Here is a 57671-nt window from a genome sequence, read left to right on the forward strand (position 1 = left end):
ACAACAGCTATCTTTATCAACCAAATTCGTGAAAAAGTTGGCGTTATGTTCGGTAATCCTGAAGTTACACCAGGTGGACGTGCGTTGAAGTTCTATAGTTCTGTTCGTTTAGAAGTACGTCGTGCTGAACAATTGAAACAAGGTCAAGAAGTAGTGGGTAACCGTACTAAAATTAAAGTTGTTAAAAACAAAGTTGCGCCTCCATTCAGAGTAGCAGAAGTTGATATTATGTACGGTGAAGGTATTTCACGTGAAGGTGAATTAATCGACTTAGCAGTTGAATTTGATATTGTAGATAAATCAGGTGCTTGGTATTCATATAACGGAGAACGTATGGGTCAAGGTAAAGAAAACGTTAAGACTTACTTAAAAGAAAATCCAGCTATTATCGAAGAAATTGATGGAATCTTAAGAGATCAATTAGGCTTTAACGGTAAGAAGAAAGAAGAAGCTAAAAAAGAAGAAAAACCTAATGAGCCTGAACAAGAAACTTTATTAGACTAAATAGTATTTTGTCATTAAATTAAACATTCTATAGATTACGTTTCATTGTGTAATCTATAGAATGTTTTTTTATAAAAATAGAATTAAAAATTAAAGTCCATGTCCTTGACACTTGTACAAATTTAAACGTACAATTGAGTTGTATGATTCCATAGTTTCATTTAATCATATTTTTGTATATATAAGACGTAGAACCTAGATAGAAGGAGGTGTTTATGTGGACTTATTAACCCTCTTACTCATTTTGCTAGGAGTTATTCTAGGTGTTGTTGTAGGATACTTTTTCGCACATAATAGCTTAACGAAAAAGCAAGATCAAGCTCGTCAGTCTGCTCACTATATTATAAGTGAAGCGAATAAAGAAGCTGAGAGTCTTAAGAAAGAAAAGTTGATTGAAGCTAAAGAAGAAAATCAACAAATTAGAGATCATCTTGATAGTGAAATTAGAGAGAGAAGAAGTGACCTACAAAAGCAAGAAGCAAGATTACTTCAAAAAGAAGAAAACTTAGAGCGCAAATCTGATCTTTTAGACAAAAAAGATGAAATTCTAGAAAACAAAGAAGCTAAAATTGAAGAGCGACAACAACAGGTAGATGCAAAAGAGAGTAATGTTCAAGAAATAATAATGAAACATGAACAAGAACTAGAACGCATCTCCGGACTCACACGTGATGAAGCTCGTAAAGAGCAATTCTCACAAGTAGAAGAAGAACTGTCACATGATATTGCTGTACTTGTAAAAGAAAAAGAAAGAGAACTAAAAGCAAATGTCGATAAAAAAGCTAAAGAACTGTTGTCTATTACTGTACAAAGATTAGCAGCAGATCATACTTCAGAATCGACTGTATCCGTAGTAAATTTACCAAATGATGAGATGAAAGGACGTATTATCGGTCGTGAAGGTCGTAATATTCGTACTTTAGAAACATTAACAGGTGTAGATTTAATTATAGACGATACACCAGAAGCGGTTATATTATCTGGATTTGATCCAATTCGAAGAGAAATCGCTAAGACAGCCTTAACTAATTTAGTATCTGATGGACGTATCCATCCAGGTAGAATTGAAGATATGGTTGAAAAAGCGAGAAGAGAAGTGGATGACCTAATGAGAGAATCAGGTGAACAAGCGACATTTGAATTAGGTATTCATAACTTACACCCAGAATTGGTTAAAATTTTAGGACGTATGAAATATCGTACAAGTTATGGCCAAAGTGTACTGAAACACTCAGTAGAAGTTGCACAACTTTCAGGAATGTTAGCAGCTGAACTAGGTGAAGATGTTACTTTAGCAAAACGTGCAGGTTTATTACATGATATTGGTAAAGCTATTGATCACGAAGTTGAAGGTAGCCATGTTGAAATAGGGGTAGAACTTGCAAAGAAATATCATGAACATGATACAGTCATAAATGCAATACACTCACATCATGGGGATGTAGAACCAACATCAGTTATTTCTATACTGGTAGCAGCAGCAGATGCGTTAAGTGCTGCAAGACCTGGAGCTAGACGAGAAACTTTAGAAAATTATGTGAAACGTTTAGAAAGATTAGAAGAAATATCAGAAGGTTATCAAGGTGTTGAAAAAGCATTCGCAATACAAGCAGGTAGAGAAATTAGAGTAATCGTTTCTCCTGAAGATATTGACGACTTGAAAGCACATAGAATAGCTAGAGATATTAAAGATCAAATAGAAGGCGAATTACAATATCCAGGGCATATTAAGGTGACAGTTGTCCGGGAAATGAGAGCTACTGAATACGCTAAGTAGAATAGTTCTCAAATTTTAAAACCCTAACCGAATGCGGTTAGGGTTTTTTATGTTGTTATCAAAAAATCTTTTGTACAATACAAAATTATAGTATAATATATATGTATAATATGGAAGTGAAAAAATATTTAATGTAATTTAAACTGAAAATGATAAAACCATTCATAGTAGATTTATATAAAGTGAGGTGTTATATATGAATAATGACTACATAACTAGAGCAGAATTTCAAATGCTAGAAAAACATATGAACACAAGATTTGATCTAATAGAAAGTTCTTTAAAAGAAGTGAAAAATGAATTGAAGAATGATATTAAAAGTGAAAGTCATCAAAGAATGAGAGAATCTGAATCATTAAAAGAAGATATTATCAATTTAGTAGATCAAAAAATTAGCACCAACATTAGTAATATGAAAGACGCTCAAAATAAATGGTTTATAGCAACCATACTCGTCCTACTCGGATTAGCAGGAAGAATATTTGGTGTTTATTGAGGTATTAGTAATTAAAAAATCCCTTATGATTAATGTTTCAATTAGTCATAAGGGATTTTATTTATTTATGTTGCTCTACAATATGATTACTTGTATTTAAACCAACTTCAGGGACTTGTATTGCAGGTTGGTTATCGTGTTCATATGTTCCTGGTGTTTGGTAAGCTTCTTCACTTGTTTCTATACTAACTTTAGAGTGGGGTGTTCTAATCCAAGTTTGTTGATTTGGCCATGTAAATAAACCAAATAATTGTACGATAAAATCAGTTATCATAAACCATTGTAAAGATAAAACAATTTTGATTGGATTAATATTTCTAAGTTTTGCATAGACACTATACAAAGGTAATATGACGAAACTATAAATAATAAGTAATGCGTTTATTCCTGTAATATAAAACATGTAATCATTCAATAAATGCAATGCACCTAAAATATTCAAAGCTGCTAATGTTGATATCAACATGTGATGATGGGTTAATAATATAATATTAATGATGAGCACTAAAAATATTAAGAGTATATGAAATGCTTTACCCATACTCATTAAGAAGAATATTTTGTCTAAGTATTTAATATTTAAAGTCATAATAAATTTCTTAGTTAATGGCAAAATTTGTTTGAAAGCAACGTACCAATGTCCTTTTATCCATCTATGTCTTTGTATCATACTCACTTTTGTTTTTTCTGGCTTTTCATCATAAATAGACGCATGGTCATTCCATAATATACGTCCGCCATCATTGATAATCTCAATTTCCATTTCTAAATCTTCTGTAAGTGAATCAAACTTGAAGCCGCCTTTGTCAATTAGCCAATCTGTTTTCACAAAAAATCCTGTACCACCAATTGAATTAGGTAAGTTTAATTTATATTTTGCTAATTGGATAAATCGATTATTTGTCCAAAATACAACTGAGTAGGCTAAACTCATAAATTTAGAGTAGTTTTTACTATCAAGATAAGTTTGAATTGCTGTTGGTCTACCTTTAGTAATAAATTGTGAATTGACTTCTTTTAAAATATTTTTACTAACAAAATTATCAGCATCTAAAACCATAATCATGTCATATTGACGTTTAACATTTTCAAAACCTAATTTTCTAAGTGCGTATTGAATACCTGCAGGTTTACCAACACCTTCTCGTTCAAATTCATTTTTAATAGTATCTACAACAAGTACATTTTCATTTAAAGCAATTTGTGTTGTAAGATCAGTGGAGTTATCACTAACGATGCATATATCATATAAATTTTTATCGTAATTAATTTGTTTAAGATTTCTAATTGTTTCCCGAATCACACTTTCTTCATTATGAGCTGCAACTAAAATTAAAAACTTTGTTCTATCTTGTTTAATAAGGTAATCTCTTTTTATGTTTTTAAATCCAAAAAATGAAACAATCATATTATATGAATATACAATTGTGAAATAGAATGATAGAAGCATTAATCCCGTAAATATAATAACTAATAAACCTTGCCCTCCCCAAAGCATTGGTATAATCGTTATCAAAGCTAAAAAACACAACCAAAATAGATAATTTAATTTTTTCATAATTTGTCTCCTTAAAATAATAACTTTTGTAGTATACATTTGGGAATATGTTCTAGGCAAGATAAATAAATTAATAAATTGTGGTTTATTGAATATATGCTCACATTAAAATTTCATAAATATTATAAAGTCACTTAATGATGAATAAATAAACATGTATTTATTGTAAATACAAGAGAGGGAGCTTGAAAAATGAATTTATATACGTTGTGTCTAAAATGTGACATTTTAAAAAAGTGAAATTTTTAGAAGAAGGTATTAATTTATAAGTAATAAATTTAAAATTGTATGTATGTTAATATAATGATTAAGTTTGATTTAAAATTACTACAAGTCAAAACAACGGGGAAGGTATGTCATGCATATAAAAAAGATTTTTAATGAAGTTTGTTTAATAGAAAAATATACTAATGAATTTTTAAAAATTAAAATGTTTGATAGCGATGAATTTTTCTATATTACTCCAAAATATTTAGATTTACGAGAACATGCCATTAAAAAGACTAATTTTGAAGATAACATTTTAATGATATTAGAAATCGATCAAAAGATTTTATATGTTCATATTAAGAATGGCATGATTTATATTTCACCTTATTTAAATGGTAATACAGAAAAAAGTTTAGATATTAGCATTGAATCATATTATGACAAATTTAAAATTCAAAAGACTAAATACGCTTATGAAGTATTAGATGAGAACAATAATAAATATGAATTAAATGAATCAATTTTTTTGAAAGGATACTCAAAAATCGATTCATTAGAAAGAATTCATTCTAATGAACCTTATATTTATTTAAAGATTAGATATCATCACATAGTGAGTTTTTTAGAGTATACGATTTCTAAAAAGGAATTTTCGTTAAAAACGTCATATGTTCAGATGATAGATTTGGAAGGGAACTTAGGTTTTAATTTGATATCTAACAACACTTTTGAACTTTCTAATTTATCAAATGAAGTCATAAAGATAAGCGAACTTATTAAAGAAAAACATTTAAAAATAAAATCAAAAATTGCTTTGCAAAATTTTAATCCTGTTATTGTTAAATTAAATAATAGACTATTTACTATTTCGTACAATAGTCCAGATTTAATAAATATAGAACAAGATCTTGTTGAAAAGCCGACTTTCAATGTTTCACATATTAATTCGAGTAATACAAGGCATGGAATTAAATTTAGTGGGCATATAGATTATAAGTATCATTTTAATAATCTTTTTAATAACGTTGTGACACGTGATGGACTCATATTATCCAAAATTAAGTGGAAAGATAACGGGGATTTTGAATTTGAAGTTTCCAAATATAAACTAAAGGAATTAAAAGAAGTTCATAATAACTTATACTTTGCTTATAACGAAATCATCATACATCCGCTTATAGTAGAAAATCCAGATGATTTAAAGAATACAGTATTATGTACAAATAATCATAAAAAAACATCATATATTTCGAGAATAAGTGCAGTTGATAAAGCGGTTATTACATCAATACCTAAATTACCTATTTATAATCAATTCAATCAATTTAAAATTAGCTTATCGAAAAAGATTGCTGATTCTGTTTTGAAATTTAAAAAGAAAAATGTAAATTTGTATTTTGAAAAAGATGCTTCAAGTGCTTCTGAATCAGGGTTTGTAATGTTTGAAGCAATTAAAAAATTAGAACATTTAAACTCAGTGAATAAATTTGTTATCGATAAGAAATCTAGTAGTTATGAGATTTTACGAAAGCAATATAAACACGATATTTTAAAACGTTTTTCATTCAAACATTATTATTATGTGTTTATGGCTGATCATTTTATTTCAAGTGAACTAAGTAATCATGTCATAGCAACCAAAACTTTTGATAATCTACTTTCTAATAAAATAAAAAACACACCATTGTACTTTTTACAACATGGTATTATGTTTGCCAAACCTGTAGAAAATCCACAAGGTAGGAGTTTTTATAAAGAAAATCAAAATAATAATTTAGTAAAGAGTGTTATTAGTTCTGATTTAGAAGCTTTAGAATTTTATAAAATGGGATATGATAAACAGGATCTTATGAAAACAGGATTGCCTAAATTAGATCATGCATATCTTAATAAAAATGCAAATAAAATAGCATTTATGCCAACTTGGAGATATTGGGAAGAAATGTATGTTGTAAATAATGAGATAGAAAAAACTTCATACTATCAATCAATTATTGAAGTAATCGATGCATTTGAAAAAGCAGGTTTACTCGATAGATTATTGATCGTACCTCATAATAAATTTGCCCAGTACTTTAAAGAAAACTTTAAAAAGTATGCTCATATTATTGATACTAATCCAACAGAAGCATTAAAAAATTCTATTATTTTTATTACAGATTATTCGTCTATTATATATGATGCTGTTTATAGAGGTGCATATCCAATATTTTATTGGAAAGAAAAAGATTACTTAATCAAAAATTATAAAGCAACACCACCCCTAAATGAATCAAATGCACCAGGACCAATTGCTTACGATGAAGCGGAATTAATTGACGTGATAAACAAAGCAATTGATGGAAATTATATTCTAAATGAAGAATATAATCATAAGTATGAAGAAATTAACGAATTTAAAGATAATCAAAATACTAAAAGAGTTATTGAAAAGTTGATTGAAGATAAAGTTTTATAGTATTAGATAGGGTATAGTAATTATATAATATTTTTTATTTAGTGGAATATAGGAGGGAGATATAATGGTTGATCTGTTAAAACAGTTGATATCTTTTCTTATGGATACTTTCTCTGTATGGAGTGGTACACCTAAACTAAATATTAATTTTACTAAAAGAAAAAAAGTAAAGAAATAGCTTATGCTTAAGTATTTTCATGAGTAAATAAATATATAAACTCAATCACATTTTGTACAAAAAACATCGCATGCCATTCGTTTATGAGTGACATGCGATGTTTTATGATATTATAACCACATTTTTGTTAAAGTTTCTGCAAATCCTTCTGGTTTTTGAACATAACCTAAGTGTCCACCTGGTATATCGACGATTTTAATACCTGTTTGTTCTTCTATATAGAAGTTAACGTCTTGTGGGAATGAACCTACTGAATCTGTACCGTTTAATAATGTGACAATATCTTTATGTTTTGATAAATCTTCTAATGTAATATCAGAATGTGTATATTGTCTGATTTCATAATTTGCCCAGAAAATCATACGTTCGTATTGTGCTTTTTGTGCTTCGTCGTCTTCTGAAACTGGTTTAGACATGTCTTTAGCATCAATTGCTGAGATGTTTAATGTTTCTCCGAATGTTTGCATGCCTTTTTGTAATCCTTCAGATGCAATTTGTTCTACGATTTGATCATTTTTTTCTTTCCAATATTGACTATCTGGAAGGAAAGTATTGATTGGAGGTTCATGGAATGCAATTTGTTTAACGACTTCTGGATAATCTTTTAATACGTGCATCGTAACGATTGATCCTGAGCTTGAACCTAATATATATACTGGCTCATCACTTAAATGTTTCGCAAGTTCTGCAACATCTTGTGCGTCTCGTTTAACACGATAGTCATCGTCTGGATTTTGTGCACGTTCTGGAAGCGGCTCTGTTAATTCACTATGTCCGTAATCTCTTCTATCTATAGCAACAACTGTAAAACGATCTTTCAATCGTTCGGCTAAAGGTAAGAATATATCTCCAGTACCGTTAGCGCCTGGGACAAGTATTAAGACAGGACCTTCTCCAACTTTATAGTAATTTAAATTTGCGCCTTGTAATTTTAATGTATTCATTATATTGCCTCCATTTTTAAAGTTTTAATAATTTTTGTGCATTTTTAAAACTAATCTTTTCTTTTTCTTCAGTTGTTAAGTCTAATTCATCTAAGAATGTACCTAATTCTTCAGGTTGAATATAAGGATAATCTGCAGAATATAATATATGATCGACACCGACAGCATTTTTAACCATTTCAAATTGGGGTTTAGTTAACATACCACTTGGTGTAATAAAGAAATTATTTTTGAAGTAGTGACTTGGTTTATGTTTTAAGTTTGGTGCATAAATGGTTTCATCCATTCTTTCGTAGAAGAATGGCGTAAATTCTCCCCAATGTCCTATAATCATTTTTAAGTTTGGATATTTATCCATAATACCGCTTAAAATAATACGCATTGCATGTACACCAACATCAACATGCCAACCATAACCAAAACAAGCAAATGATCCAGCGGTAGCATCTGAATATTGATCACTTTGATAATAAGCTTGATATGCTTCGTCACTTATTGGCGCTGGATGTAAATAAATAGGTACATCTAAAGCTTCTGCAGTTTCAAAAATAGTATGGAATTCAGGACTATCTAAAAACTTACCATTTGGACGACCAAAGATGAGCGCACCTTTAAAGTTGAGTTCATTCACACATCTTTTAAATTCTTCAGCAGCTGCTTTTGGTTCGTTAATAGGTAATGTAGCAAATCCTAGAAAACGATCAGGATATTGATCAATATATTTTTTTAACGTGTCATTTGTATATCGACATAATTCGATTGCTTTATCACCAGTAAGAAGGGAAGGTGAGACATTACCGTAAGACAACACTTGGATTTGTACATTTTGTTCATCCATAAACTTAATGCGTTGCTCATGTTGATTAATTTCATCTTCATTCGTAAAGCCAGTTTGATGTTCCAGTGCTTCTAACATCGCTTTTAATGGCACACCGTTTTCTGATGGTTGAATAATTTTACTCATTTGTTCTTGAACTTCTTTTAATACGAAATGTTCTTCGAAATTAATACTTTTCATTGTTAGAACTCCTTTTAAAAATCATTAATTGAAATTTAATTTGTTTGTATTACCAAGGCATTATTCCATTAGCATCTATAAATGTACCTGTAGGATCGTTTTGATCTATTGTCGCAAGTTCAATAATTGCTTTAGCGCCTTCAGATACTGGTTTCGATTGGTTACTTGCATCTCCAACTAAGTCTGTATTTGTTGAACCTGGGTCTGCTGCATTTATTTGAATATGTGGTAATCCTTTTGCATATTGTACCGTTAACATTGTGACAGCAGATTTTGACGAGCAATAAGCGAGTGAGTTAACTTTGGATTCCATCGTTTCTTCATTTGTAACCATTCCAAATGAGCCTAATCCACTGCTAACATTTACAATGACAGGTTGCTCAGATTTCTCTAATAATGGAATGAATTGATTTGTCACACGTACGATACCAAATACATTTGTTTGATATACGTTTTCCATATCTTCAGGTTTAATATCTCTAACTTTAGTGAAACCACCAGAGATACCTGCATTATTAATGAGAATATCTAAATGTCCTTCTTGATTAAGAATTGTTTCTGCAGCAGATGTAACTGATTGATTATCTGTTACATCTAATTGAACGTAATCAACACCAATATCCTCAGCTGCTTTTTTACCACGTGATTCATCGCGAGAACCGATATATACATTATAACCTTGTTCTTTCAATACACGCGCTGTTTCAAATCCTAAACCTTTGTTTCCACCTGTAATCAGTACATTTCTCATTGTTCATCGTCTCCTTGATAATCGTTATAAAATAATTGGACAAGTGCATTACGAAGTTCTTCATTAGACATTTTCCTATTTTCTGTTAAAAACTCATAATTTTTAGTCGTAAGTGCATTTAATAGGATATCTACTTTGAATGTAATAAAGTGTTTATTTTCTTCATAATTAAATAGGTTTGAATAATAGTCATGTAACAGTTGATAGAATTCAGTTTGTTTGAAATCCTTTTTACTTGTACTATTTTCAACACACTTCAGTAATGCTTGATGTTCCATTTTGAACTGTAAAAATCGATCGATTGACTGTATAAAAATCATTTTGTTTGAATGCTCTTTTTGTGAAATTGTGTTTAGATCCGACATGAACATTTCAAAATCATTTGAGATTAATTTGTAGCAAAGGGCACTTTTATCTTCAAAATGTCTATAAAGTGTTCCCATACCTATATTGAGTTCATTAGAAATTCGTTTCATGCTGATATTTTCAACACCAAATTCATTAAAAAGTGCTTTAGCTTTAGTTTCTATACGATGTTTATTTTCTTCGGCATCTCTCCTCATGTTGACGCCTCCTTGCTTATAAATTGACAATCGGATACCTGTCCGTTTATTATATGAAATATAAAGTTAAAGTTCAAAGAATTTGAATTGAAAGAAGGAATATCATGTCTTTAAATAAAGAACAAAGAAAAGTTACGAGCAAAGAATTAATTGAGCATTTTAAAGCATCTCATTTAACAGAGGAAGAAATTGCTGAGGGATTGAATGTAACACCTAAAGATATTCATAAAGCATTAAATATGGAAGCACCAAATGGATTAATGAGAAATAGATTAATGGATTTTATTCATTTAGTATGGGATGTTAGAGATTTTATAAATAAAGAAATTAAAGCACAAGGAAATGAACCGATTGAGTATACGTATTTAAAAGGTAATAAAGAGGATTATAGTTTCTTACAAGGGAGAGGAAATAGATGACTCAAAGTATTTTAGTAATAGGATCTACAGGTAAGCAAGGTAATGCGGTCGTTCGAGAATTACTAAGTGATGGATGGAAAGTTCGTGCATTTACGCGTAACAAACATAATGAAAAATTTGCAAATATTAAAGATGACAATTTAGAAATATTTGAAGGTGATTTAAGTAATCAAAGTGATTTAGAACAAGCTATGAAAGAACAATATGGTGTATATTGCGTTCAGCCAATTATACCGAATGATGTAGAACAAGAATTACAACAAGGTAAAGCTATAATCGATACAGCAGTAAAACAAAATATTTCTTATGTCGTATATAGTACTGCAGGAGGCGTAAATAGAAATCGTACAGGTCCACACTTCGAAGCGTTAGCTAAAATTGAAGACATGCTTAGTGAATCCCCATTAAATTATACAATTATTAAACCATCATTTTTCATGGATAATTTTCTGCGCATTGTCAAAGTAGAAGCGGATAACATATATATTCCAGAATTTATTTCACCTGATATAAAATTTGCGATGATTCCTTCTGAAGATATTGCTAAAATAACTGCTCAAATATTTAAAAATGAAGATGAATATAATCATCAATCTATTGAAATTGCTTCTGATGAATTAACATTAAACGAAGTTGTTGATACGTTTACAAATGTAACAGGCATAAAAACTGAAATAAAAGGTCAATTTTCTAGTCAAACTGCTGAAAAAAGTTGGCTAGAAGAAAAAGGATATGTTGTAGACTTTGGACAAATGGATCATATCAATCCAAATAGATTACGTTTAAATAAATGGATAGAAAAACATTTCAAATAATAATATTATGTTAACAAATTCGTATTGTTAAATAATTGTACAGTCATGTCAGTTATATTCACATAAATTTGTGTGATTGTATTCTTTATGTATACTAAATATAAATTAAGGAGGATGGAAAGATGATTAGATTAGCAAAAGAAGAAGATTTAAAAGATATCCTATATATTTATAATGATGCAATTAAGAATACGACAGCTGTATACACATATGATGAAACAACATTAGAAGAACGTCATAAATGGTTTAATACGAAAGTAGAAAATAACCAACCTGTTATTGTGTATGAAGTGGATGGTCAAGTTGCTGGTTTTGCAACATACGGATCTTTCAGAGATTGGCCAGCATATCAATATACAATTGAACATTCTATTTATGTAAATCCAGATTTTAGAAGACAAGGTATTGCTTCAAAATTATTATTAGAAATTATTGATTTAGCTAAGAAAAATGGCTATAAAACGATTGTTGCAGGAATTGATGGTGATAATCAAGGCAGTATTGATTTACATAAAAAATTAGGATTTAAATATAGTGGTAAAATTGAAAAAGTAGGATATAAATTTGATAAGTGGTTAGATTTAGACTTTTATCAAATATTTTTATAAATGATTTACAACCATACTGAGACAATAATATTTGTTTTAGTATGGTTGTTTTTAATTTTTAAACTTCGGAAGTATTTCCTTTTTTTAATGATATTGTGAGTATTAATACTAATATTAACAATATCCCTAATATTTGAAATGGTAAAAACGCGACATTTAACCAAATTGCACTACTTAATATTGCGATTACAGGTTCAATTGTTCCAAAAAATGCAGTTTCTTTAGCACTTAAATAATTCAAACTAGAAATAAAGAAGAAGAACGCAATCGTTGTACCTGCAATAATCCCAAATAAGAGATAGAAAATAGTTTGGCCATTTAATAGTTGAATATCAATATCCCAAATAGGCGCTTTAAAATTGATAAATATGCCAGATATAAGCATTGACCATCCAACGACGAGAACGGATGGATATTTTTTTAATAAATTACCAACATAAATCGTATAAAAAGCTAATGATAAACCAGATATAATGCCCCAAATAATACTACTTTTAGCAACCATTAAGTTGTGAATACTCCCATTAGTCAATAATAAAAAAGAACCAGCGATTGTTAGAATAATAGCTATTAAATCAAATGCTTTAAAAGTATCTTTCTTTCTTAAGACATACCAAATAATGATATAGACTGGCGCTATATATTGTAAAAGTGTCGCTACTGCTGCATTACCGTAATTGATGGATGCCATGTATGAGTATTGAACGAGAAACATGCCAAAAATTGAAAATAATAACAACTGAATGATACTTGCCTTATCTTTAAATATACTAAACAAACTATGTTGTTCATGCGTTAATTTAAACAAGCATAATAGTAATACACCACTTATAAGCAGTCTTGCTGTTACATACCAATTCATATCAATATGTTGATGTTGAAATAAATAATCAGAAACTGTACCACCTAGTCCCCAAAAGCTTGCACCAACTATTGCTAAAGTTATACCTTTAATGCGATTATACTTGTCCATATGTTTCACCTTCATTTTATAATTATATATTGATTATAGTGACTTAAAACATGATATAATACATAAATATTGTGTAATAATATCAAAATATTGAGGTGATTGTTGATTGTATACTGAAATTATTGTTGAAGAAACAAGAGAAGAATTAATTCAATATCCTTATAAAAATTGGCATCATATTATTTTACATACTATTTTAAACAAAACGTTATACGGATATATCCCCATTCATTGGCACAGTGCTTTGCAATATGTTTATGTCATTAATGGTGAACTTAAAGTTGGGATAGGTGAAGAGTTGATATATATTCCAAAAGGGCACGGGTTATTTATCAATTCTCAAGTTGTTCATGAAATAAATGAAAGTATGTCTGATACTGAATATTTTTGTTGGAATATTGATCTTGCTGATATGCATAAACAGATAGAGATGGAATATTTAACACAAGTATTAGAATTAGCACATAAAATACCTTATATATATTTGTCACCGAATCTCTCTGAACATCAAATGTTGATTAATATTATTAAAGAAGCGGGTGATAAATTTGATAAAAAAGAACAACATTTTAAACTAGATATTTCAATTTGCTATTATGAGTCATTGAAATATTTGATAAATATCATGTTGCAAATTGAAACAGACGCACATTACTATTTTGATCAACGTATTAAAACATTGATTAAGTATATACAAGATCATTATCAATCTAAAATAACTTTGAATGATTTAAGTGACAATATCCATATGAGTAAATCTGAGACTGTCCGACTGTTTAGTAAATATGTTCATCAAACGCCATTTCAATATATCTTAAACTATAGATTAGAAAAAAGTGTCAGTATGTTAAACAAACATACAGATAAGTCGATTACAGATATTTCATATGCATGTGGCTTTTCAACAACGAGTTATTTTATACAAAAGTTTAAAGAAAGGTATGGCCAAACACCAAAACAATTTCTTAAACAAATAAAAAAGTAAACGCTTTCTATTGAAAAACTATAATTATACCGATACAATGTGATTAAATAGTTACAAAGTAAAGGAGATAATAAGATGGATATAAAATTAGTTGTTACAGATATGGATGGTACTTTTTTAGATGGGAATAGCGAGTTTGATAGAGAAGCGTTTGGTATATTAAAAGAAAATCTAGATTCACATAATATTAGATTTGTGTTCTGTACAGGGAAACAATGTGAAAGAGTTGAAAATATTGTAGGTGATTTAACGAAAGATACATTTATCATTGGAGATAGTGCAACACGTATAAAATATAACGGTGAATTTCTTTACACAGCAACGATACAAAATGAACTAGGATTAAATATTATTGATGCTTTAACAAAAATAGATCCAGAGCAAACAATTATTGCATGTACGGAAGATGTAGCATATGTTCTAGATACTGTTTCTGATGAAGAGAGAAAAGCTGTACATGGGTCATATCAAAATGTTACATACATTAAAGACTTCACAGAAATTAAAAGTGATTTCTTGAAAATTACGGTTCATGACGCTTCAGGTAAATGTAAACAAACAGCACAACAAATTGATTACTTTAACAACGAAGTGTATATTATTGCATCTGAAGATTACTGGGTTGATATTACGAAGTTAGGTGTGAATAAAGGAACGACTATTCATAAAATACAAAGCATATTAAACATTGATCCAGCTGAAACAATTGCTTTTGGAGACGGACTTAATGATATAGATTTATTCAAATCAGCTAAATATAAAGTAGCAATGGATAACGCCTATCCAGAATTGAAAAAAGAGGCAAACCTCATCGCTATCAATCATAACGATAGCGGGGTTATTAAAACATTAAACTTATTGCTTTCATTCTGATATCATGTTTTAAAGCGAAGAAAATGAACTAAATGTAATATAGTGAAAATGAGAGTGGGATAGAAATCTAATTTATTTAAAAAGATTTCCGTCCCGCTTTTTAGTTATGCATTAAAATCCAAATAATAATAAATATCAAATTTACCTTTTTGTTGTGTGAATTGATATGATTTGGTATTTAGTCCACCAATTTCAAAGCCATATTTTAAATAAAAGCGATTAGCATTTAAATTATTGTCTTGAGCTATCGTATAAATCCCTTCCATACCTTCATCTTTTGCGAATTCTATCGCTGCATTTAACAATGTTGATGCAACATTTTGACCGCGGTAAGAAGAAGAGACTTTTAAATCACTTAAATACAAATATTTATTCCAATCCTTTTCAAAAACACCTAAACCAATACATTTGTTATCATCAAAAGCACCTATTGCAAAACCTTTCTGATCTATTGAATCAAGCTGATAATCTTCATCAGGAAAAATCATCGTATCAGAATCCGTTAATACTTCATGATATTGCCATGCATCAGCAGTTCTCGTAACGACAAGTTTACCGAACAATTCAAATGGTTCATTAGGTAATTTCAGTGCATGTTCATTATTTTTAGTAATACGTTCAATTGTTATCATAAATGATGCCACCCCCATTTACATATCATAGCATAAGCGAAGAAAATGGTTTTACACTATTCAATACTAACAATACAATCCATGCTCAATCGTACTTTCTTATCCTCTGCAATGACTTCTAATTTTTTATGTTCACTATCAAATTTATGAATTTCACATGCTATTTCTTTAAAATAACCATCTTCCCAATATTTAATAAGTGCTTGTGGATTATAAAATATTTTCTCTGCTAATACGTTATTCAAATCATTTAATGCAGTTTCTTCTAATATAGGTTTCTCTACTTTTGTTTGATCGGCTATAAACTGTTTAATCATTTCATATTGTTGAGGCATTGTTGCAAATGGTGCCCATTTAATCATGCCTCTTCCTTTAGGAATATTACGTTGTAGATAATGATTAGGAATTTTGCGATAATCTGTCTCATATTTATAAGGTTCTGGTAAGTCAGGATTAATGATTTTCATATACAAGCTCCTTATTCATTTTATTTAAGCAATGAATCGCGTTATTCAAAGAAACGATCATCGTATTTCGTTGTGTTGAAGATGTATAAACATCACGATAAATGACGCGTAAAATCTTTAAATATCCCGTAAATAAAATGAACTTCTCAGTTCGATAATCAAATGATTGAAGGTAGCGTTCAACTTTGTCTATTTCTTTATAAATGACTTCACCATTTAAAAATATCGCCGTATCATTAGTTGGTTCAACGCTATCTAACATGTAAATGTAAGTTTCAAATTTATGAATCATTAAGTTAATATACTTATTCATCACAAACACCTCCCGTAGAATCTTTTCTTTTATTATACGAACAAGTGTTCGTATTTGTAAAGTGAAATGTGAGAGATAAATTTGACTTAATAAATGAAAATCTATTGAAAGCTTGTGTTATATTAAGCATACTTAAGAAAAATTTTTAAAATTAAAGTAGGTGAATAAAGTGACAATTGTGATTGCTGGTGGATCTGGTATGCTGATGGATGCAACGAAATGGATTAAAGAACATTTTGATGATGATATTTGGCTACTTTCTAGAAATCAAAATAAATACTCAGAGGACTTACTTCATTCAAAAAATATACATTTTAAACAATATGATTATGAAAATGATTGTGTGCTGAGTGATGAGCATATACGAGATGTCAATATTATGGTGAGTTGGGTACATAGTAATGGTTATTTCAGTCATCTTAAGTTCATTGAGAAAAATATAAGTCTAGATAAGCATGCTGAACCAATTTATGTTCACGTCGTCGGTACAAATAAATTTGATGATGCTGAGTTTATTAATAAGCTTAAGAATAAAGGCTTTAATGTATTCACGGTAAAATTGGGTCATCGAGTAAATGATGATGGAACTAAACGTTGGTTGAATCATGAAGAAATTTCAAAGGGTGTTATTCAAGCTATACAATTCAAAAGAGATGTATTAGTAAGTGATTGATGAGAAAAAGAAATTGAATTTAATATTGTAATATAGAAGATAATCTTATATTAGATTGTCTTCTATTTTTATATTCAATAGAATTAATTATTTATAACAAATAATTCTGTGTAAAATAATTAAAAATTGTGGAATAAGTGTATAAGGAGTGTTAGTATGAATGAAAATTTAATTATAAGATAAAAACAATTACAAAGGGGCGAGATTGAATGAAAATTAAAATTTTAGGGTTCAATCTTTTTGCTAAAGGTGGAACATCAAGAAGTAATATCAATTTAATTAAATCGTTTATTAAAGCTAATCATGAAGTTGTTTATTATAATTTTAAAACTTTTGATAAGACAGCGAAATTTAATACAATGATTAATGAACAATTATTTGATAAGCATTTAAGTTTCGAAGAATTTAAAACAAGTGAAGATTTTGTAAATGCAGATCTCGTTATACTAACGAGAGAAACCTTTTTTTATTTAGCAAGAGAAATAAAATCCATCAATCCAAATGCAATGGTCGTAGGGGAGATACATGGACCATTAGCATATATTGATGATAATCAAGATTTAGCTTTTGATGCAATTGATGCATATAGAGTGAGTTATATTGATATTAAGCATGATTTCATCGAGCGTTATGGAAAAGAGAATGTCTTTAATCAATATGTTGATGCGTCACATATTATTGTGAATAAAGAGCCTAGTGTGACACGAAGGAATTTATTAATTAAAGCGAGATTTGAAGATAATATAAAGGATATTTCATATGTTATAAAAATGATGAATCGTATCATTAATGTTAAGGGGTATGATGATATACATTTATATATCAAGGGGTATGGACCATCTGAAATTTTATATAAGAATTTAATTCATTATTATCAACTAGAGGAACATGTTCATATGAATGAACGTGAACCTAAAAACTATATTTATATATCATCTTCTCCGTATGAAACATTAGGCTATTCTATTTTAGAATCTATAGCAGAAGGTAATAAAGCATTTATTTACGCTGGAGAAGATGGTGTGCTTAAACGTATATATGAACCATATCATGCCGTTGAATTTTTGGAGAAAGATATTCAAGAAGATAGTGAGCGTTTAATTGAGTTTATTGATAACAAATATACAAAGGAAGAACGAGCTGAAGATGTAGTGTTATTGAATGCAACATTTATTGATAGAGACTATGCTTCTGATTTTATTGAAGCATCTAAAGGATGTATGTATGGTTTAAAAGTAGGATCAGGAAGTAAGTCACAAGTTACACAAAAAGTCCGTAAAAAATCAAAGCTTGAATATGGTAGAGATTTGTATGAACAATATAAGACTAAACCAGTTATTAGAAGAGTGTTAAATAATGAGAAAGTCTTTAATTTTGCTAAAAAGAAATACGAAAAAAGAAAAATGGATAAGCTTAAACAGCAATATGATGCTATTACACCATTAGAAAACAAAGTGTTCATTGAGTCATTTCATGGTAATAACTTTAGCGGAGATCCGAAATATATCGCATTATATATTAAAGAACATTTTCCTGATAAAGAAGTATATGTAAGTTCTAGAAATGCGTTAGTAGATATGGAAATTAGAAATCATAATTTAATACCTATAAGGTTTGGTAGTACCATCTATAATCAAACATTTAGGTCATGCAAATATGTCGTGGTGAATGGCAATACTTTAGATAGAGTGTTTAAACATAAAGATCAAATATTTGTACAAACATGGCATGGCTTTCCACTTAAAAGAATGTTGAATGATTTAGAAGATAAAACTGAAAGAAACGCTCAAGTCGCAGCATTTAAACCAAGAATGAAGAAGTGGGATTACTTATTAACCTCTTCAGCAGTAAACACAATGTTACTAGAGTCATCATTTAACATTCAACCAGAGCAGGACTTACAAATCCTTCAACTCGGTGCACCAAGAAATGAATATTTAATGAAGCATGACGAAACAGAGAAAGAACGCGTACTTACGAAATATTTCTTTACTAAAAGTAATGATAAAAAATATATTTTGTTCTGTCCGACATGGAGAAAAGAAAAAAGAGCATTATTGTCAAAAATCAATTTGAATATCTTATTAGAACAATTGCCTGAAGAATATGAAATTATTGTTAAATTACATCCTAACGAATCACATTTGAGAGTAACATATAGTGAATTAAGTGATCGAATTCATTGTTTTTATAATGAACTTGTAGACATTCAAGAACTATATTTAATTTCAGATGCCATGATTACAGATTATTCATCTACGATATTTGATTATGCACATTTAAATAAACCCATTTTCTTATTGCAAGAAGATACAGAAGTTTACTCAGAACAAATAGGTTTTTACTTTGATATATTCGAACTTGTCACAATAGAAATTGCAAGTAATGATGAACGCATACTGGCTAGACAATTACTAGAAAATAAACAACCAGATTATCAAAATATAACAGACCAACTATTACAAGATGACAAAATAGGTACCACTGAAAATATCGTGAATTATATATTTAAGTAAGTATTATTACAAACCAAAAACCATCGCTACAGTCTATAGCGATGGTTTTTGATATTAGTATTTTATAATAAATTTAACGTGTTAAGTTCAGTTCTAAATCTAATGCTTCTTTTAAAACGTTGGACGTTTCTTGTGAATTTACGCCACAACTACCATATTTTTCAGCGAGTTTGAATGCTGTAACGTATAGTTCTAAACTGTCTTTCGCGATATCTTCTGCATTTTCTTCTACGGATGGATTTGCTCTAACCACTAATTCTGCAAATTTTTCTGGTTGGATTTCAATTCCCATGTTTAAATAAACACTCCTATTAGATTTTGTAACGTTACTAAACAAATGTGTTTGAATAACGCTCGTATTATGTATACCCTAATAAAAAATTAATAATCATCTCTTTTAAAATTTTTTATTTTGAATTAGAATATAGAGTGAATAGAGAGGATGTCAATATTGAGAATTTTATTTATAGGTGATATTGTAGGCAAACTAGGAAGAGAACAGTTAGAAACATATTTACCAAAAATTAAAGCGAGTTATAAACCAACGTTTACGATTGTGAATGCAGAAAATGCTGCACATGGTAAAGGTTTAACAGAGAAAATTTATAAAGATATTTTAAGAATGGGTGCCGACTTTTTAACGATGGGTAATCATACTTATGGTCAAAGAGAAATATATGACTTTATTGGACAAGCAAATAGAATGGTTCGTCCAGCGAATTTCCCTGAAGAAGCGCCTGGTCTTGGCATGAGAATTATTAGAGTTAATGATAAAGATATCGCAATCATTAACTTACAAGGTCGTTCATTTATGCCAGCAATTGACTGCCCATTCAAAAAAGCAGATGAACTTATAGAACAAGCTTCAAAAATAACGCCGTATATATTTGTCGATTTTCATGCTGAAACAACTTCAGAGAAAAACGCAATGGGGTGGTATTTGAATGGTAGAGTAAGTGCCATGGTTGGTACACATACGCATATTCAAACATCTGATGAGCGCGTGTTAAATGAAGGTACTGCTTATATTACTGACGTAGGTATGACAGGTTATTATGATGGCATATTAGGTATTAATAAAGATGAAGTTATAGAAAGATTTATAACAAGTTTACCTCAACGTCATAATTTACCAGACGAAGGTAGAAAAGTATTGTCAGGTGTTATTATTGACCTTGATAGTGCGGGTAAAGCTAAAAAAATACAACGTATATTAATTAATGACGATCATCCATTTGAATAGTATCGTCCATTAGACTGATTTTTACTAAAACCCTTTAATTTCATAGGATTAAAAGGGTTTTTTTGTTATGATATAACATGAGATATTACATGGGGAGGCCATAAAATGAAATCACAAATTTCATGGAAAGTGGGCGGACAGCAAGGCGAAGGAATTGAATCAACAGGTGAAATTTTTGCAACTGCTATGAACCGTCAAGGATATTATTTATACGGATATCGCCATTTTTCAAGTAGAATTAAAGGTGGGCATACAAATAATAAAATTAGAGTATCGTCAAAACCAGTAAGAGCTATTAGTGACGATTTAGATATATTAATTGCATTTGATCAAGAGACGATAGAAGTTAACTATCATGAAATGCTTGAAGGCAGCATTATTATTGCAGATGAAAAAGCGAAACCACAAAATCCAGAAGATAGTAAAGCACAATTGGTTAGTTTACCATTCACAGGTGTAGCAAAAGAATTGGGCACTGCACTTATGAAAAATATGGTCGCAGTTGGTGCAACTTGTGCTGTAATGAATTTAGATACGACAGTATTTGAATCATTAATAAAAGATCTATTCGGTAAAAAAGGTGAGAGTGTAGTAGATTTAAACATTCAAGCTTTAAATGAAGGATATCGCTTAATGTCTGAACAAATGGACGATTTACAAAGTGAACATACATTAGAACCAACTGACTCAGAAGGTCATTTATTTATGATAGGGAATGATGCAATTGGTTTAGGTGCTGTTGCAGCAGGTGTTAGATTTATGGCAGCATATCCAATTACACCAGCATCAGAAATTATGGAGTATATGATTGATCGTTTACCAGCATTAGGCGGTACGGTTATTCAAACAGAAGATGAAATTGCAGCATGTACAATGGCTATAGGTTCAAACTATGCAGGTGTACGTTCATTCACATCTTCAGCAGGTCCAGGTTTATCATTAATGATGGAATCAATAGGTTTATCAGGTATGACTGAAACACCACTTGTGATTGTCAATACACAACGTGGAGGTCCTTCTACTGGTCTGCCAACGAAACAAGAACAATCAGATTTAATGCAAATGATTTATGGTACACATGGTGACATTCCTAAAATCGTATTGGCACCAACTAGTGCAAGTGATGCGTTCTACTTAACTGTAGAAGCGTTTAACTTAGCTGAAGAATATCAATGTCCAGTTATTTTATTATCAGATTTACAATTATCATTAGGTAAACAAACTGTCGAATCATTAGATTATAGCAAAGTTGAAATTCGTAGAGGTGCATTGGTTGAAGGTGATTTAGAAAAACAAGAAGATAAAGCGTACTTTAAACGTTATGCTTTAACAGATTCAGGTATTTCACCACGTATCTTACCAGGTACAAAAGGCGGTATCCATCACGTAACAGGTGTTGAACATGATGAAGAAGGAAAACCTTCTGAAAGTGCTGAAAACAGACAAAAACAAATGGATAAACGTATGCGCAAGACAGCTCAATTATTGATAGATGAGCCAGTAGAATCTAATGAAAAATATGAAGAAGCGGATATATTATATGTTGGCTTTATCTCAACAGCTGGTGCAATCGAAGAAGCTATTTCAAGATTGGATCAACAAAATGTGAAAGTCAATCACATTCAAATAAGACAACTTCATCCGTTCCCTTCAGATGTTGTGCAAGAAGCATTTAACAAAGCTAAAAAAGTTGTTGTAGCTGAGCATAACTATCAAGGACAACTATCTAATATTATTAAGATGAATATTAATCATCAAAATAAAATTATTAACCAAACTAAATATGACGGTACACCGTTCTTACCACATGAAATAGAAGATAAAGCGTTAGAAATCGTAAGTAATATGAAGGAGTTGATTTAATTGGCAACATTTAAAGATTTTAGAAATAATGTTAAACCAAACTGGTGTCCAGGTTGTGGAGATTTCTCAGTACAAGCTGCGATTCAAAAAGCTGCAGCTAATGTTGGGTTAGAGCCAGAAGAAGTTGCCATTATTACAGGGATTGGATGTTCAGGCCGTTTAAGTGGTTATGTGAATTCATACGGCGTTCATTCTATACATGGCCGTTCTTTACCATTAGCACAAGGTGTTAAAATGGCAAATAAAGATTTAACTGTTATCGCTTCAGGTGGTGACGGTGATGGATTTGCGATTGGTATGGGTCATACTGTTCATGCATTAAGAAGAAATATGGATATGACTTATATCGTTATGGATAACCAAATTTATGGTTTAACAAAAGGACAAACATCACCAAGTTCAGCTAAAGGATTTGTAACGAAATCAACTCCAAAAGGTAACATCGAACAAAATATTGCACCTTTAGAATTGGCGATATCATCTGGTGCAACATTTGTCGCTCAAAGTTTCTCTAGTGATATTAAAGAATTAACAAGTATTATTGAAGAAGCGATTAATCATAAAGGATTTTCATTTGTAAATGTATTTTCACCATGTGTAACGTATAATAAAATTAATACGTACGACTGGTTTAAAGAAAATTTAACAAAGCTTGCAGATATTGAAGGTTATGATAATACGAATAAATCTCAAGCAATGCAAACTGTATTAGATACTGAATCAATGATTACAGGTATTATTTATCAAGATAAAGATACACCATCATATGAATCACAAATTGAACAGTTTGATGAGCAACCGCTTGTTAAAAAATCACTTAAACTAGAACAAAATCAATTTGATGAACTTGTTTCTCAGTTTAAATAATTATATAATTATACCACTTTAAGCTCATAGATTTATCTATGAGCTTTTATACATAGAAAAGGGGGATTCGAAATGACAAATACATTAATGAGTATTCAAATTATTCCAGAACATCAACAAACAGGTGTTATTCCATTAGTTGATGAGGCAATCAGTATCATCGATCAATCGGGTCTTAAATATGAAGTGCATCCTTTAGAAACAACGATAGAAGGAGATTTAAATGCATGTCTTATTCTCATTGAACAAATAAATGAACGTATGGTTGAACTTGAATGTGACAGTATTATTTCTCAGATAAAGTTCTATCATGTGCCTGAAGGTATAACAATGGATACATTAACGGATAAGTATAAATCATAATTTCAAAATAATGAGTTAGAAGAAAAGGAGAATGTTATAGGAAAATATATTAAAGGGGATATGTAAATTGAAAACGGTACTTAAATTTATTAGACCGTATAAATGGTTGTTTATACTCGGTTTAATATTAATGTTAGTAGAATTAGCGGTTGAACTCATTCAACCCATTTTTATATCAGAAATTATTGATAACGGCATTTTAAAGAATGATTTGAACCACGTATATTTATATTTAGTGATTATGCTTGTAACAGGATTAGTAGCCCTTTTATCAGGGATATGGAATAGTTTTGTTGCGGGGCATGTATCACAAGCATTTGCTTATGATTTAAGAACTGAACAATTTAAGAAAATCCAATCTTTTTCTTTAGCAACATTAGAGAGGTTTAAGACTTCAAGTTTAATTACGAGGTTAACAAGTGATGTAACCAATTGTGATCAAGCAGTATATATGTCAATTCGAATCATGTTACGAGCACCTTTAATGATTATTGGGAGCATTATTTTAAGTTTTGCAGTCGAACCGAAATTAGCAATTTATTTAGTAATAGGTTCTCCGATTATTTTTATTATTATATTTGTAATTGCGCGAAAAGGATCTAAACTATTCACAAAAATACAAAGAAAATTTGATGAAATGAATAGATTTTTCCAACAGAATTTAGAAGCGGTTAGATTAATTAAAGCAAGCCAAACGAGCAAACAAGAAATCAATCAATTTAATGAAAAAATCAAAGATATTAGAAGCAATTATACATACGCGCTACGCCTCATGGAATTTATCAATCCTTCATTATTATTGATTATAAATGGCAGTATATTAGCTGTTGTATGGTTTGGTTCAGATATGATCGATCATTCTACTTTAGAAGTTGGTAAATTAGTTGCTATATTAAATTATGGTATGAGAATGCAAGGTGGATTTGGGATGCTTGCTTTCTTAATCATGACACTTAGCAGAATGAAAGCATCAAGTGAACGAATTGAAGAAGTATTAATTACGCCATCAGATGAAAAAGTGTTCAATAATGAAATCGAACATAAGCCAAATTATGCATATCCTATTCAATTTAAAGATGTTTCTTTCACGTATCCAAATAGTCATAAGCCTGTTTTAGAACATATATCATTTGAAGTGAAACCGAGAGAAACTTTTGCCATTATGGGATCTACTGGTTCTGGTAAATCAACTTTACTCAGTTTGATACCTAAAATGTATAAAGTGACATCTGGAGAAATATTGCTTAACAATAAAAACGTAAACGATTGGGAAATTGAATCTTTAAGAGATGCAATTGGATACGTACCTCAAAAAGCATTGTTATTCTCAGGAACAATTTATGAGAATTTACAATTTGGAGATCCATCAGCTGAAAGTGAAATGCTAGAATTATCTTCAGAAAAAGCCCAAATACATCAATCTATCGAACGTTTTGATCATCAATATGATACGATGATTGGCCAACAAGGTGTGACGTTATCAGGTGGTCAAAAGCAAAGACTATCTATTGCTAGAGCACTTGTTAGGAAACCAGGTTTATTAATTTTAGATGATTCTACATCAGCATTAGATATTAAGACGGAATCTGCTTTATGGGATGCTTTGGAAGATGAAGAAACGACTAAATTAATTGTGACACAAAAAATTTCAACTGCTCAAACAGCAGATCGAATTATGTTACTAGTCGATGGACGTATTGAAGCGATTGGGACACATGAAACACTATTAGAAACATCACCATTGTATAAAGAAATTGCAAGTAGTCAAGAAAGTGCGGTGAGTTCATCATGAGTCTAAGAAACCCTTATGGTCATAAATCAGTATTTGAAGATAAAAATCGTACTCAAAATCCAACTAAAAAGAAAAAAAGAGCAAGAGATACGAAAGGTACATTATTAAATATATGGAAATTAATAGATGAAAAGCGAATACAATTGATTGTCGTAATTCTAATGATTATTTGTTCATCCATATTAAGTTTAGTTGGACCGTTTTTAATCGGACATATCATTGATACGAAAATTATACCGAAAGAATTAAATGGGCTGCCACAATATATCATACTGCTTGCTATTGTATATATAATGCTTTCAGTTACATCATATATAGGCTCATTTATGATGGTCAGTATTGCCCAGCGCACGGTATATTTATTAAGAAATCAACTCTTTAAACATTTTCAAACTTTGCCTGTCGCTTATTATGATCAAAAGCAACATGGTGAACTGATGAGTCGAATGCAAAATGATATTGAAAATGTATCACAAGTATTAAATTCATCATTTATACAGTTTACTTCTAGTGTCGTGACACTTATTGGTACACTTTCAATTATGCTGTATTTAAGTCCTTTACTCACACTATTGACAGTTATTATTATTCCAATCATGTTTATAAGCTTAAGATGGATTACTGCACGAACAAGTGTGTTATATGCTTTACGCCAAAAACAATTTGGAATTATGAATGGATATATCGAGGAAATTGTAAATGGACAAACAGTAGTTAAAGCTTTTTCTCAAGAAAAGTATGTTATAGATACATTTAATGAAAAAGCGAAAGACGTGAGAGAATATAGTTTTTGGTCAATCACATTTGGTGGTTTAATACCGAAAGTAATGAACTATTTAAATAATTTAAGCTTTGCCATTGTAGCTGGTATTGGTGGTATATTAGCTCTTAATCAAACTGCTGGTGTTACAGTTGGGGTAATCGTGATTTTCGCTGAATATGCGAGACAGTTTACAAGACCGTTATCTGATTTAGCAAACCAATTTAATACAGTATTATCTGCAATAGCAGGTGCCGAACGTGTCTTTGATATTATGGATGAACCAAGTGAGAAAGATGATAAAGAGGCGCAAGATTATCAAAATATTAATGGAGAAATTGAATTCGAACATGTTGAATTCAAATATGATCCTAACCAAAAAGTACCGACTATAAAAGATTTATCCTTTAAAATTAATAACGGTGAATCTGTTGCATTAGTCGGCGCAACTGGTGCAGGTAAGACGACAATCGTGCAACTTATCCTTCATTATTATGAAGTGAATAAAGGACGAATTCTTATCGATGGCATTCCAATAAATAAAATAACACGTGAATCTTTGAGAAGTTCTATAGGTGTCGTGTTACAAGATTCCTATTTATTTGACGGAACGATCAAAGACAATATTATGTATGGAACGCCTAATGCTACATATGAAGAAGTTGTAGAAGCTGCCAAAAAAGCAAATGCACATGACTTTATAGAAGCTTTAGAAAATGGTTATGATACAGTATTGAAAGGTGAATCTGGTTCATTATCTCAAGGTGAGAAACAGCTTATTTCTATCGCAAGATGTTTACTTCAAGATCCTAAAATACTTTTATTGGATGAAGCAACAAGTAGTATCGATACAGTTACTGAAATTAAAATTCAAGAAGCGTTAGATACATTAATGCAAGGTAGAACGAGTGTTATTATTGCGCACCGTTTAAATACAGTTAAAAAAGCAGACTTAGTCTTTGTATTATCACATGGTGAATTGATTGAATCTGGCTCTCAAGATGCATTAATCGAACAACAAGGCATTTATTATCATATGTTAAATACAAATGATGATGAACAAATAAAAGAATTAAATTAAAAGGGGATGCGTTTATGGAATTCAGAGAAATAGATAAAGATATTGAATCGTTATTCACAGAATATATAAATGAATGGTATGAAAACGAAGAACCGGTTGTTCCATGGGCGACTGACGTCCGTCAACACGGTGGTTTTGATAAGATGTTGATCATGTTAGAAGAAGCGATAGACCCAGTTGACGCAAACTTTGTAAAAGCAAAAACATATGTACTTATTGATGATGACAAAATTGTTGGCGCTGTAAATATTAGATATGCCTTAAATGACTATTTAAATAAAAAGGGTGGACATGTCGGTTACGGTGTTAGAAAAAGCGAACGAGGCAAAGGTTATGCGACTAAGTTGTTGAATTATGCAGTTAAGAATTTAAATAATGAAGGTGTTCATTCAGTTCTTGTAACTTGTGATGAATCAAATGATGCAAGTGCGAAAGTCATTATAAATAATAATGGTGTAGAAGATGAACCGTATAAATCAGATGAACATGAAAATACGAGAAGATTTTGGATTAAGCATCTTTAAAATTAAATAATAAGTACATGAAATGAAAGTGCAAAAATGTCGGAACATTTTTGCACTTTATGTTGAACTCTAATATAATATATAGGTATAAATATATGGGCAGAAAGGGTTTTGAAATTGAATGAAGAGCAAAGAAAACATGGGGCCAAAGCGAAGACAGAACCTAATTTAGAGAAGGATTATAGCAAGTACTTCGAACATGTTTATCAACCTCCAAATTTAAAGGACGCTAAACAAAGAGGGAAATCACAAGTTGAATATCATGATGATTTTAAAATAGACGAACGACATAGAGGTATGGGGAAAGGTCGTAAATTCTATATTAGAACATATGGTTGTCAAATGAATGAACATGATACGGAAGTAATGGCTGGTATTTTGCAGGCGTTAGGTTTTGGACCGACGAATTCAGTAGAAGATGCAGATGTGATATTACTTAATACGTGTGCGATAAGAGAGAATGCTGAAAATAAAGTGTTCAGTGAAATTGGGAATTTAAAGCATCTTAAACAAGAGCGACCAGATTGTTTAATTGGTGTATGTGGATGTATGTCACAAGAAGAATCTGTCGTTAATAAGATTCTTAAATCATACCAGAATGTTGATATGATTTTCGGTACACACAACATCCATAGATTGCCTGAAATTTTAGAAGAAGCATATATGTCTAAAGCGATGGTTGTTGAAGTATGGTCTAAAGAAGGCGACGTTATCGAAAATCTACCTAAAGTAAGAAATGGTAGAATTAAAGCGTGGGTAAATATTATGTACGGTTGTGACAAATTCTGTACGTATTGCATTGTACCGTTCACTCGTGGTAAAGAGAGAAGTCGTATGCCTGAAGAAATTATTGCTGAAGTAAGAGACCTAGCTAGACAAGGTTACCAAGAAATATGTTTATTAGGTCAAAATGTAAATGCATACGGTAAAGATATCGAAGGTTTAAATTATGGATTAGGTGATTTGTTAAATGACATCACTAAAATCGATATACCGCGCGTACGTTTTACGACGAGTCATCCTTGGGACTTTGATGATCGTTTAATTGAAGTGATTGCTAATGGTGGAAATATCGTACCTCATATACATTTACCAGTACAATCTGGTAATAACCAAGTGTTAAAAATTATGGGTAGAAAATATACACGTGAAAGTTATTTGGAATTAGTTCAAAAAATAAGAGCAGCAATTCCAGATGTAGCATTGACAACGGATATCATTGTTGGCTATCCTAATGAAACAGAAGAACAATTTTTAGAAACAATAAAGTTGTATCATGAAGTTGGTTTCGAACATGCATACACATATGTATATTCTCCGAGAGAAGGTACACCAGCAGCTAAGATGAAAGATAATGTGCCTGATAAAGAGAAAAAAGAAAGACTTCAAAGATTAAATAAAGTAGTTGGTGAATATGCTGCTGAATCATTGAAACCATATGAAGGACAAGAAGTATTTGTTCTATGTGAAGGTTCAAGTAAGAGAGATGAAGCGGTATTAGCAGGCTATACTGAAAAGAATAAATTAGTTAACTTTAAAGCACCAAAAGATGTAATCGGCAAAATCGTAAAAGTAAAAATTACTGAAGCAAAACAATATTCATTAAATGGTGAATTTATAGATGTTGTATCTAAAGAAAAGGTGGTACATTAAATGTATACAAAAGATGATATTTTAGAACAAGCGCGTAAACTGGGGAAAATGATGTCAGAAACAGAAGAAGTAGATTTCTTTAAACGTGCAGAAGCGCAAATTCATGAGAATCAAACAGTCAGAGAAAAAATGGCTAGTTTGAAATCTTTACAAAAACAAGCAGTTAATTTCCAAAACTATGGTAAAGATAAAGCTTTAGCTATGGTTGAAGAAAAAATAAAAAACATTGAAAAAGAATTAGATGAAATGCCAATTGTAAGTGAATTTAAAGAAGCGCAAGTTGAAGTTAATGAACTTTTACAAATGGTTTCTCATTCAATTAGCCATACAGTTACAAATGAAATTATTGAATCAACAGGTGGTAATCAACTTACTGGTGAAACAGGTGCAGCCGTTAGAAATGCTCCAAATACAAGTAGCTGTTCAAATTAAGATTTAACATATTGCACACACGGTGCCTAACAAGGCTGAGAATATACGTGTAGATTTGATCCAGGTAATACTGGCGTAGAGATTGTGCAACTAAAGATTATATATGCTCATAATCATTAGTCTGCCAATACGTAGACTAATGATTTTTTATTTGGAGGAAATATAATGAAGAAGACTAAATTAATGACTTTAACCGCAATATTAACAACAATAAATGTTGTCTTTAGTACATTTATCACGATACCAATAGGTCCAATAAAAGCATTGCCAATGCAACATTTTATTAATGTTATATCAGCCGTATTTCTTGGACCATGGTATGGCTTAGCGCAAGCTTTGTTATCTTCGTTTATTAGAAACTTACTAGGTTTAGGCACGATTTTTGCTTTTCCAGGCAGTATGATAGGCGTATTATTAGCAAGTTTACTTTATAAATATCGCAAACAATTAACGATTGCATCTTTAGGAGAAGTTATAGGTACTGGTGTGATAGGTAGCTTCGTTTGTATTCCGATAAGTTGGTTACTAGGACTAGGAAAAATTGCATTTTGGCCATTATTTTTATCATTTTTCTTTAGTAGTCTAATAGGCGCTATCGCAAGTTATATATTATTAAAGGCTTTTGAAAAAAGAGGTATATTAAAGAAATTAAAAAATGATAATTAAAGATACATCATGAATTAAAGGGCGTGAAGCATAAATTGCTTCATTACGCTCTTTTTTTAATAAATAAACATACTCGTTTAATAGTAGAAATTTTGATAAAATAGATAAATCGAAAGTTAAAAAAAGGAACGTGAATAAAGATGTCTAAACCAACGCCGATGATGGCTCAATATTTAAAGATAAAATCTCAATATCAAGATACATTATTATTTTTCAGATTAGGTGATTTTTATGAAATGTTCTATGATGATGCAATTGAAGCATCGAGAGTATTAGAAATAACACTAACAAGAAGAGATGCTAAAAAAGATCCAATACCAATGTGCGGGGTACCGTATCATTCTGCTTCTGGATATATTGAAAAACTTATTTCAAAAGGTTATAAAGTCGCGATTTGTGAACAAATGGAAGATCCGACACAAACTAAAGGAATGGTTCGTAGAGAAGTTGTGCAAGTCATTACGCCAGGTACGGTTATGGATCAAAAGGGTATGGATGAAAAAGCAAATAATTATATATTAGGATTTATAAAAGAAGACGGAGAGTTTCATTTAAGTTACTGTGATGTCACAACAGGAGAATTAAAAGTAACATCATTTGTTGATGAAACAACTTTAATTAATGAAATTACAACGATTCACCCTAATGAGATTATTGTTAATAAAGTGTTACCAGATAATTTATATAAACAAATTCAGCTTATAACTGAAACAATCACAGTTATTGATAGCTATGAAGAACGAGATTATGAAGTTGTCACGGGCACATCTCACGCTCAAAAAAAATCATTAAATTATTTATTAAATTATATTCATGATAATGGTAAACGCGATATGCCACACTTAGAAGAAGTTGTCGTATATAGAGCTTTAGATTATATGAAAATGGACTTTTACGCGAAACGAAATCTTGAATTAACAGAAAGTATCAGACTTAAATCTAAAAAAGGTACATTATTATGGTTGATGGATGATACGAAGACACCAATGGGCGCAAGAAGATTAAAGCAATGGATAGATAGACCACTTATCAACCAAAGAGATATCGAGCAAAGATTAGATGCTGTTGAACAATTAGTGAATGGGTTTATTGAACGTGATGAACTTAGAAGCTATTTAAACATGGTATATGATATTGAAAGATTAGTCGGAAGAGTCAGCTACGGTAATGTGAATGCTAAAGATTTAGTACAGCTGAATTATTCAATAAAACAAATTCCATATGTTAAAGAAATTATTGAAAGATTAGACTCAAAGTCTATAGATCGATTTAAAGATCTTGAACCATTAAATGATTTAGAACGATTATTAGATGAAAGTTTAGTAGAAGATCCACCGATTTCTGTTAAAGAAGGTGGGATATTTAAAAAAGGCTTTAACGAAACATTAGATCAATATAAAGAAGCTTCAACAAATGGAAAGCAATGGATTGCAGAATTACAATTAAAAGAACGTGAACGAACGGGTGTAAAATCATTAAAAGTAAGCTTTAACAAAGTTTTTGGGTACTATATTGAAATTACAAAAGCAAATTTAAATCATATTGATACAGATGCTCTAGGATATCAACGTAAGCAAACATTATCAAATGCTGAACGATTTATTACTGAAGAATTAAAAGAAAAGGAATCTATCATTTTAGGCGCAGAAGATAAAGCAATCGAACTAGAATATCAACTATTCCTGGAATTAAGACAAGAAGTGAAAGCTTATACTGAAAAATTACAAGCACAAGCTAAATTACTATCAGAAATAGACTGTTTACAAAGCTTTGCTGAAATTGCGCAAAAATATCATTATACTCGCCCAATCTTTAGTGAAGATAAAACATTATCACTTAAATCATCGCGACATCCGGTTGTTGAACGCGTAATGGATCATAATGACTATGTACCAAATGACTGTTATTTAGATAAAGAAGGCTTTATCTATTTAATAACAGGACCAAATATGTCTGGTAAGAGTACGTATATGCGTCAAATAGCTATTATTAGTATTATGGCTCAAATGGGAGCATATGTGCCTGCAGATTATGCGCAATTGCCAATATTTGATCAAATCTTTACAAGAATTGGTGCAGCAGATGATTTAGTTTCAGGCAAAAGTACATTTATGGTCGAAATGTTAGAAGCTGAAAAAGCTATGGTTGGTGCAACTGAAGATAGCTTAATTATATTTGATGAAATTGGAAGAGGTACATCTACATTTGATGGTCTAGCGCTTGCACAGTCTATGATTGAATATGTACATCATCATACAAAAGCAAAAACATTATTCTCTACACATTATCATGAGTTAACACATTTAGATGAAACGTTATCTGGACTTAAAAATATTCACGTTGCTGCACAAGAATATCAAGGAGAATTGATTTTCTTGCATAAAGTAAAAGAAGGCGCAGTTGATCAAAGTTATGGTATTCATGTAGCAAAGTTAACGGATTTACCTGATGAAATTATTGAAAGAGCTCATACTATTTTGCAAGAACTTGAATCTCATACAAAAGTAGAAAAAGAAGCAGATAAGTATGAACAACCGTCATTCCAATTATTTGAAGAACAAGGGCAATCTGAAATTGAAAAGAAACTTAAATCAATTGATTTAATGAACATAACACCTATTGAAGCATTATCAAAACTGCATGAATTACAAAAACAACTTAAATAGAAAGTGTGAGTGCATTGGGAAAAATTAAAGAACTCGAATTATCTTTAGCCAACAAAATAGCTGCAGGTGAAGTGGTTGAAAGACCAGCTTCTGTTGTAAAAGAATTGTTGGAAAATGCAATTGATGCTCAAGCTACTCAAATTGATATTACGATTAAAGAATCAGGTATTCAATCTATTAGAGTCGTAGATAATGGAACAGGCATTGAAGAAGAAGATATAGCTAAAGCATTTGGTAGACATGCGACAAGTAAAATCAATAACGATTATGATTTGTTTCATATTCGTACACTTGGCTTTAGAGGTGAAGCTTTAGCGAGTATTTCATCTGTGAGTAGAGTGACGATGAAGACTTGTACAGATGGTATGCTTGGACATGAAGTGCGCGTTGAAAATGGTGAAATCACGAAAAAACAACCTGCTAAAGCTAAAAAAGGTACAGATATTCTTGTTGAAGATTTATTCTATAATACGCCAGCAAGATTAAAATATGTTAAAAGTTTGTATACTGAACTGGGTAAAATTACGGATATAGTCAATAGAATGGCAATGAGTCATCCGAATATTGCATTTAATCTCGTATCAGATGATAAAACAGTTATTTCAACGAATGGTTCGGGAAGAACAAATGAAGTAATGGCTGAAATTTATGGCATGAAAATTGCGAAAGACCTTGTACCAATAAATGGAGAAACAGATGATTACGTCGTAAACGGATTTATTTGTAAACCTGAGCACACGAGAAGCAATCGACATTATATTTCTATATTTATCAACGGGCGATATATCAAGAACTTTGTACTTAACAAAGCGATTATAGAAGGTTATCATACACTCTTACCAATCGGTAGATATCCTATCGTTTATTTAAATATTGAAATGGATCCGATTTTAGTAGATGTTAACGTACATCCGACTAAACTTGAAGTAAGGCTTTCTAAAGAACAACTACTTTATGATTTGATTAATCAAAAAATTAAAGAAGCATTTAGAGGTATGTCATTAATTCCAGACACATCTTTAGAAAAACAAAAGCCAAAAAAATCACAAAAAGAAATTTTTGAACAACAAAAAATAGATTTTGAAGCTAAAAGAAATCAAAATACAACTCAACATCAGCATATATCTCATAATACTAAAAGTGTTGAAGAAATTGAAAAAACAAATGACATTGCAAGCAGAGAACCTTCACCTTCTTGGCAATTTAAAGATAAGACAGAACATCATTCGGTTATACAAGAAGATACTATCAATCAGGAAACTAATAGAGATATAGATGTTCAAAATGATGAACCCGAGCATATTGAAAATAATGAAGAAACTTATGAAGTTCAAGATACAGTAGAACATGTCGATACACCATATCAAGCGCCAATTGAAGAAGAACAAGTATCTGAAGCGCCACGTGTACCGTATATGGAAGTTGTAGGTCAAGTTCACGGAACATATATTGTGGCACAAAATGATACAGGCATGTTTATGATTGATCAACATGCTGCACAAGAACGAATTAAATATGAATTTTTCAAAGAAAAAATTGGTGAAGTCACAAACGAAACACAAAGTTTGTTGTTGCCACTAACATTTAATTTTTCTAAAGATGAGCACATGATTATTGAAAAATATTTACAATCACTTGCAGAAGCGGGCGTATTTTTAGAACCAATTGGTCATCATGACTATATGGTGAGCGAATACCCAGTTTGGTTGCCAAATGTTGAGGCTGAAGAAATTATTAAAGATATGATCGATTACGTGTTAAATCATGAAAAAGTTGATATTAAAAAATTAAGAGAAGATGCAGCAATTATGATGAGTTGTAAGAAATCTATTAAAGCTAATCATTATTTAAGAAATCATGAAATGAGTCATTTAATTGATGAATTAAGAGAAACAACTGACCCATTTACTTGTCCGCACGGAAGACCAATTATTATTGAATTAACGACGTATGAATTAGAAAAATTATTTAAACGCGTTATGTAGGAGGATAAAATGAATAAGCATATATTACCGGCTATTCGCTCTATGAAAGATATGGAAAAATTTTTAAAAATGGATTATGAAAGATGCGTTTTATTAGATACACATATCGGACATTTGCAAGGCATTTTAGAGCAAATGAAAAAGCATCAAAAAGAAGTGATGCTACACATTGATTTAATTAAAGGTTTATCAAATGATGAAGCGGCTGTTGAATATGTTATACAACAATATAAACCACATGGCATTATATCAACGAAATCAAAAATTATTAAACGTGCCAAAAAATTAAATACTTTAACGATATTACGTGTATTTATTCTTGATAGCACAGCGTTAAGTAGAAGTATTGAACTGATTAAACAATCAGACCCTGATTTAGTGGAAGTATTACCAGGTGTTGCTACTAAAGTGATCAAAGAAATCAGTGATAAAACAGGTAAGCGAATTATTGCAGGTGGATTAATTAATACGAAAGAAGAAATTGATTTAGCAATTAAAAGCGGTGCACAATATGTTACATCTAGCGATATTACAATTTGGTAAATTGATTTGACAACGTTTTCATAAAGTATTATACTTCTAATTAAGTTAATATATGAGATGAGTAAATGAGACCCTCTACGAAAAGAAACTATGCGTTAAATTTGTATAAATTACTATATGAATATGATGTGTAGTTCAACGTAGGGGGCTTTTTATGTATTAGCATATTATATTTAGGAGGGTGTTTAATATGAGTGAATTTTTAGGTGAATTAATCGGTACAGCCATCTTAATATTATTTGGTGGCGGTGTATGTGCTAACGTCAATCTAAAAGGGGCACTTGGTAAAGGTGCAGACTGGATTGTTATTTCATTAGGTTGGGGGCTAGCTGTTATGCTTGGTGTTTATGCAGTTGGTAATGTTTCCGGGGCACATTTAAACCCAGCTGTTACGCTTGGCTTTGCAATTGACGGATCATTCCCATGGTCTAAAGTTGTTCCATTTATTGTGGCTCAAATGCTTGGTGCTATGATTGGTGCATTTTTAGTATGGGCTACTTATTTACCACATTGGAAAAAAACTGAAGATCAAGGTGCTAAGTTAGGTGTATTCTCAACTGGTCCAGCTTATCCAAACTATGTAGCAAACTTCTTAAGTGAGATTATTGGAACTATGATCTTAGTTATGGGATTATTATTTATAGGAACTAATAAATTTACTGATGGCTTAAATCCTTTAATTGTTGGTTTATTAATCGTAGCAATTGGTTTAAGTTTAGGTGGTGCGACAGGTTATGCGATTAACCCAGCTCGTGATATCGGACCACGTATCATGCATATGCTATTACCAATTCCGGGTAAAGGAAGTTCAAATTGGAAATATGCAATTGTGCCAATTTTAGGACCGATTTCAGGCGGTATGTTAGGTGCAGCATTATTTAATATTTTATTTAACGGGGTTGTAAACGGTTTCGTTATATTCTCAATCATCTTTACAGTGATTGTCGTATTGTCTGGTATTTTCTTAAATAAATCAATACTTAAAGACGAAGTTTCAGAAATTCTGTAATATACAAATTTATAGGAGTGTTTAATATGGAAAAATACATTTTATCAATTGACCAAGGTACAACAAGTTCTAGAGCAATACTTTTTGATAAAGAAGGTACTATCAAATTTGTGAGTCAAAGAGAATTTAAGCAATACTTCCCTAAAGGTGGTTGGGTTGAGCATGATGCGAATGAAATTTGGACTTCAGTATTAGCAGTTATTTCAAGTGTACTTAATGAAAATAACATTAGTCCAAAACAAATCGAAGGTATTGGTATCACAAACCAAAGGGAAACTGCTGTCGTATGGGATAAAAATACGGGACGCCCAGTTTATCATGCAATTGTTTGGCAATCTCGACAAACTCAAGACATTTGTACAGAATTAAAATCTAAAGATTTAGAACCAATTTTTAAAGAAAAAACTGGTCTATTATTAGATCCATATTTCTCAGGTACAAAAGTTAAATGGATTCTTGATAATGTTGAAGGTGCTAGAGAAAAAGCTGAAAACGGCGATTTATTATTCGGAACAATTGATACATGGTTAATCTGGAAATTTACAGGTGACGTTCATGTAACAGATTATTCAAACGCAAGTAGAACATTAATGTATAACATTTATGACTTGAAATGGGACGAAGAATTATTAGAATATCTTGATGTACCAGCTTCTATGTTGCCAGAAGTTAAACCTTCAAGTGAAGTATATGGTTATACTCAACAACATCACTTCTTCGGTGAAAAAATTGCAATCGCTGGTGTAGCAGGTGACCAACAAGCTGCATTATTCGGACAAGCTTGCTTCGAAAGTGGAGAAGTTAAGAACACATACGGTACTGGTGGATTTATGTTAATGAACACTGGTGAAAAAGCTGTAAAATCTGAAAGTGGTTTATTAACAACATTAGCTTATGGTCTAGATGGTAAAGTAAACTACGCACTTGAAGGTAGTATTTTCGTATCAGGATCAGCTATTCAATGGTTAAGAGATGGCTTAAGAATGATTAAATCAGCACCAGCATCAGAAGATTATGCAAATCGTGTTAAATCTACAGAAGGCGTATACGTCGTACCAGCGTTTGTTGGTTTAGGTACACCTTATTGGGATGCAGATGCTAGAGGTGCAATCTTCGGCTTAACACGTGGTACTGAAAAAGAACATTTCATTAGAGCAACTTTAGAATCATTATGTTACCAAACTAGAGATGTGTTAGAAGCAATGGAAAAAGATTCTGGCATTAATGTTGAAACATTAAGAGTTGATGGCGGCGCTGTTAAGAATAATTTCTTAATGCAATTCCAAGCTGATATTGTAAATACGCCAGTAGAAAGACCAGAAGTAAATGAAACAACTGCATTAGGTGCAGCATACTTAGCTGGATTAGCAGTAGGTTTCTGGAAATCTAAAGATGAGATAAAACAACGTTGGAAATTAGAAACAGAATTCAAACCTGAACTTGAAGAAGAAGAACGTGAAAAACTTTATAAAGGTTGGAAAACTGCAGTAAAAGCCACTCAAGCTTTTAAATTAGATTAAGTTGTGTTATCATATAGTTAAGTTAATATTTCGTAGAGACATGAGAGGCTTTGTTCGTACATTTTTGTAGGGATAAGTCTCTCATTTTTTTACATTTTATAGGAGGAAATGGTTATGCAACAATTATCAGCATTAAATCGTAATCAAGTTAAAGATCAACTTAAAAATACTGAATATGACGTAGTTGTTATCGGTGGAGGAATCACTGGTGCAGGTATTGCTTTAGATGCAGCGCAACGTGGTATGAAAGTAGCATTAGTTGAAATGCAAGACTTTGCACAAGGTACAAGTTCTAGAAGTACGAAATTAGTTCATGGTGGATTACGTTACTTAAAACAATTCCAAGTTGGCGTAGTTGCTGAAACTGGTAAAGAAAGAGCGATCGTTTATGAAAATGGTCCTCACGTAACAACACCAGAATGGATGTTATTACCTTTACACAAAGGCGGTAGCATGGGTCCATTTACAACATCAATCGGCTTGAAAGTTTATGATTTCTTAGCAGGTGTTAAAAAAGCTGAACGTCGTACAATGTTAAACAGAGAAGAAACAATTAAGAAAGAACCACTTGTAAAACAAGACGGTTTAAAAGCTGGTGGTTACTATGTTGAGTACCGTACAGATGATGCTCGTTTAACAATTGAAGTTATGAAACGTGCACGTGAATTTGGTGCAGATATCATTAACTATGCTAAATCAAATAAATTCTTATACAACAAAAAGAAAAAAGTATCAGGTATCGAAGTAACTGATTTATTACAAAATGAAATTTTCGAAATTAAAGGTAAAAGAGTTATCAACGCGGCAGGTCCATGGGTTGATGAAGTACGTGGTAAAGACTATTCAACAAACAATAAACAACTTAGATTAACTAAAGGTGTTCATATTGTAATAGACCAAAGCATATTCCCATTAGGTCAAGCTGTATACTTTGATACAGAAAATGATGGCAGAATGATTTTCGCAATTCCTAGAGATGGAAAAGCATACGTTGGTACTACTGATACAATTTATGATAATGATAAATCTTCTCCTAAAGTTACAGAAGAAGATCGTCAATATTTATTAGATGCTATTCACTATATGTTCCCAACTGTAAAAGTTGAAGATAAAGATATCGAATCAACTTGGGCTGGTGTTAGACCATTAATCTTCGAAAAAGGTAAAGATCCATCAGAAATTTCTCGTAAAGACGAAATTTGGGAAGGCGATTCAGGCTTACTTACAATCGCTGGTGGTAAATTAACAGGTTACCGTCATATGGCTCAAGATATTGTTGATTTATTAAGTAAACGTCTTAAAGAAGAATATAAATTATCATTCAAACCTTGTCGTACAAAAGAAACTTACATTTCTGGCGGTAACGTTGGTGGTAGTAAAAATTATGAATCATTCGTTGAAAGTAAAGTTAAAGAAGCTAAAAACTACAACTTATCAGAAGATGCAGCACGTTATTTAGCTAGAAAATACGGATCTAATGTAGATGAAGTATTTGCTATTGCTCATGCTACACAAGTTGCAGATGTTAATCTTCCAATCGAAGTATATGCTGAAGTTATTTACAGCATTCAAAAAGAAATGGTTCATAAACCAACTGACTTCTTAGTACGTCGTTCAGGTCGTTTATACTTTGATATTCAATATGTATTAGATCATAAAGATGCAATTGTTGAAGTAATGGCTCAAGTATTAAATTACGATAATGATACTAAACGCGTTTATAAAGATGAATTAGAACAAGCTATTAAAGAAGCGGTTAATCCAAATGATCAACCAGCTATTGTTAAATAATTTATAAACCAACTATTTAAACCTGCTGACAATTTTTGTCGGCAGGTTTTTTATATATTATGTGATTGATTTGTGAATATATTTTTAAGCACTATAGATTTTGCTATAATGTCTTATAAGGGAGGCGCATGTCTTTGAGACGATTTAATCATAGAATTACATTATCTACAGAACAAACTTTAGAAGTTACAATTGATAAAACGGATGAAAAACCGTTTGGAATTATACATATACTGCATGGTGTGGCTGAACATAAAGATAGATATGATGCAGTAGCAGAATATTTATGTAAAAGAGGTTTTCATGTTATCCGTCATAATCACAGAGGTCACGGTATGAACATAGAAGCTTCTTCAAGAGGTCATTTTAATGCATTACAAGAATTAGTCGATGATGTTAAAGAAGTAAGTGATACGTTTAAAAATGAACTTAATCCAAAATTGCCATTTATAATGCTAGGACACTCTATGGGTTCGCTAGTTGCGAGACAATTTGTTCACGATTATCCTAATGATGTAGATGCGTTGATACTTTCAGGGACGGTTGTTTACCCTAAAATTCAAGGCAAGTTAAATTTATATGCATTAAAGTTTGTGAATTTATTTTTAGGTAGTCGCACGAAATCAAAATTTATCAATAATATTGCTTTTAAGACAATGAATCGACAACATAAAGATTTAAATAAAGATAATAAATGGTTAAGTCAAAGTGATGAAAATCGCGAGCAATATGAAAAAGATGTTTATTCAGGATTTCCAATTTCACATAAAGTACTTTTAGAAACAGTAAAGGCAGCTGTCCAAACGAAGAAAATCAATTATATTAAAAAACAAAATTTAAATATGCCGATTTTACTAGTATCAGGTAAAGAAGATCACTTTGGTGGATTCGGTAACGGTATTAAACAGTTAGCTTCTATTTATAAACGTTCAGGCGTTAAGCATGTCACAGTACAATTATATAAGAATAAGCGTCACGAAGTTTTATTTGAGACGAACCGTTATGCAGTGTATGAACATTTATATAATTGGTTGATGGTACAAATTAAACAATTAGAAAAAGAGGAAATATCAAATGAATGAAAAACCATTAATTGCAATAGTAGGCCCTACTGCAGTAGGTAAAACAGAATTAAGCATTAAATTAGCAAAATCTTTAAACGGTGAAGTTATTAATGGTGATGCCTTTCAAATTTATAAAGGTCTAGATATTGGTACAGCAAAAGTGACAGAAGAAGAAAAAGAAGGCGTTGTTCATCATTTAATAGATGTATATGAACCGGATGAACCATATTCAGTTTATCGATTTAAACAAGACTTTGAAAGAATTGTAAAGGATATTCATGCTAGAGGTAAATTGCCGATACTTGTCGGTGGAACAGGTTTATATGTACAGTCAGTTTTATATGATTATAACCTTGAAGAAGAAAAAATCAGTTCTGAAAAAATGGAAATTACAAAAAATAAATTAAATAAATTATCTAAATGCTCAAATATTGAATTGCACAATTATTTATATGAAATCGACCCAGAAACTGCGTCATCAGTGCATCCGAACAATCGTAAAAGAGTAGAACGAGCAATTGAATATTACTTAAATACAAAAAAAACTTTAAGTGAAAGAAAGAAAAGCCAGACATTTTCTGGAAAATATAGTACAATATTAATTGGGATAGAAATGTCGCGCGAAACATTATATCAAAGAATTAATATGCGCGTTGACATGATGTTGCAGCGAGGATTATTAAGAGAAGTGTCTAATCTTGTTGAGAAAGGGTATGAAGATTCACAAAGTATGCAAGCAATTGGATACAAAGAATTGATACCAGTAGTAAAAGGAGAAATAGACATAGAAACTTCTACAGAACAAATCAAGCAAAATTCAAGAAGATATGCCAAACGTCAAATGACATGGTTTAAAAATAAAATGAATGTGACTTGGTTTCAACGGGATAAACAGTCTTTAACAGAAATCGCAGACAACGTAATCCAATTATCCAAGTGAAGGGGAAAGTCATATGGCAGAGAAAGAAAATATTCAAGAAGTTTTACTTAAGAAATTCAAATCAGAAGGAACTGAGCTTACAGTATTCTTACTAAATGGATTTCAAATGAAAGGGAAAATTGTCGACTTTGACGACAAAGTTGTATTATTAGATATTCTAGGGAAAGAACATCTAATTTACAAACATGCTATCTCAACTTTCGTAGATGCTCAAGATGATGAAAATCAAGATAGCGAACAATAATCGTGTATGAAAAAATAAGCGGCTAGGACATTTTATTGTCTTAGCCGCTTATTTATGTGTAATCAATTATAATACTGCTTCTATTGAACTTCTCAATTGTTCAGGACTTTTTTGTGGAGAAAATCGATTCACAACTTCTCCGTCTTTATTTACTAAGAACTTAGTAAAGTTCCATTTAATTGATCCATTTAAAATACCTTTTTTAGCAGAAGTAAGATATTCATAAAGTGGATGTTGTTCTGAACCTTTAACTTTTATTTTTTCATGCATTGGGAAAGTTACACCATAATTTAATTTACAATTTTGGTATGCTTCATAAGAGTCACCAGGTTCTTGATTACCAAATTGATTACATGGGAATCCTAACACCACGAAATCTTGATCTTTATAATCTTGGTATAAAGCTTCTAACCCTTCAAATTGAGGTGTGAAACCACATTCACTTGCTGTATTAACAATTAAAATTGCTTTTCCTTTATACTCAGATAATGAATATTCTTCACCGTTCGTTTTTGCAACAACGAAGTCATAAATTGACATTGCCATCACTCCTTTTCTTATTTCTATTATAATCAAAAATTTATCAAAGTCATATCAATTTGCATGCATGTTTATATGTTAAAATATATTTAAAGTGAGCGTGATAAAAATGAAAAATGATATGAAGTCGACAAAGCAAGAAACTGAAAAAGTAATCCTGTTAGCAATTCATGATAAAAAAGATGATGAAGCAACATTTAAATCAACAGTTCAAGAATTGGAATCTCTTGCTGTTACTAGCCAACTAGAAGTCATGGAAGTCTTCACTCAAAAAAGAGAGCGACCTGATCAACAATATTATTTTGGTAAAGGTAAAATAGAAGAAGTCATTGAATATATCGAATTGAATGATATTAAAGTGAATGCAGTCATCGCAAATGATGAATTGACAACTGCGCAATCGAAACATTTAGATGAGTTATTTAACACAAAAATTATAGACCGCACTCAATTGATTTTAGAAATTTTTGCGCAAAGAGCTTCAAGTAGAGAAGGTCAATTGCAAGTTGAATTAGCACAGTTAGATTATTTATTGCCGAGATTATCTGGACACGGCAAAAGCTTATCTCGTTTAGGTGGCGGAATCGGTACGAGAGGTCCAGGTGAAACGAAATTAGAAACAGATAGAAGACATATTCGTACTCGAATGAATGAAATAAAGCATCAACTAGAAACAATCGTTTCTCATCGTTCACGTTATAGAGAACGACGTCAACATAATCAAGCATACCAAGTTGCATTAATTGGTTATACAAATGCCGGTAAATCTTCGTGGTTTAATCAGTTATCAAATGATGAAACATTTGAACAAGATTTATTATTTGCGACTTTAGATCCTAAATCTCGCGCCATTACAATAAATGACGGGTTTAACGTCATACTTTCTGATACAGTTGGGTTTATTCAGAAGTTGCCTACAACATTGATTGCAGCATTTAAGTCTACTTTAGAAGAAGCGAAATATGCACAATTACTCGTTCATGTTGTAGATGCAAGTCATCCACACTATATGGAACAGTATGAAACGGTTATGACTTTAGTCAATCAATTAGATATGGGCCATATTCCGATGTTAGTCGTATTTAATAAAAAAGATTTAGCGCCTTCTAATCATTCAGCAATATCAGGACAATCTATATTTGTTTCAGCTAAAGATTCTAATGATAAAGCTATATTTAAAGAAAAATTAGTCGATATGATTAAAGAGACAATGGATTACTATGAAATGGATATTCCATCAAGTGATGCTGACAAATTATATTGGCAAAAAAACCATACTTTAGTTGAAAAAATGAATTTTGATGAAGAAACAGAAACATATCACATAAAAGGTTATAAACAGAAATAAGAGGTAAACAAATGGAACAGAAATTAAAAGAATTAATTATTGATGTAGAAAAAGAATTAAGACCATATTTTGATCAAATCGAACATAATGCATTAATTGCGCAAGAACATGTACTTGATGCATTTCATGAAGTAAAAATCACTGAATCAGACTTAATCGGTACAACTGGATATGGGTACGATGATGTAGGTCGAGATCATTTAGAAGATGTTTATAGTAAAGTATTTAAAGCTGAAGACAGTTTAGTAAGACCTCAAATTATTTCAGGTACGCACGCTATAACATTAGCGCTTAACAGCCAACTGAAATATGGAGACGAATTATTATATATTACAGGAACACCTTATGATACGTTATTAGAAGTAATCGGTATAAATGGTAATGGTATAGGAAGTTTTATCGAACAAGGTATCACATACCGAGAAGTACCATTGAAACAAAATGAAATAGATATAAACTCAGTGTTAGAAAATATTAATGAAAATACTAAAGTCATTGCGATACAAAGATCTAAAGGTTATAGTTCGCGACCTTCATTAACAATTGCACAAATTGAACAAGCAATCAAAGCGATTAAAGAAAGACATCCAGATAAAATTGTCTTTGTAGATAATTGTTATGGAGAATTTGTTGAAGATAAAGAACCCATTGAAATTGGTGCAGATTTAATAGCAGGTTCTTTAATTAAAAATCCAGGAGGTGGTTTAGCTAAAATTGGCGGTTATATTTCAGGAAAAGCTGACCTGATAGAACGTTGTGCATACAGATTAACAGCACCAGGAATTGGTAAAGAAGCGGGCGCATCTTTAGGAAGTTTACCAGAAATGTATCAAGGGTTCTTCTTAGCACCACATGTTGTCAGTCAAAGTTTGAAAGGTGCATTATTTACTTCTCGCTTGTTAGAAAAATTAAATATGACAACGACACCGCATTACCAAGATAAACGCACAGATATTATTCAATCTGTTACTTTTGAAACAAAAGAACAAATGATTGCATTTTGTCAGTCGATACAACACGCATCTCCAATTAATGCGCATTTTAGTCCGATGCCTAGCTATATGCCAGGTTATGAAGATGATGTTATCATGGCTGCAGGTACATTTATTCAAGGATCTTCAATTGAATTAACGGCAGATGGTCCAATTAGACCACCATATGAAGCATACATTCAAGGTGGCTTAACTTATGAACATGTTAAAATTGCGATAACGCGTGCTGTAGAGCATTTAATCAAGCAAAAGCTTGTTGAATTATAAAAGATGTAAGGTTTCCTGACATTCATTTGTTTTCTGAAAATTTATGTGCTAAATTTATAACAAGTTCTTACAAAAGGAGGCGGTCGTGCTGTCAAGAGATATAATCAGAAGAAACATGGCCGTGTTCCCGATTGGTGTCGTAATCAAGTTAACAGAGCTAACAGCCAGACAAATCAGATACTACGAAAGCAATGAGCTCGTTTCGCCCAAAAGGACTGAAGGTAATCAACGGTTATTTTCTTTAAATGACCTTGAACGATTACTGGAAATTAAAAATCTTATCGAAAAGGGATTTAATATGAAAGGGATCAAACAAATTCTTTTAGAAGAAGAAAATGACCTTTCTGATGAAGAACTGAAGATGAGAGAGCGGGTAATTAGAGGAACTTCTAAAACAGAGGGACCACTTAACCGTGGAGATTTATCAAGATTTTTTAATTAAAAACTGGAGGATAATCACATGGCTAAACAAACTTTTACAAAAGAAGATATTTTTCGTTTTGCTGACGAAGAAAACGTACGTTATTTAAGATTACAATTTACTGATATTTTAGGAACAATTAAAAATGTTGAAGTACCAATTGCACAATTAGAAAAAGTATTAAACAATGAAATGATGTTTGACGGTTCTTCAATTGAAGGATTCGTGCGAATTGAAGAATCGGATATGTATTTATGTCCTGACTTAGACACTTGGGTAATTTTCCCTTGGACTGCAGGAAAAGGCAAAGTAGCACGATTAATTTGTGACATTTACAATCCAGATGGCAAACCATTCCCTGGTGATCCACGTACAAACTTAAAACGTGTATTAAAAGAGATGGAAGAGTTAGGATTTACAGATTTCAACTTAGGACCTGAACCAGAATTCTTCTTATTCAAATTAGATGAAAAAGGAGAACCAACATTAGAATTAAACGATAATGGTGGATACTTCGACTTAGCACCTACAGATTTAGGTGAAAACTGTCGTCGTGATATCGTTCTAGAATTAGAAGATATGGGCTTTGACATTGAAGCAAGTCACCACGAAGTAGCACCAGGTCAACATGAAATCGACTTTAAATATGCTGATGCTATAACAGCATGTGATAACATTCAAACATTCAAACTAGTTGTAAAAACAATTGCGCGTAAACATAACTTGCATGCGACATTCATGCCAAAACCATTATTTGGTGTAAACGGAAGCGGAATGCACTTTAACGTTTCATTATTCAAAGGTAAAGAAAATGCGTTCTTCGATCCAAATGGAGAAATGCAATTAACTGATGATGCATATCACTTTATTGCTGGTATCTTGAAAAATGCACGTGGATTTACAGCAGTATGTAACCCATTAGTAAATTCATACAAACGTTTAGTGCCTGGTTATGAAGCACCATGTTATATCGCATGGAGTGGTCAAAACCGTTCACCATTAGTAAGAATACCTGTATCTCGCGGATTATCAACACGTGTTGAAATTCGTTCAGTAGACCCAGCAGCTAATCCTTACTTAGCATTAGCTACTATCCTAGAAGCTGGATTAGATGGTATTAAAAATAAATTAACACCACCAGAATCAGTAGATCAAAATATCTATGAAATGGATAGAGAAGAACGTGAAGCGGTAGGCGTACAAGACTTACCATCAACACTTTACACAGCTGTTAAAGCAATGAAAGAAAATAAAGTTGTTAAACAAGCATTAGGTAATCATATCTATCGCCAATTCATACAATCAAAATCATTAGAGTGGGATTATTACAGAACACAAGTATCAGAATGGGAAAGAGATCAATACATGAAGCAATACTAATTGCTATTAGCCCTCAAAGCATAAGCTTTGAGGGTTTTTTGTGTGGATTTTGGGGGGAGTATGTGGGGATGTGTTATAGAAGTTAAAATATGGTGGAGGCGTTAGTAACAAAAGTTGGAGGAAATGTAAATAAGGGAGTCTGTAGTAACAAAAGTTGGTCGAAGTGTAAATAAGGGCGCCTGTAGTAACAAAAGTTGGTCGAAGTGTAACTAAGGACGCCTATAGTAACAAAAGTCGTAGGAATTGTAAATAAGGGAGGCCATGGTAACAAAAGTTGGTTGAAGTGTAAATAAGGGCGCCTGTAGTAACAAAAGTCGTAGGAATTGTAATTAAGGGCACCTATAGTAACAAAAGTCGCTCGAAATGTAACTAAGGGCAGCCTTGGTAACAAAAGTTGGTTGAAGTGTAAATAAGGGCGTCTATAGTAACAAAAGTCGTAGGAATTGTAACTAAGGGCAGCCATGGTAACAAAAGTTGGGCGAAATGTAACTAAGGACGGCCATAGTAACAAAAGTCGTAGGAAATGTAACTAAGGGTGTCTATAGTAACAAAAGTCCGTGGAATTGTAACTAAGGGCGTCTATAGTAACAAAAGGCATGAGAATTGTAACTAAGGACGTCTATGGTAACAAAAGTCGTAGGAAATGTAATTAAGAACGTCTGTAGTAACAAAAGTCGTAAGAAATGTAACTAAGGACGCCTATGGTAACAAAAGTCGTAGGAAATGTAACTAAGGACGCCTATAGTAACAAAAGTCGTAGGAAATGTAACTAAGGGTCGCCATAGTAACAAAATTTGGGCGAAGTGTAAATAACTAGAGTGATATACCTGATTAATAGGCGTAGTAAAACTTGATTTAAAAATAAATATATTTTATAATAATATAAAACATAGAGAATAAGATATGCTGAGATATCGTTCGTTATCTCACACCATACTAAAATAATAATAACAACTAAGAGGTGATAAAAATGGATTTTGTAACAAGAACTGAATTTGAAGAACATAAAAATCATATGGACTCGCGCTTTAATACACTTGAAGATAATATCAAGGAAGTAAAGAAAGAATTGACTACAACAAGATTAGAATTAAAAACAGATATAAATAATTTAAGGTCTGAGTTTAAGGGCGATATGAATAACTTAAGAACAGAGTTAAAAACTGATATAAAAAATTTGAAAGATGATCTTATTTCTTTATTTGATGAAAAAGAAAAGGCAAATAAGGAAGAGATGAAACATATTCAAATAAAATGGTATATTGCCACAACTCTCATTATAATAGGTGTTGTAGGGAGAATATTAGGATTTTATTAAATCAAAAAAAGACCACCTACAGAGAGGTGATCTTTAAGTTTGAAGTTAATTTAAATTAATTTCTGATTTAGAAGTTCCTAATAAATTATTTTGTACTTGCAATATTTTATTATCTTTATTTATTAAATCCTCAGATACATCAAATGCTATTTTACCTGTCATTTCACTGTCAGGATTTAATTTTTCGAAAATAAAATCATTTTTGATGCTGCCATCTTCCCCTTGATTTGCTGATAAAGAACCTTTTGAATCTGGTTCAAGTGTCTTGTCGCCAATTTTTAATTTAAACATATTACTGTCTAAAGTAACAGGATCATTACCATTGTTTTTAACAGTAATATCAACAATAAGATATGTACCTTTAGCGTCATGAGGGGCAAAGCTATTTCCAACAGTTTTGGAGTTATTTACAGACTTAACTGTATAATCTAATTCATCAGTTTTTACTTTATCTCCGATTTTAAATGTCTTTTCATCTTTTTGATTTTTCTCCGACGAATTTTTATCTTTGGAACTTGTTGAACTTGAAGATTGATTAGAATTACTACCTCCAATCATAACAGTACATGCTCCTAATAAAACTCCTAAAATAACAATAACTCCTAGACAGCCGAAGCATCCCCAAAGTAACCTCTTTTTATTATTAGGTTTACTATCTTGCATATAAATTACTCCTTTCAAAAGTTATTATATTAATACATATTGATGTATTTAATATCATATATAAATTTTATTTTGTTATTTTTTTCCAATATTGGATAAAAAAATAACGCTTAAACATATCAATAATTCAAGTTAATCATGTTTTGAATTATTGAAGTGTATATAAGCGTTGAAGAAGTTTCTCTATATAAGTTTCAACAGTAGTTTAAAGGAAGTTAAAATTAAATCAGAAATAGTGCAAGATTTAATTATTGATAATTTAATAAATCTAATATACTATATTTATTAAATTATATCAATACCAGAATTAAGAGATTTGAGAACTAAATCAAAAAAGACCACCTACAGAGAGGTGATCTTTTAAAGACTATCATTTTTCTACTGATTGTCGTTTTTTCTCGTAATATTCTAATTTCATTCGATGCCATTTGTCATAATCAGAACTTGTGATTTGCTTAATGACTTTTGCTGGATTTCCACTTACAACTGTATTGGGTGGCACGTCTTTTGTTACGACTGCTCCTGATGCGATTACAGAGTTTTCTCCTACCGACACGCCTGGTAATACGACTGCATTTCCACCAATCCATACATTATTTCCAATATTAATTTCATGACCAAATTCTAATTGTTCATTTCGAATTGTTGGATCTATTGGATGACCTGCTGTATATAAACTCACTCTTGGACCGAACATAACATTATCACCAATATTGATACGATTGACATCTAAAAATATACAATCCATATTTGCATAAAAGTTCTCACCAATATTAATATGTCTACCGTAATCAACATAGAGTGGTGGATGTAAGTATATATTTTCTCCTGTTTTACCAAAAAGTTCTTTTTCTAATTTAATAATTTCATCACTATTTTCAATAGGTGTATGATTAATTTTATCTGCTAACATTTTTCCTTTTTTTGAACCATTAGATTCATGAATATCCTGTGCTATGTATAGTTCACCTTTAAGCATTTGCATATAATCAAAATCATTCTGCATAACATAATTCCCCTTTATATGAATATGAACATATTATATCTTGTTGAACTTGTATATACAAGTTAAGAGGTAATAAATGATATGTTAGATAAATCTATGAAAAATTCTTTTTGCCAATTTTGAGTTTCACTAGCAGTCTTATTTAAATGATTTTCCCATGGTGGGTAAACTCTCATTGCCATTTTTCCATTTACGTCGTGATTACTTATGATTTTCTGCTTAAGTAGAATATCTTTAGGAAAAATAAACAGCCCTTTTTTATTATTATCTAGTATAGCTATGATGAGTTTTTCTGGTGTTTCTGAATATGTATAAGGTCTGTTTTGATCATTTTGATCTTTAACCCAAAATACGACAAAATAGCCTTTTTTATTAGATGTCTTTTTAGCACATCTACTTCTATAAGTAATATTGTGAATTTGAAAACTACAAGCTTCATACTTAATATTAAGTTCTTCAAGTTTGTAGTCTTCAATTGGTTCATTATTAAAATAGCTTTTTATTAATTCAATTGACTCAAACAATTTCAAACCTCCTTATATGACTTTTCATAATTGATTATAACAAAGATTGAACTATTAAATACGCTAGTAAAATATTCTAGTATTCCCTTGTTTTTATACTCTTTTCATATTTTTTAGTTCTTAAAAAAGGTATAATGGAAGTAGAATATTAATGAGATTTTAACACTTTCTAATGTTTAGAAGGTGTTTTTATTTTATAAACATATAAAAGGGGATTCTATGGATATTACTATTTGGACACTCGTTATTTTTTCAATTCTACTGGGGGCTATGGTACGAATTGTGTTTGGGTTTGGTGAGGCTTTGGTTACGATGCCATTACTCGCTTTATTAAATTTAGATTTTAAATTGTCTATTTCTGTAGTGGCAATTGTAGGATTATTAGTGGCTTTACCTGTGTTTATTAGAAGCCGTGGCAATCTTGATTGGTCTATTAATAAACGTTTATTAATGGGTTCTATTATTGGAACGCCTATTGGTATTGTAATTGTTAAATGGACAAATGAAGATGTGATTATTAAGTTTTTAGGGGTATTTATAATATTATATGGTACTATTAATCTTGCTAATTATTATAAGAATATATACCAAGTTAAATTGAATATTCCAAAGTTTTATGACTATATTGCAGGTGTTGTTTCAGGTGTTTTAGGTAGTGCATATAATAGTCACGGTGTACCGATTATTATATATAGAACTTTGAAAAAATGGCATGTTACTGATTTGAAAAATATTTCACAAGTACACTTTTTTATTACAGGTTGTTTTATTGTCTTTAGTCACGGTGTTTCAGGATTTTGGTCAATCTCACTTTGGTATTTATTATTGGCCATTTTACCGCTTCTCATCCTAACATTATGGTTGGGTCATACCATCAATAATAAAATTGATCAACGTGCTTTAATTAAATATATTTATATGTTGTTGATTTGTTTCGGAATCATCATGATTGTTAAATAATGAGAGAGGAATTACACAATGCAAATTTTTAGAGTTCATGAGAATCATGAAATAAGCGCAAAATTTCTAGATAACCGACGTCTTTCTAAACAAGTATTAGAACTTTATCAAATCATTAATGTATGTTTAGCGAAGCTTGAATATATTGATGGCAATACACGTTATTTAAGTCATCCTATCGTGAAGCATGTTTATAATGATGGTTTTCCTTATTTAGCTGACACTTATGAATTATTGTTAGAAATGGATAAAGAACATAGAAGAAGAGGTGGGAAAAGGTCAAAAGACTTTGAGCATCAAATTTCAAATATGGGTGATTTGATTGATACTGGTATTAAAGATGGTGTATTTTCTACTGAAAAGTTACCACCTATATTTGTTTATGGTGAAACGAAATTAATGAGTGACGAAGCTTATTTAGAATATGAAAAATTATTATTTATGAAATGGACAGCAGATAAAATTGCACCTCGGTGTAATATAAGTAGGTGATAATATGAGTAAGAGAGCAGATATGGAAAAGTTATGGAGATATGAAAAATATAATGTCATGATGCATAGTCAAAAGTCATATTTAGATATAAGAGAAGCTTTAAAGGGAGATATCACATATGACGATTTACAAAGTATGATTGATGATGCTAAAGCCATAGTTCCGACTAAAGGTTCAATCATCAATACTTATGATCATATGTGGGGGTATTTTAAGAAAATTGCTACTGAAGAAGAACGTAACCAATACTTGAAGTATAAATCACAATATCAAGAAAATGAAATTCAATACCAATGTTTAATTACATTTATATACAAGCTTGCTGTGAAATATAATCAAAAGTATTTATTAGAATCTACTATTTTACATTGATTTACCAATCAAAGTTTAATGATGATTGTGTAACCATGAAAAGGGTAAATACTATATAGAAAGTAGATTTTCAAGGAGGCTGAATATAATGGAAGAACGTGTATATCAAAAAATGTGGGACACTTTAAAAAAAGAAGTGCAATTCAATATAGTAGAACTCGAACAAATGGAAGAAGAAAACGAATCTCCAGGATTAAAAAAAGCCCAGAACATGATGGATCATCTAGAAAAAGAGTTTATCAAAAATTCATAATCAATCATAATCATTTAAAAGCATTTAAATTTGTTCTGTAAATCTATAAAATATATGTAATTATACATTATTAATAATCATTTACATCAATTCCCTCTAGATTCGCTTAATATAGTTTTGTAGTATTTATATATTAAGTTTTTTGGAGGCAGTTATGTTTTTTGATAAAAAGATTATCGTATTTGAGAATTTAGAGAATAAATACAATCAAGAAGAAGCAAAAAATATATTTTTGAGACATTCCATTGATTATGACTTTATTACAATAAGTAGCCAATCTATTATTTTAGGTGGATTACAATATCCTTCAGCACAGAACAAAGAACAATTTATTGCTGATTTTAATGACTATTTAGGGAACTAATGCATTTAGCTGTCATCAAGTTTAAAACTTGAGACAGCTTTTTTAATTGATAAGTGACAAAATTGTCATACTATCGCTGATTTTGTTCGTTTATATTTGGGTAATATATCTATATAGAGACTATAATGAATTTATAGTTGAAGGAGGGATATTATGCTCGTAAATAAATGGATTTATATCGCATTAGCTGTGTTATTAGGAAACTTTGGCGTTCATAAATTTTATGCACAAAAACCAGTTGTTGGACTATTACACTTAGCATTCTGTTGGACAGGGATTCCACATGTTATCGCATTCTTCAGTGCTGTATTCGCATTGTTTAGACCATCTGATGAACATGGTAATATTCAAGCATAGTATGTTGTGACATGCTTTTATTAAGTTTTTAAAACCCTAGATATATTTATAAATAATTTTTCGAAAAAAGAGTCTGGAACATAAATGTTCTAGACTCTTTTCATATTTTTAGAAATAGGAAGGGCAGAATATTGCTAGAGGTGTACGACAAGCAATATTCTGGACCTTGTATTTATCAAGACTGATCAAACAAGATAAATAGGCGCCTCGTATTTATCAAGACAGGCGAAACAAGCAACATAGGAGCTCCGTATATTGCAAGACTGCCCAAACAAGCAACATAGGAGCTCCGTATATTGCAAGACTGCCCAAACAAGCAACATAGAACCTCACGTTTACATTGATTTTTCCAAATAAAAGAGACTGGCACATAATGTAATGTCTCAGTCTCTCTAAATTATTCATTATTCAAATCTACATGTAACAATTTAACTTGGTCACGTAATATTTTTATTTCAACAGGTGTTTCGAATAGAATTTCACCGTCTATATCTAATTTGGCTGATGGATCAGTAGATAACGTTGCCGTTTCACATGATATGTGTTGTATGCTGTCACTAATCTCGTTCCAATTCATGCTATCTTTTACTTTAAAGAAGTCATTGATAATACTGAAATTTTGTTTGTCGAAAATAAATATATTCATTTTCCCGTCATTAGGTGATAAGTCTTCTAAAGGAATTCTACTACCACCTACGTGTTGACCATTCGCAATCAAAATCATTGAAGTTTCTCCTGAATATGTTTCGTTATCAGCTGTTAAATTATATTGATAAATTTCTGGGTTAGCTACCGTTTTGATTGTAGAAAAGATATAACTGAATTTACCTAATAATTCTTTTTGATTGGATTCAACATTTTCAGCGTTTTGAACCATTAAACCAATACCTGCAAAGTTAAGTGCATATGTACCATTGACATCTAATACATCAAATGACTTAATTTGACTCGCTAATAAATCTTGAGAAGCTTGCATTGGTTTTTGAGATATATTTAAAGTCTTCGTGAAATCATTGAAAGTTCCACCAGGTAAGACACCTATTGGTATTTGGAGATTGTTTTCTACGACACCATTTATTAATTCATTTAATGTTCCATCGCCGCCTAGTATAAAAATAACATCATAAGCTTGTTCGTTTGTATCGGCAGCTAATGTTTTACAATAAGAACGAATTTGTCCTTCTTCTTTACTTAATTTTATTGTTAATTCATCACAAAGCTGTGTTAAATTTTCTGTAACTTGTCCGAGTTCTTTATATATATTACCTTGGCCAGCAGCTTCGTGGTAAAATAAAATCCCTCTATGAAAATGTTGTGTCATAATCGTGATACCTCCTGTATTGTACCTTTTATTACAATACCATGTATGACGATTGATAAACAATTTTAAATAAAATATTTTAATGTGTTAAAATAAATAAAAGCATTGAAAAGGGGAGGATTATTATCGCTTCACAAAATGATTATATCCATTATGAAATGGAAAAAAGAAAGCAACCTTTACTAGGTGTTGTGATCCATAACGATGCAAGTGAATTAAATGCTAATGAATGGCGTGAAGTATTAATAAACGCACCTGAAGAAAGATATGTTCAAGGTATTGCGCATTATTACATCGATAGAAATCAACAATGGCAAGCGATTGATACTGAGCGTATTGCCTGGCATACTGCTAATCCAATAGGTAATGAACAATATTTAGGGTATGAAGTATTAGAATCTCTCTCGAGTACAGATGAAGAATTTTTATTAAATGAGCAAGAAACGTTAAGAGCAATCGCTTCAGATATGATTGATTATAATTTAAAACCTAATCGAGATACGGTTCGATTACATTTGGAGTTTAGTGAAACAGAATGTCCACATCGTTCATTAGAAATTCATACGAATTGGAAGACGACAATAGATGGCATGCCGGATGAGTGGATTATTAATGAAATGAAAGATTATTTTATAGAACAAATTAAACAATATATGTTGAATTAAAAAAAGCGTGTGGATATGAAATCATTTGATTTCAATCCCACGCTTTTTAATTATTGTGCATATTGTTGTTGTATTTGAACTAATGCATTATAGAATAGTTCAGGTTGTTCAGGACCATTGTATGTTCCTTTTTCTAATGCAGTTAATGAAGCTTTTTCAGGATTTGTTAATCCGCCTTCATATTTTTGTCTCCATTCTGCATTAATAGAATTTAAGTAAGGATTTTGTCCAGTTTCATTGTAAATTTGTTGAGCTTGTTCTGCACCAAGTGCTGAATTCGACTGACTATTACTTGCAGCATTGTTAGCATCATTGCTAGCTGCGTTATTAGCGTCATTAGCTGCTGAATTATCAGCATTTGAAGCTCCATTGCTATTTTGGTCAGCGTTGCTATTAGCACCATTGTTTGATCCATCAGAATTAGCTGAATTATTGTTATTTGCGTTATCGTCACTATTAGCATTTGAATTGCTTGAGTCAGAGTTAGAAGCACTATTACCGTCTGTGCCACTACTATCATCTGAGCCATTAGTGCCATTTGAATTAGAGTCACTAGACCCGTTATCATCGGAGTTATTACCATCTGAATTTGAACTAGCAGAATCGCCTGAAGCGACATCATCAGAACTACTATCAGAGTCCTTACTGCTGTCTGATTTACTGTCTGATTTATCATCAGATTTTTTATCTGAATCTTTATCAGACTTACTATCTTTTGATTTAGATGCATCATCAGATTTCGAAGAATCTTTATTTGCAGATGAATCATCTTTGCTGCCGTTACTATCATCGTTACCGCATGCTGCTAAGAATAAAAATGAAGATAGTAACAAGATTAAAAATTTCTTCATATATAAACCCCATTTCTTTTTTTGTTTGACACTTATGTATCAACAATAATTCAATACCACTAAATATTAATCTCAAACAAAATTTATTATTATTTTTTTAAACTTTTTATACCGTTTTAATAATAGTATTAAAAATCGTACAAATGTCCTTTTTATAATCATTAAGTGAATTTAAAAGACTAAGTGAGTTTGTTTAGATTTTTCTGATAAATCTGTATAATGTTTATATGATTAGAATATGTAGGAGGAATTGAAATGACTAAAAAAACAATCGGCTTTGTAGGTACAGGTGTTATGGGTAAATCTATGGCAACCCACTTAATTAATGAAGGTTATGAAGTAAATGTTTATAATAGAACAAAATCTAAAGCAGATGAATTGGTAGAAATAGGCGCGATTTGGTGTGACACTATTGCAGATTTATCTAAGACTAGTGATGTGATTATATCTATCGTTGGTTATCCTAAAGATGTTGAATCTATTTATTTAGATGAAAGTGGCATTATAAACCATGCTAAAGAAGGCACAACTATTATAGATATGACAACTTCAAGCCCTGCTCTTGCAGAGAGCATTTACAACGAAGCAAAAACAAAAAATATTAACAGTTTAGATGCACCTGTATCTGGTGGCGACGTTGGTGCGAAAAATGCTACATTAACGATTATGGTCGGTGGAGACGAAGAAGTATTTAATCAAGTTGAAGATATTTTCAATGTTATTGGACAAAATGTTGTCTATCAAGGTAAAAGTGGTAATGGACAACATACGAAACTTGCGAATCAAATCGCTATCGCAGCAGGTATGTTAGGTGTAGCAGAATCCATTATATATGCTGA

General features: G+C 31.1%; 58 protein-coding genes, 1 pseudogene and 1 riboswitch (2 of these 60 running past the window's edge). Of the genes and pseudogenes, 43 read left to right on the forward strand and 16 right to left on the reverse strand.

The features are described 5' to 3' along the window. The 3 genes from recA to LQ673_RS03195 all read left to right on the forward strand — a co-directional run. Positions 1-504, forward strand: the final stretch of a protein-coding gene (recA, locus tag LQ673_RS03185) for a recombinase RecA (protein ID WP_049319417.1). The gene continues 510 nt to the left of window position 1, outside the view; only the last 504 of its 1014 coding nucleotides appear in the window; its start codon lies off the left edge, out of view; its stop codon occupies positions 502-504. Between the two features lie 217 nt (positions 505-721). Further along, a complete protein-coding gene (rny, locus tag LQ673_RS03190) occupies positions 722-2281 on the forward strand; it encodes a ribonuclease Y (RefSeq protein WP_126476500.1) in 1560 nt (519 codons plus the stop codon). Between the two features lie 196 nt (positions 2282-2477). Then, positions 2478-2777, forward strand: coding sequence for a hypothetical protein (locus tag LQ673_RS03195; protein WP_191835971.1), 300 nt, complete (start codon positions 2478-2480; stop codon positions 2775-2777). A 61-nt stretch (positions 2778-2838) separates the two neighbouring features. Here LQ673_RS03195 and LQ673_RS03200 read toward each other — a convergent pair whose 3' ends face one another. Continuing rightward, positions 2839-4335: a glycosyltransferase family 2 protein gene (locus tag LQ673_RS03200; protein ID WP_191835972.1), complete on the reverse strand. Its 1497-nt coding sequence runs from the start codon at positions 4333-4335 to the stop codon at positions 2839-2841. A gap of 358 nt (positions 4336-4693) precedes the next feature. Here LQ673_RS03200 and LQ673_RS03205 point away from each other — a divergent pair, with 358 nt between their 5' ends. Then, positions 4694-7003: a CDP-glycerol glycerophosphotransferase family protein gene (locus LQ673_RS03205; RefSeq protein ID WP_204171109.1), complete on the forward strand. Its 2310-nt coding sequence runs from the start codon at positions 4694-4696 to the stop codon at positions 7001-7003. Positions 7004-7291: 288 nt separating this feature from the next. Here LQ673_RS03205 and LQ673_RS03210 read toward each other — a convergent pair whose 3' ends face one another. From LQ673_RS03210 to LQ673_RS03225, 4 genes are read right to left on the reverse strand one after another with little or no spacing between them, the layout of a single operon-like run. Further along, positions 7292-8125 (reverse strand): alpha/beta fold hydrolase, encoded by an 834-nt coding sequence (locus LQ673_RS03210; protein ID WP_239704636.1) that lies wholly within the window; start codon positions 8123-8125, stop codon positions 7292-7294. A gap of 16 nt (positions 8126-8141) precedes the next feature. Continuing rightward, positions 8142-9143: an amidohydrolase family protein gene (locus LQ673_RS03215; RefSeq protein WP_191835503.1), complete on the reverse strand. Its 1002-nt coding sequence runs from the start codon at positions 9141-9143 to the stop codon at positions 8142-8144. A gap of 49 nt (positions 9144-9192) precedes the next feature. Next, complete coding sequence (locus LQ673_RS03220) at positions 9193-9894, reverse strand: SDR family NAD(P)-dependent oxidoreductase (protein ID WP_239704634.1); 702 nt, start codon at positions 9892-9894, stop codon at positions 9193-9195. Beyond that, positions 9891-10457, reverse strand: coding sequence for a TetR/AcrR family transcriptional regulator (locus LQ673_RS03225; protein WP_191835505.1), 567 nt, complete (start codon positions 10455-10457; stop codon positions 9891-9893). The genes LQ673_RS03220 and LQ673_RS03225 overlap by 4 nt, the downstream gene beginning before the upstream one ends. Before the next feature lie 104 nt (positions 10458-10561). Between LQ673_RS03225 and LQ673_RS03230 the strand changes: the two genes are divergently transcribed. The 3 genes from LQ673_RS03230 to LQ673_RS03240 all read left to right on the forward strand — a co-directional run bounded on the left by LQ673_RS03230 (position 10562) and on the right by LQ673_RS03240 (position 12299). Beyond that, positions 10562-10876 carry a DUF2316 family protein gene (locus tag LQ673_RS03230; RefSeq protein ID WP_191835506.1) on the forward strand — a complete coding sequence of 105 codons (315 nt, stop codon included), beginning with the start codon at positions 10562-10564 and terminating at the stop codon, positions 10874-10876. Next, positions 10873-11691: an NmrA/HSCARG family protein gene (locus LQ673_RS03235; protein ID WP_191835507.1), complete on the forward strand. Its 819-nt coding sequence runs from the start codon at positions 10873-10875 to the stop codon at positions 11689-11691. The genes LQ673_RS03230 and LQ673_RS03235 overlap by 4 nt, the downstream gene beginning before the upstream one ends. A gap of 122 nt (positions 11692-11813) precedes the next feature. Beyond that, positions 11814-12299: a GNAT family N-acetyltransferase gene (locus LQ673_RS03240; protein WP_037587840.1), complete on the forward strand. Its 486-nt coding sequence runs from the start codon at positions 11814-11816 to the stop codon at positions 12297-12299. Positions 12300-12357: 58 nt separating this feature from the next. Here the strand turns inward: LQ673_RS03240 and LQ673_RS03245 are convergent, their stop codons facing one another. Beyond that, entirely contained in the window at positions 12358-13272 is a 915-nt protein-coding gene (locus LQ673_RS03245; protein WP_191835508.1) for a DMT family transporter, read from the reverse strand. Between the two features lie 106 nt (positions 13273-13378). Here LQ673_RS03245 and LQ673_RS03250 point away from each other — a divergent pair, with 106 nt between their 5' ends. Then, positions 13379-14257, forward strand: coding sequence for an AraC family transcriptional regulator (locus tag LQ673_RS03250; RefSeq protein ID WP_191835509.1), 879 nt, complete (start codon positions 13379-13381; stop codon positions 14255-14257). A 75-nt stretch (positions 14258-14332) separates the two neighbouring features. Then, the gene (locus LQ673_RS03255) at positions 14333-15130 is read left to right on the forward strand and encodes a Cof-type HAD-IIB family hydrolase (protein WP_191835510.1); all 798 of its coding nucleotides are present in this window, start codon (positions 14333-14335) and stop codon (positions 15128-15130) included. A 104-nt stretch (positions 15131-15234) separates the two neighbouring features. On the opposite strand, the gene LQ673_RS03260 is transcribed toward LQ673_RS03255, so the two are convergent. From LQ673_RS03260 to LQ673_RS03270, 3 genes are read right to left on the reverse strand one after another with little or no spacing between them, the layout of a single operon-like run. After that, positions 15235-15762 carry a GNAT family N-acetyltransferase gene (locus tag LQ673_RS03260; protein WP_239704632.1) on the reverse strand — a complete coding sequence of 176 codons (528 nt, stop codon included), beginning with the start codon at positions 15760-15762 and terminating at the stop codon, positions 15235-15237. Positions 15763-15818: 56 nt separating this feature from the next. Continuing rightward, entirely contained in the window at positions 15819-16229 is a 411-nt protein-coding gene (locus tag LQ673_RS03265) for a YolD-like family protein (protein ID WP_103360546.1), read from the reverse strand. Then, positions 16216-16542 (reverse strand): hypothetical protein, encoded by a 327-nt coding sequence (locus LQ673_RS03270; RefSeq protein WP_025907213.1) that lies wholly within the window; start codon positions 16540-16542, stop codon positions 16216-16218. The genes LQ673_RS03265 and LQ673_RS03270 overlap by 14 nt, the downstream gene beginning before the upstream one ends. A 169-nt stretch (positions 16543-16711) precedes the next feature. Here LQ673_RS03270 and LQ673_RS03275 point away from each other — a divergent pair, with 169 nt between their 5' ends. Further along, on the forward strand, positions 16712-17215 hold the full coding sequence (locus tag LQ673_RS03275) for a Rossmann-fold NAD(P)-binding domain-containing protein (protein ID WP_191835512.1): 504 nt from the start codon (positions 16712-16714) through the stop codon (positions 17213-17215). A 209-nt stretch (positions 17216-17424) separates the two neighbouring features. Beyond that, positions 17425-19731 (forward strand): CDP-glycerol glycerophosphotransferase family protein, encoded by a 2307-nt coding sequence (locus LQ673_RS03280; protein ID WP_191835513.1) that lies wholly within the window; start codon positions 17425-17427, stop codon positions 19729-19731. A 73-nt stretch (positions 19732-19804) separates the two neighbouring features. On the opposite strand, the gene LQ673_RS03285 is transcribed toward LQ673_RS03280, so the two are convergent. Beyond that, positions 19805-20023, reverse strand: coding sequence for a hypothetical protein (locus LQ673_RS03285; protein ID WP_025905597.1), 219 nt, complete (start codon positions 20021-20023; stop codon positions 19805-19807). 159 nt (positions 20024-20182) lie between these two features. On the opposite strand from LQ673_RS03285, the gene LQ673_RS03290 reads away from it, so the two are divergent. From LQ673_RS03290 to hfq, 19 genes are all read left to right on the forward strand, one after another. Beyond that, positions 20183-20974 carry a TIGR00282 family metallophosphoesterase gene (locus LQ673_RS03290; protein ID WP_037587854.1) on the forward strand — a complete coding sequence of 264 codons (792 nt, stop codon included), beginning with the start codon at positions 20183-20185 and terminating at the stop codon, positions 20972-20974. Between the two features lie 105 nt (positions 20975-21079). Further along, positions 21080-22837, forward strand: a complete 1758-nt coding sequence (locus tag LQ673_RS03295) for a 2-oxoacid:acceptor oxidoreductase subunit alpha (protein WP_126477442.1) — start codon at positions 21080-21082, stop codon at positions 22835-22837. Continuing rightward, the gene (locus LQ673_RS03300; RefSeq protein WP_025905600.1) at positions 22838-23704 is read left to right on the forward strand and encodes a 2-oxoacid:ferredoxin oxidoreductase subunit beta; all 867 of its coding nucleotides are present in this window, start codon (positions 22838-22840) and stop codon (positions 23702-23704) included. 72 nt (positions 23705-23776) lie between these two features. After that, the gene (locus LQ673_RS03305) at positions 23777-24067 is read left to right on the forward strand and encodes a thiamine-binding protein (RefSeq protein WP_025905601.1); all 291 of its coding nucleotides are present in this window, start codon (positions 23777-23779) and stop codon (positions 24065-24067) included. A 67-nt stretch (positions 24068-24134) separates the two neighbouring features. Beyond that, entirely contained in the window at positions 24135-25859 is a 1725-nt protein-coding gene (locus tag LQ673_RS03310) for an ABC transporter ATP-binding protein (RefSeq protein WP_126477441.1), read from the forward strand. After that, entirely contained in the window at positions 25856-27700 is a 1845-nt protein-coding gene (locus tag LQ673_RS03315) for an ABC transporter ATP-binding protein (RefSeq protein WP_037587859.1), read from the forward strand. The genes LQ673_RS03310 and LQ673_RS03315 overlap by 4 nt, the downstream gene beginning before the upstream one ends. Before the next feature lie 14 nt (positions 27701-27714). Beyond that, complete coding sequence (locus tag LQ673_RS03320; protein WP_191835514.1) at positions 27715-28224, forward strand: GNAT family N-acetyltransferase; 510 nt, start codon at positions 27715-27717, stop codon at positions 28222-28224. Positions 28225-28341: 117 nt separating this feature from the next. Continuing rightward, positions 28342-29877, forward strand: coding sequence for a tRNA (N6-isopentenyl adenosine(37)-C2)-methylthiotransferase MiaB (miaB, locus tag LQ673_RS03325; protein WP_126477438.1), 1536 nt, complete (start codon positions 28342-28344; stop codon positions 29875-29877). Then, positions 29878-30309 carry a YlbF/YmcA family competence regulator gene (locus tag LQ673_RS03330; protein ID WP_025905606.1) on the forward strand — a complete coding sequence of 144 codons (432 nt, stop codon included), beginning with the start codon at positions 29878-29880 and terminating at the stop codon, positions 30307-30309. It begins immediately after the preceding gene. An 8-nt stretch (positions 30310-30317) separates the two neighbouring features. Further along, positions 30318-30409: riboswitch (TPP riboswitch) on the forward strand. Positions 30410-30474: 65 nt separating this feature from the next. Then, entirely contained in the window at positions 30475-30975 is a 501-nt protein-coding gene (gene thiW / locus LQ673_RS03335) for an energy coupling factor transporter S component ThiW (protein WP_191835515.1), read from the forward strand. A gap of 140 nt (positions 30976-31115) precedes the next feature. Continuing rightward, entirely contained in the window at positions 31116-33641 is a 2526-nt protein-coding gene (gene mutS / locus LQ673_RS03340) for a DNA mismatch repair protein MutS (protein WP_239704630.1), read from the forward strand. Positions 33642-33655: 14 nt separating this feature from the next. Then, positions 33656-35626, forward strand: coding sequence for a DNA mismatch repair endonuclease MutL (gene mutL / locus LQ673_RS03345; protein ID WP_191835517.1), 1971 nt, complete (start codon positions 33656-33658; stop codon positions 35624-35626). 9 nt (positions 35627-35635) lie between these two features. Beyond that, positions 35636-36169 carry a glycerol-3-phosphate responsive antiterminator gene (locus LQ673_RS03350; RefSeq protein WP_037587870.1) on the forward strand — a complete coding sequence of 178 codons (534 nt, stop codon included), beginning with the start codon at positions 35636-35638 and terminating at the stop codon, positions 36167-36169. A 190-nt stretch (positions 36170-36359) separates the two neighbouring features. Continuing rightward, on the forward strand, positions 36360-37178 hold the full coding sequence (locus tag LQ673_RS03355) for an MIP/aquaporin family protein (protein WP_191835518.1): 819 nt from the start codon (positions 36360-36362) through the stop codon (positions 37176-37178). Between the two features lie 26 nt (positions 37179-37204). After that, a complete protein-coding gene (gene glpK, locus LQ673_RS03360) occupies positions 37205-38698 on the forward strand; it encodes a glycerol kinase GlpK (RefSeq protein ID WP_037587871.1) in 1494 nt (497 codons plus the stop codon). Between the two features lie 114 nt (positions 38699-38812). Then, positions 38813-40489 (forward strand): glycerol-3-phosphate dehydrogenase/oxidase, encoded by a 1677-nt coding sequence (locus LQ673_RS03365; protein WP_037587873.1) that lies wholly within the window; start codon positions 38813-38815, stop codon positions 40487-40489. Positions 40490-40623: 134 nt separating this feature from the next. Beyond that, positions 40624-41571: an alpha/beta fold hydrolase gene (locus tag LQ673_RS03370; RefSeq protein ID WP_159315067.1), complete on the forward strand. Its 948-nt coding sequence runs from the start codon at positions 40624-40626 to the stop codon at positions 41569-41571. Continuing rightward, the gene (gene miaA / locus LQ673_RS03375) at positions 41564-42493 is read left to right on the forward strand and encodes a tRNA (adenosine(37)-N6)-dimethylallyltransferase MiaA (protein WP_126477433.1); all 930 of its coding nucleotides are present in this window, start codon (positions 41564-41566) and stop codon (positions 42491-42493) included. Before LQ673_RS03370 ends, miaA begins: the two co-directional genes overlap by 8 nt. A gap of 13 nt (positions 42494-42506) precedes the next feature. After that, complete coding sequence (gene hfq, locus LQ673_RS03380) at positions 42507-42737, forward strand: RNA chaperone Hfq (RefSeq protein ID WP_037587879.1); 231 nt, start codon at positions 42507-42509, stop codon at positions 42735-42737. Positions 42738-42803: 66 nt separating this feature from the next. On the opposite strand, the gene LQ673_RS03385 is transcribed toward hfq, so the two are convergent. Continuing rightward, positions 42804-43277 (reverse strand): glutathione peroxidase, encoded by a 474-nt coding sequence (locus LQ673_RS03385; RefSeq protein ID WP_037587881.1) that lies wholly within the window; start codon positions 43275-43277, stop codon positions 42804-42806. 109 nt (positions 43278-43386) lie between these two features. Here LQ673_RS03385 and hflX point away from each other — a divergent pair, with 109 nt between their 5' ends. The 5 genes and pseudogenes from hflX to LQ673_RS03410 all read left to right on the forward strand — a co-directional run bounded on the left by hflX (position 43387) and on the right by LQ673_RS03410 (position 49003). After that, entirely contained in the window at positions 43387-44625 is a 1239-nt protein-coding gene (gene hflX, locus LQ673_RS03390) for a GTPase HflX (protein ID WP_191835520.1), read from the forward strand. Positions 44626-44636: 11 nt separating this feature from the next. Continuing rightward, positions 44637-45884, forward strand: coding sequence for a methionine gamma-lyase family protein (locus LQ673_RS03395; protein ID WP_126477431.1), 1248 nt, complete (start codon positions 44637-44639; stop codon positions 45882-45884). Positions 45885-45969: 85 nt separating this feature from the next. Then, positions 45970-46207, forward strand: a pseudogene (locus LQ673_RS03400) (MerR family transcriptional regulator); the annotation flags it as partial. Positions 46208-46344: 137 nt separating this feature from the next. Next, entirely contained in the window at positions 46345-47685 is a 1341-nt protein-coding gene (glnA, locus tag LQ673_RS03405; protein ID WP_025905621.1) for a type I glutamate--ammonia ligase, read from the forward strand. Between the two features lie 970 nt (positions 47686-48655). After that, positions 48656-49003 (forward strand): helix-turn-helix domain-containing protein, encoded by a 348-nt coding sequence (locus LQ673_RS03410; RefSeq protein WP_191835521.1) that lies wholly within the window; start codon positions 48656-48658, stop codon positions 49001-49003. Between the two features lie 45 nt (positions 49004-49048). Here LQ673_RS03410 and LQ673_RS03415 read toward each other — a convergent pair whose 3' ends face one another. The 3 genes from LQ673_RS03415 to LQ673_RS03425 form a co-directional block, all read right to left on the reverse strand. After that, positions 49049-49666, reverse strand: a complete 618-nt coding sequence (locus tag LQ673_RS03415; protein WP_239704628.1) for a DUF4352 domain-containing protein — start codon at positions 49664-49666, stop codon at positions 49049-49051. A 370-nt stretch (positions 49667-50036) separates the two neighbouring features. Next, positions 50037-50672 carry a sugar O-acetyltransferase gene (locus LQ673_RS03420; RefSeq protein WP_239704626.1) on the reverse strand — a complete coding sequence of 212 codons (636 nt, stop codon included), beginning with the start codon at positions 50670-50672 and terminating at the stop codon, positions 50037-50039. A 62-nt stretch (positions 50673-50734) separates the two neighbouring features. Beyond that, positions 50735-51196, reverse strand: coding sequence for a MepB family protein (locus LQ673_RS03425; protein ID WP_191835522.1), 462 nt, complete (start codon positions 51194-51196; stop codon positions 50735-50737). A gap of 219 nt (positions 51197-51415) precedes the next feature. Between LQ673_RS03425 and LQ673_RS03430 the strand changes: the two genes are divergently transcribed. From LQ673_RS03430 to LQ673_RS03455, 6 genes are all read left to right on the forward strand, one after another. Next, positions 51416-52156, forward strand: coding sequence for a sulfite exporter TauE/SafE family protein (locus tag LQ673_RS03430; protein WP_239704624.1), 741 nt, complete (start codon positions 51416-51418; stop codon positions 52154-52156). Between the two features lie 18 nt (positions 52157-52174). Beyond that, a complete protein-coding gene (locus LQ673_RS03435; RefSeq protein WP_191835524.1) occupies positions 52175-52648 on the forward strand; it encodes a pyrimidine dimer DNA glycosylase/endonuclease V in 474 nt (157 codons plus the stop codon). A 4-nt stretch (positions 52649-52652) separates the two neighbouring features. Further along, complete coding sequence (locus tag LQ673_RS03440; protein WP_191835525.1) at positions 52653-53021, forward strand: YbgA family protein; 369 nt, start codon at positions 52653-52655, stop codon at positions 53019-53021. A gap of 88 nt (positions 53022-53109) precedes the next feature. Then, on the forward strand, positions 53110-53274 hold the full coding sequence (locus tag LQ673_RS03445) for a hypothetical protein (protein WP_162841924.1): 165 nt from the start codon (positions 53110-53112) through the stop codon (positions 53272-53274). A gap of 154 nt (positions 53275-53428) precedes the next feature. After that, positions 53429-53638: a hypothetical protein gene (locus LQ673_RS03450; RefSeq protein WP_037587900.1), complete on the forward strand. Its 210-nt coding sequence runs from the start codon at positions 53429-53431 to the stop codon at positions 53636-53638. 153 nt (positions 53639-53791) lie between these two features. After that, positions 53792-53995, forward strand: coding sequence for a TM2 domain-containing protein (locus LQ673_RS03455; protein WP_126477423.1), 204 nt, complete (start codon positions 53792-53794; stop codon positions 53993-53995). A 397-nt stretch (positions 53996-54392) separates the two neighbouring features. On the opposite strand, the gene LQ673_RS03460 is transcribed toward LQ673_RS03455, so the two are convergent. After that, entirely contained in the window at positions 54393-55316 is a 924-nt protein-coding gene (locus LQ673_RS03460) for a diacylglycerol/lipid kinase family protein (RefSeq protein WP_191835526.1), read from the reverse strand. Between the two features lie 158 nt (positions 55317-55474). Between LQ673_RS03460 and LQ673_RS03465 the strand changes: the two genes are divergently transcribed. Then, a complete protein-coding gene (locus tag LQ673_RS03465; protein WP_239704622.1) occupies positions 55475-55981 on the forward strand; it encodes an N-acetylmuramoyl-L-alanine amidase in 507 nt (168 codons plus the stop codon). A 50-nt stretch (positions 55982-56031) separates the two neighbouring features. Here LQ673_RS03465 and LQ673_RS03470 read toward each other — a convergent pair whose 3' ends face one another. After that, on the reverse strand, positions 56032-56832 hold the full coding sequence (locus LQ673_RS03470; protein WP_126477421.1) for a hypothetical protein: 801 nt from the start codon (positions 56830-56832) through the stop codon (positions 56032-56034). A gap of 255 nt (positions 56833-57087) precedes the next feature. Between LQ673_RS03470 and LQ673_RS03475 the strand changes: the two genes are divergently transcribed. Continuing rightward, positions 57088-57671: the 5' portion of an NAD(P)-dependent oxidoreductase gene (locus LQ673_RS03475; protein WP_191835527.1), read on the forward strand. Its footprint extends 301 nt past the window's final position; 584 of the gene's 885 nt are visible here — the first part of the coding sequence; its start codon is at positions 57088-57090; the stop codon falls past the right edge of the window.

The sequence above is a fragment of the Mammaliicoccus sp. O-M54 genome (genome assembly GCF_022386035.1).
GTDB lineage: Bacteria > Bacillota > Bacilli > Staphylococcales > Staphylococcaceae > Mammaliicoccus > Mammaliicoccus sciuri_A.

What these genes read in the sequence shown, in the direction of transcription:
- LQ673_RS03255 (WP_191835510.1), top strand. Translation starts at nt 14,333, where the DNA reads ATGGATATAAAATTAGTTGTTACAGATATGGATGGTACTTTTTTAGAT.
- thiW (WP_191835515.1), top strand. Translation starts at nt 30,475, where the DNA reads ATGAAGAAGACTAAATTAATGACTTTAACCGCAATATTAACAACAATA.
- LQ673_RS03205 (WP_204171109.1), top strand. Translation starts at nt 4,694, where the DNA reads ATGCATATAAAAAAGATTTTTAATGAAGTTTGTTTAATAGAAAAATAT.
- LQ673_RS03330 (WP_025905606.1), top strand. Translation starts at nt 29,878, where the DNA reads ATGTATACAAAAGATGATATTTTAGAACAAGCGCGTAAACTGGGGAAA.
- glnA (WP_025905621.1), top strand. Translation starts at nt 46,345, where the DNA reads ATGGCTAAACAAACTTTTACAAAAGAAGATATTTTTCGTTTTGCTGAC.
- mutS (WP_239704630.1), top strand. Translation starts at nt 31,116, where the DNA reads ATGTCTAAACCAACGCCGATGATGGCTCAATATTTAAAGATAAAATCT.
- LQ673_RS03280 (WP_191835513.1), top strand. Translation starts at nt 17,425, where the DNA reads ATGAAAATTAAAATTTTAGGGTTCAATCTTTTTGCTAAAGGTGGAACA.
- LQ673_RS03225 (WP_191835505.1), bottom strand. Translation starts at nt 10,457, where the DNA reads ATGAGGAGAGATGCCGAAGAAAATAAACATCGTATAGAAACTAAAGCT.
- LQ673_RS03440 (WP_191835525.1), top strand. Translation starts at nt 52,653, where the DNA reads ATGAGTAAGAGAGCAGATATGGAAAAGTTATGGAGATATGAAAAATAT.
- LQ673_RS03295 (WP_126477442.1), top strand. Translation starts at nt 21,080, where the DNA reads ATGAAATCACAAATTTCATGGAAAGTGGGCGGACAGCAAGGCGAAGGA.
- LQ673_RS03455 (WP_126477423.1), top strand. Translation starts at nt 53,792, where the DNA reads ATGCTCGTAAATAAATGGATTTATATCGCATTAGCTGTGTTATTAGGA.
- LQ673_RS03230 (WP_191835506.1), top strand. Translation starts at nt 10,562, where the DNA reads ATGTCTTTAAATAAAGAACAAAGAAAAGTTACGAGCAAAGAATTAATT.
- LQ673_RS03270 (WP_025907213.1), bottom strand. Translation starts at nt 16,542, where the DNA reads ATGAATAAGTATATTAACTTAATGATTCATAAATTTGAAACTTACATT.
- LQ673_RS03445 (WP_162841924.1), top strand. Translation starts at nt 53,110, where the DNA reads ATGGAAGAACGTGTATATCAAAAAATGTGGGACACTTTAAAAAAAGAA.
- LQ673_RS03265 (WP_103360546.1), bottom strand. Translation starts at nt 16,229, where the DNA reads ATGAAAATCATTAATCCTGACTTACCAGAACCTTATAAATATGAGACA.
- LQ673_RS03305 (WP_025905601.1), top strand. Translation starts at nt 23,777, where the DNA reads ATGACAAATACATTAATGAGTATTCAAATTATTCCAGAACATCAACAA.
- LQ673_RS03200 (WP_191835972.1), bottom strand. Translation starts at nt 4,335, where the DNA reads ATGAAAAAATTAAATTATCTATTTTGGTTGTGTTTTTTAGCTTTGATA.
- LQ673_RS03435 (WP_191835524.1), top strand. Translation starts at nt 52,175, where the DNA reads ATGCAAATTTTTAGAGTTCATGAGAATCATGAAATAAGCGCAAAATTT.
- hfq (WP_037587879.1), top strand. Translation starts at nt 42,507, where the DNA reads ATGGCAGAGAAAGAAAATATTCAAGAAGTTTTACTTAAGAAATTCAAA.
- glpK (WP_037587871.1), top strand. Translation starts at nt 37,205, where the DNA reads ATGGAAAAATACATTTTATCAATTGACCAAGGTACAACAAGTTCTAGA.
- LQ673_RS03315 (WP_037587859.1), top strand. Translation starts at nt 25,856, where the DNA reads ATGAGTCTAAGAAACCCTTATGGTCATAAATCAGTATTTGAAGATAAA.
- LQ673_RS03385 (WP_037587881.1), bottom strand. Translation starts at nt 43,277, where the DNA reads ATGTCAATTTATGACTTCGTTGTTGCAAAAACGAACGGTGAAGAATAT.
- LQ673_RS03420 (WP_239704626.1), bottom strand. Translation starts at nt 50,672, where the DNA reads ATGCAGAATGATTTTGATTATATGCAAATGCTTAAAGGTGAACTATAC.
- hflX (WP_191835520.1), top strand. Translation starts at nt 43,387, where the DNA reads ATGAAAAATGATATGAAGTCGACAAAGCAAGAAACTGAAAAAGTAATC.
- LQ673_RS03195 (WP_191835971.1), top strand. Translation starts at nt 2,478, where the DNA reads ATGAATAATGACTACATAACTAGAGCAGAATTTCAAATGCTAGAAAAA.
- LQ673_RS03395 (WP_126477431.1), top strand. Translation starts at nt 44,637, where the DNA reads ATGGAACAGAAATTAAAAGAATTAATTATTGATGTAGAAAAAGAATTA.
- LQ673_RS03220 (WP_239704634.1), bottom strand. Translation starts at nt 9,894, where the DNA reads ATGAGAAATGTACTGATTACAGGTGGAAACAAAGGTTTAGGATTTGAA.
- LQ673_RS03470 (WP_126477421.1), bottom strand. Translation starts at nt 56,832, where the DNA reads ATGAAGAAATTTTTAATCTTGTTACTATCTTCATTTTTATTCTTAGCA.
- LQ673_RS03350 (WP_037587870.1), top strand. Translation starts at nt 35,636, where the DNA reads ATGAATAAGCATATATTACCGGCTATTCGCTCTATGAAAGATATGGAA.
- LQ673_RS03210 (WP_239704636.1), bottom strand. Translation starts at nt 8,125, where the DNA reads ATGAATACATTAAAATTACAAGGCGCAAATTTAAATTACTATAAAGTT.
- miaA (WP_126477433.1), top strand. Translation starts at nt 41,564, where the DNA reads ATGAATGAAAAACCATTAATTGCAATAGTAGGCCCTACTGCAGTAGGT.
- LQ673_RS03260 (WP_239704632.1), bottom strand. Translation starts at nt 15,762, where the DNA reads ATGATAACAATTGAACGTATTACTAAAAATAATGAACATGCACTGAAA.
- LQ673_RS03320 (WP_191835514.1), top strand. Translation starts at nt 27,715, where the DNA reads ATGGAATTCAGAGAAATAGATAAAGATATTGAATCGTTATTCACAGAA.
- LQ673_RS03240 (WP_037587840.1), top strand. Translation starts at nt 11,814, where the DNA reads ATGATTAGATTAGCAAAAGAAGAAGATTTAAAAGATATCCTATATATT.
- LQ673_RS03410 (WP_191835521.1), top strand. Translation starts at nt 48,656, where the DNA reads ATGGATTTTGTAACAAGAACTGAATTTGAAGAACATAAAAATCATATG.
- LQ673_RS03355 (WP_191835518.1), top strand. Translation starts at nt 36,360, where the DNA reads ATGAGTGAATTTTTAGGTGAATTAATCGGTACAGCCATCTTAATATTA.
- LQ673_RS03215 (WP_191835503.1), bottom strand. Translation starts at nt 9,143, where the DNA reads ATGAAAAGTATTAATTTCGAAGAACATTTCGTATTAAAAGAAGTTCAA.
- LQ673_RS03235 (WP_191835507.1), top strand. Translation starts at nt 10,873, where the DNA reads ATGACTCAAAGTATTTTAGTAATAGGATCTACAGGTAAGCAAGGTAAT.
- LQ673_RS03285 (WP_025905597.1), bottom strand. Translation starts at nt 20,023, where the DNA reads ATGGGAATTGAAATCCAACCAGAAAAATTTGCAGAATTAGTGGTTAGA.
- LQ673_RS03430 (WP_239704624.1), top strand. Translation starts at nt 51,416, where the DNA reads ATGGATATTACTATTTGGACACTCGTTATTTTTTCAATTCTACTGGGG.
- LQ673_RS03415 (WP_239704628.1), bottom strand. Translation starts at nt 49,666, where the DNA reads ATGCAAGATAGTAAACCTAATAATAAAAAGAGGTTACTTTGGGGATGC.
- LQ673_RS03365 (WP_037587873.1), top strand. Translation starts at nt 38,813, where the DNA reads ATGCAACAATTATCAGCATTAAATCGTAATCAAGTTAAAGATCAACTT.
- LQ673_RS03465 (WP_239704622.1), top strand. Translation starts at nt 55,475, where the DNA reads ATGGAAAAAAGAAAGCAACCTTTACTAGGTGTTGTGATCCATAACGAT.
- LQ673_RS03245 (WP_191835508.1), bottom strand. Translation starts at nt 13,272, where the DNA reads ATGGACAAGTATAATCGCATTAAAGGTATAACTTTAGCAATAGTTGGT.
- LQ673_RS03460 (WP_191835526.1), bottom strand. Translation starts at nt 55,316, where the DNA reads ATGACACAACATTTTCATAGAGGGATTTTATTTTACCACGAAGCTGCT.
- LQ673_RS03450 (WP_037587900.1), top strand. Translation starts at nt 53,429, where the DNA reads ATGTTTTTTGATAAAAAGATTATCGTATTTGAGAATTTAGAGAATAAA.